Source organism: Lysinibacillus sp. EB106-09-02-XG168 (assembly GCF_058791475.1).
Genome location: NZ_JBYTDN010000003.1, coordinates 1,557,131 through 1,614,801, shown reverse-complemented (window position 1 = coordinate 1,614,801; position 57,671 = coordinate 1,557,131). Strand labels below are relative to the sequence as shown.

General features: G+C 36.9%; 52 protein-coding genes, 1 pseudogene and 2 riboswitches (1 of these 55 cut by a window edge). Of the genes and pseudogenes, 18 read left to right on the top strand and 35 right to left on the bottom strand.

Translation table 11 applies throughout. The annotated features are described in order from the left end of the window. From AC3WSO_RS08590 to AC3WSO_RS08575, 4 genes are all read left to right on the top strand, one after another. Window positions 1–159, top strand: the final stretch of a protein-coding gene (locus AC3WSO_RS08590; protein WP_492530223.1) for an MFS transporter. The gene continues 1,017 nt to the left of window position 1, outside the view; the window shows 159 of its 1,176 coding nt (coding positions 1,018–1,176); the start codon falls outside the window, past its left edge; it ends in the stop codon at window positions 157–159. Window positions 160–441: 282 nt separating this feature from the next. Beyond that, on the top strand, window positions 442–2,196 hold the full coding sequence (locus AC3WSO_RS08585; protein WP_492530222.1) for an ABC transporter ATP-binding protein: 1,755 nt from the start codon (window positions 442–444) through the stop codon (window positions 2,194–2,196). A gap of 17 nt (window positions 2,197–2,213) precedes the next feature. Then, window positions 2,214–2,891 carry a response regulator transcription factor gene (locus tag AC3WSO_RS08580; RefSeq protein WP_492530221.1) on the top strand — a complete coding sequence of 226 codons (678 nt, stop codon included), beginning with the start codon at window positions 2,214–2,216 and terminating at the stop codon, window positions 2,889–2,891. After that, window positions 2,888–3,961, top strand: a complete 1,074-nt coding sequence (locus AC3WSO_RS08575) for a HAMP domain-containing sensor histidine kinase (RefSeq protein WP_492530220.1) — start codon at window positions 2,888–2,890, stop codon at window positions 3,959–3,961. The genes AC3WSO_RS08580 and AC3WSO_RS08575 overlap by 4 nt, the downstream gene beginning before the upstream one ends. Window positions 3,962–4,003: 42 nt before the next feature. Here the strand turns inward: AC3WSO_RS08575 and AC3WSO_RS08570 are convergent, their stop codons facing one another. Beyond that, entirely contained in the window at window positions 4,004–4,591 is a 588-nt protein-coding gene (locus AC3WSO_RS08570) for an NAD(P)H-dependent oxidoreductase (protein ID WP_492530219.1), read from the bottom strand. A 120-nt stretch (window positions 4,592–4,711) separates the two neighbouring features. On the opposite strand from AC3WSO_RS08570, the gene AC3WSO_RS08565 reads away from it, so the two are divergent. Next, window positions 4,712–5,149: a MarR family winged helix-turn-helix transcriptional regulator gene (locus AC3WSO_RS08565; protein ID WP_492530218.1), complete on the top strand. Its 438-nt coding sequence runs from the start codon at window positions 4,712–4,714 to the stop codon at window positions 5,147–5,149. A 46-nt stretch (window positions 5,150–5,195) separates the two neighbouring features. Here AC3WSO_RS08565 and AC3WSO_RS08560 read toward each other — a convergent pair whose 3' ends face one another. Together AC3WSO_RS08560 and AC3WSO_RS08555 are read right to left on the bottom strand one after the other, a co-directional pair. After that, window positions 5,196–5,600: a GNAT family N-acetyltransferase gene (locus tag AC3WSO_RS08560; protein WP_492530217.1), complete on the bottom strand. Its 405-nt coding sequence runs from the start codon at window positions 5,598–5,600 to the stop codon at window positions 5,196–5,198. 11 nt (window positions 5,601–5,611) lie between these two features. Further along, window positions 5,612–6,475, bottom strand: coding sequence for a GNAT family N-acetyltransferase (locus AC3WSO_RS08555; RefSeq protein ID WP_492530216.1), 864 nt, complete (start codon window positions 6,473–6,475; stop codon window positions 5,612–5,614). 695 nt (window positions 6,476–7,170) lie between these two features. On the opposite strand from AC3WSO_RS08555, the gene AC3WSO_RS08550 reads away from it, so the two are divergent. Next, on the top strand, window positions 7,171–7,941 hold the full coding sequence (locus AC3WSO_RS08550) for a YqcI/YcgG family protein (RefSeq protein ID WP_492530215.1): 771 nt from the start codon (window positions 7,171–7,173) through the stop codon (window positions 7,939–7,941). On the opposite strand, the gene AC3WSO_RS08545 is transcribed toward AC3WSO_RS08550, so the two are convergent. Beyond that, on the bottom strand, window positions 7,938–9,263 hold the full coding sequence (locus tag AC3WSO_RS08545; protein WP_492530214.1) for an amino acid permease: 1,326 nt from the start codon (window positions 9,261–9,263) through the stop codon (window positions 7,938–7,940). The genes AC3WSO_RS08550 and AC3WSO_RS08545 overlap by 4 nt on opposite strands. A gap of 25 nt (window positions 9,264–9,288) precedes the next feature. Further along, a complete protein-coding gene (locus tag AC3WSO_RS08540; protein ID WP_492530213.1) occupies window positions 9,289–10,224 on the bottom strand; it encodes an arginine deiminase family protein in 936 nt (311 codons plus the stop codon). A 177-nt stretch (window positions 10,225–10,401) separates the two neighbouring features. Between AC3WSO_RS08540 and AC3WSO_RS08535 the strand changes: the two genes are divergently transcribed. Then, window positions 10,402–10,848: an NUDIX hydrolase gene (locus tag AC3WSO_RS08535; RefSeq protein WP_492530212.1), complete on the top strand. Its 447-nt coding sequence runs from the start codon at window positions 10,402–10,404 to the stop codon at window positions 10,846–10,848. A 76-nt stretch (window positions 10,849–10,924) separates the two neighbouring features. On the opposite strand, the gene AC3WSO_RS08530 is transcribed toward AC3WSO_RS08535, so the two are convergent. After that, on the bottom strand, window positions 10,925–11,149 hold the full coding sequence (locus AC3WSO_RS08530; RefSeq protein ID WP_492534287.1) for a transcriptional regulator SplA domain-containing protein: 225 nt from the start codon (window positions 11,147–11,149) through the stop codon (window positions 10,925–10,927). A gap of 240 nt (window positions 11,150–11,389) precedes the next feature. On the opposite strand from AC3WSO_RS08530, the gene AC3WSO_RS08525 reads away from it, so the two are divergent. Together AC3WSO_RS08525 and AC3WSO_RS08520 are read left to right on the top strand one after the other, a co-directional pair. Next, the gene (locus AC3WSO_RS08525) at window positions 11,390–12,778 is read left to right on the top strand and encodes a TldD/PmbA family protein (RefSeq protein ID WP_492530211.1); all 1,389 of its coding nucleotides are present in this window, start codon (window positions 11,390–11,392) and stop codon (window positions 12,776–12,778) included. Between the two features lie 3 nt (window positions 12,779–12,781). After that, window positions 12,782–14,125 carry a TldD/PmbA family protein gene (locus AC3WSO_RS08520; protein WP_492530210.1) on the top strand — a complete coding sequence of 448 codons (1,344 nt, stop codon included), beginning with the start codon at window positions 12,782–12,784 and terminating at the stop codon, window positions 14,123–14,125. A gap of 488 nt (window positions 14,126–14,613) precedes the next feature. Here AC3WSO_RS08520 and AC3WSO_RS08515 read toward each other — a convergent pair whose 3' ends face one another. The 11 genes and pseudogenes from AC3WSO_RS08515 to ribE form a co-directional block, all read right to left on the bottom strand. Then, window positions 14,614–15,123: a QueT transporter family protein gene (locus AC3WSO_RS08515; RefSeq protein ID WP_492530209.1), complete on the bottom strand. Its 510-nt coding sequence runs from the start codon at window positions 15,121–15,123 to the stop codon at window positions 14,614–14,616. Window positions 15,124–15,275: 152 nt separating this feature from the next. Beyond that, complete coding sequence (locus AC3WSO_RS08510; RefSeq protein WP_492530208.1) at window positions 15,276–16,031, bottom strand: 3-oxoacyl-ACP reductase; 756 nt, start codon at window positions 16,029–16,031, stop codon at window positions 15,276–15,278. A 55-nt stretch (window positions 16,032–16,086) separates the two neighbouring features. Then, window positions 16,087–16,308, bottom strand: coding sequence for a DUF2829 domain-containing protein (locus AC3WSO_RS08505; RefSeq protein WP_492530207.1), 222 nt, complete (start codon window positions 16,306–16,308; stop codon window positions 16,087–16,089). A gap of 66 nt (window positions 16,309–16,374) precedes the next feature. After that, on the bottom strand, window positions 16,375–16,743 hold the full coding sequence (locus AC3WSO_RS08500; RefSeq protein ID WP_492530206.1) for a hypothetical protein: 369 nt from the start codon (window positions 16,741–16,743) through the stop codon (window positions 16,375–16,377). Window positions 16,744–16,835: 92 nt separating this feature from the next. Then, on the bottom strand, window positions 16,836–17,687 hold the full coding sequence (locus tag AC3WSO_RS08495) for a GNAT family N-acetyltransferase (RefSeq protein ID WP_492530205.1): 852 nt from the start codon (window positions 17,685–17,687) through the stop codon (window positions 16,836–16,838). Window positions 17,688–17,707: 20 nt separating this feature from the next. Continuing rightward, window positions 17,708–18,250 carry a histidine phosphatase family protein gene (locus AC3WSO_RS08490; RefSeq protein WP_492530204.1) on the bottom strand — a complete coding sequence of 181 codons (543 nt, stop codon included), beginning with the start codon at window positions 18,248–18,250 and terminating at the stop codon, window positions 17,708–17,710. 226 nt (window positions 18,251–18,476) lie between these two features. Continuing rightward, window positions 18,477–19,781, bottom strand: coding sequence for a sensor histidine kinase (locus tag AC3WSO_RS08485; RefSeq protein ID WP_492530203.1), 1,305 nt, complete (start codon window positions 19,779–19,781; stop codon window positions 18,477–18,479). Window positions 19,782–20,277: 496 nt separating this feature from the next. Then, window positions 20,278–21,723 carry a spore germination protein gene (locus AC3WSO_RS08480; RefSeq protein WP_492530202.1) on the bottom strand — a complete coding sequence of 482 codons (1,446 nt, stop codon included), beginning with the start codon at window positions 21,721–21,723 and terminating at the stop codon, window positions 20,278–20,280. A gap of 184 nt (window positions 21,724–21,907) precedes the next feature. Then, entirely contained in the window at window positions 21,908–22,375 is a 468-nt protein-coding gene (ribH, locus tag AC3WSO_RS08475; RefSeq protein WP_349660789.1) for a 6,7-dimethyl-8-ribityllumazine synthase, read from the bottom strand. Window positions 22,376–22,733: 358 nt separating this feature from the next. Continuing rightward, window positions 22,734–23,327 (bottom strand): annotated as a pseudogene (ribB, locus tag AC3WSO_RS08470) (3,4-dihydroxy-2-butanone-4-phosphate synthase); the annotation flags it as partial. 20 nt (window positions 23,328–23,347) lie between these two features. Then, the gene (ribE, locus tag AC3WSO_RS08465) at window positions 23,348–23,986 is read right to left on the bottom strand and encodes a riboflavin synthase (protein WP_492530201.1); all 639 of its coding nucleotides are present in this window, start codon (window positions 23,984–23,986) and stop codon (window positions 23,348–23,350) included. A gap of 194 nt (window positions 23,987–24,180) precedes the next feature. Continuing rightward, window positions 24,181–24,306, bottom strand: a riboswitch (FMN riboswitch). A 245-nt stretch (window positions 24,307–24,551) separates the two neighbouring features. Beyond that, window positions 24,552–24,677, bottom strand: a riboswitch (FMN riboswitch). A 516-nt stretch (window positions 24,678–25,193) separates the two neighbouring features. Here ribE and AC3WSO_RS08460 point away from each other — a divergent pair. Next, complete coding sequence (locus AC3WSO_RS08460) at window positions 25,194–25,811, top strand: HAD-IA family hydrolase (protein ID WP_492530200.1); 618 nt, start codon at window positions 25,194–25,196, stop codon at window positions 25,809–25,811. Window positions 25,812–25,934: 123 nt separating this feature from the next. On the opposite strand, the gene AC3WSO_RS08455 is transcribed toward AC3WSO_RS08460, so the two are convergent. The 3 genes from AC3WSO_RS08455 to AC3WSO_RS08445 form a co-directional block, all read right to left on the bottom strand. Then, window positions 25,935–26,702 carry a methyl-accepting chemotaxis protein gene (locus AC3WSO_RS08455; protein WP_492530199.1) on the bottom strand — a complete coding sequence of 256 codons (768 nt, stop codon included), beginning with the start codon at window positions 26,700–26,702 and terminating at the stop codon, window positions 25,935–25,937. Between the two features lie 107 nt (window positions 26,703–26,809). Next, window positions 26,810–27,802 (bottom strand): VanW family protein, encoded by a 993-nt coding sequence (locus AC3WSO_RS08450; RefSeq protein ID WP_492530198.1) that lies wholly within the window; start codon window positions 27,800–27,802, stop codon window positions 26,810–26,812. A 101-nt stretch (window positions 27,803–27,903) separates the two neighbouring features. Continuing rightward, window positions 27,904–28,527, bottom strand: coding sequence for a transmembrane-type terpene cyclase (locus AC3WSO_RS08445; protein ID WP_492530197.1), 624 nt, complete (start codon window positions 28,525–28,527; stop codon window positions 27,904–27,906). A 160-nt stretch (window positions 28,528–28,687) separates the two neighbouring features. Here AC3WSO_RS08445 and pgeF point away from each other — a divergent pair, with 160 nt between their 5' ends. Further along, entirely contained in the window at window positions 28,688–29,452 is a 765-nt protein-coding gene (gene pgeF, locus AC3WSO_RS08440) for a peptidoglycan editing factor PgeF (protein WP_492530196.1), read from the top strand. A gap of 124 nt (window positions 29,453–29,576) precedes the next feature. Here pgeF and AC3WSO_RS08435 read toward each other — a convergent pair whose 3' ends face one another. The 7 genes from AC3WSO_RS08435 to AC3WSO_RS08405 form a co-directional block, all read right to left on the bottom strand. Further along, window positions 29,577–30,941, bottom strand: coding sequence for an amino acid permease (locus tag AC3WSO_RS08435; protein ID WP_492530195.1), 1,365 nt, complete (start codon window positions 30,939–30,941; stop codon window positions 29,577–29,579). Between the two features lie 783 nt (window positions 30,942–31,724). After that, on the bottom strand, window positions 31,725–31,934 hold the full coding sequence (locus AC3WSO_RS08430) for a hypothetical protein (RefSeq protein ID WP_492530194.1): 210 nt from the start codon (window positions 31,932–31,934) through the stop codon (window positions 31,725–31,727). Between the two features lie 46 nt (window positions 31,935–31,980). Next, window positions 31,981–33,501, bottom strand: coding sequence for an NCS1 family transporter (locus tag AC3WSO_RS08425; RefSeq protein WP_492530193.1), 1,521 nt, complete (start codon window positions 33,499–33,501; stop codon window positions 31,981–31,983). A 230-nt stretch (window positions 33,502–33,731) separates the two neighbouring features. Beyond that, window positions 33,732–34,994 carry an NAD-dependent dihydropyrimidine dehydrogenase subunit PreA gene (gene preA, locus AC3WSO_RS08420; RefSeq protein WP_492530192.1) on the bottom strand — a complete coding sequence of 421 codons (1,263 nt, stop codon included), beginning with the start codon at window positions 34,992–34,994 and terminating at the stop codon, window positions 33,732–33,734. A 373-nt stretch (window positions 34,995–35,367) separates the two neighbouring features. Next, window positions 35,368–36,744, bottom strand: a complete 1,377-nt coding sequence (locus tag AC3WSO_RS08415) for an NAD(P)-dependent oxidoreductase (RefSeq protein ID WP_492530191.1) — start codon at window positions 36,742–36,744, stop codon at window positions 35,368–35,370. A 153-nt stretch (window positions 36,745–36,897) separates the two neighbouring features. Then, complete coding sequence (gene hydA, locus AC3WSO_RS08410) at window positions 36,898–38,301, bottom strand: dihydropyrimidinase (RefSeq protein WP_492530190.1); 1,404 nt, start codon at window positions 38,299–38,301, stop codon at window positions 36,898–36,900. A 59-nt stretch (window positions 38,302–38,360) separates the two neighbouring features. Beyond that, on the bottom strand, window positions 38,361–39,605 hold the full coding sequence (locus tag AC3WSO_RS08405) for a Zn-dependent hydrolase (RefSeq protein WP_492530189.1): 1,245 nt from the start codon (window positions 39,603–39,605) through the stop codon (window positions 38,361–38,363). A 138-nt stretch (window positions 39,606–39,743) separates the two neighbouring features. On the opposite strand from AC3WSO_RS08405, the gene AC3WSO_RS08400 reads away from it, so the two are divergent. Then, window positions 39,744–40,913 carry a PucR family transcriptional regulator gene (locus AC3WSO_RS08400; protein ID WP_492530188.1) on the top strand — a complete coding sequence of 390 codons (1,170 nt, stop codon included), beginning with the start codon at window positions 39,744–39,746 and terminating at the stop codon, window positions 40,911–40,913. 165 nt (window positions 40,914–41,078) lie between these two features. On the opposite strand, the gene AC3WSO_RS08395 is transcribed toward AC3WSO_RS08400, so the two are convergent. After that, window positions 41,079–41,435: a DUF378 domain-containing protein gene (locus tag AC3WSO_RS08395; protein WP_492530187.1), complete on the bottom strand. Its 357-nt coding sequence runs from the start codon at window positions 41,433–41,435 to the stop codon at window positions 41,079–41,081. A gap of 572 nt (window positions 41,436–42,007) precedes the next feature. On the opposite strand from AC3WSO_RS08395, the gene AC3WSO_RS08390 reads away from it, so the two are divergent. After that, complete coding sequence (locus AC3WSO_RS08390) at window positions 42,008–43,816, top strand: sensor domain-containing diguanylate cyclase (protein WP_492530186.1); 1,809 nt, start codon at window positions 42,008–42,010, stop codon at window positions 43,814–43,816. A gap of 851 nt (window positions 43,817–44,667) precedes the next feature. On the opposite strand, the gene dinG is transcribed toward AC3WSO_RS08390, so the two are convergent. The 6 genes from dinG to AC3WSO_RS08360 form a co-directional block, all read right to left on the bottom strand. Then, window positions 44,668–47,439 carry an ATP-dependent DNA helicase DinG gene (gene dinG / locus AC3WSO_RS08385; protein WP_492530185.1) on the bottom strand — a complete coding sequence of 924 codons (2,772 nt, stop codon included), beginning with the start codon at window positions 47,437–47,439 and terminating at the stop codon, window positions 44,668–44,670. A 1,066-nt stretch (window positions 47,440–48,505) separates the two neighbouring features. Further along, entirely contained in the window at window positions 48,506–48,889 is a 384-nt protein-coding gene (gene panD, locus AC3WSO_RS08380; RefSeq protein WP_068982814.1) for an aspartate 1-decarboxylase, read from the bottom strand. A 1-nt stretch (window position 48,890) separates the two neighbouring features. Further along, on the bottom strand, window positions 48,891–49,745 hold the full coding sequence (gene panC / locus AC3WSO_RS08375; protein WP_492530184.1) for a pantoate--beta-alanine ligase: 855 nt from the start codon (window positions 49,743–49,745) through the stop codon (window positions 48,891–48,893). Then, window positions 49,745–50,581, bottom strand: coding sequence for a 3-methyl-2-oxobutanoate hydroxymethyltransferase (gene panB / locus AC3WSO_RS08370; RefSeq protein WP_492534286.1), 837 nt, complete (start codon window positions 50,579–50,581; stop codon window positions 49,745–49,747). Before panB ends, panC begins: the two co-directional genes overlap by 1 nt. A 513-nt stretch (window positions 50,582–51,094) precedes the next feature. Further along, window positions 51,095–51,856 (bottom strand): CPBP family intramembrane glutamic endopeptidase, encoded by a 762-nt coding sequence (locus AC3WSO_RS08365; RefSeq protein WP_492530183.1) that lies wholly within the window; start codon window positions 51,854–51,856, stop codon window positions 51,095–51,097. Between the two features lie 2 nt (window positions 51,857–51,858). Next, a complete protein-coding gene (locus AC3WSO_RS08360) occupies window positions 51,859–52,530 on the bottom strand; it encodes a TetR/AcrR family transcriptional regulator (RefSeq protein ID WP_492530182.1) in 672 nt (223 codons plus the stop codon). A gap of 222 nt (window positions 52,531–52,752) precedes the next feature. On the opposite strand from AC3WSO_RS08360, the gene AC3WSO_RS08355 reads away from it, so the two are divergent. From AC3WSO_RS08355 to AC3WSO_RS08335, 5 genes are all read left to right on the top strand, one after another. Further along, window positions 52,753–53,073 carry a PadR family transcriptional regulator gene (locus AC3WSO_RS08355; protein ID WP_492530181.1) on the top strand — a complete coding sequence of 107 codons (321 nt, stop codon included), beginning with the start codon at window positions 52,753–52,755 and terminating at the stop codon, window positions 53,071–53,073. Next, window positions 53,066–53,665 carry a DUF1700 domain-containing protein gene (locus AC3WSO_RS08350; protein WP_492530180.1) on the top strand — a complete coding sequence of 200 codons (600 nt, stop codon included), beginning with the start codon at window positions 53,066–53,068 and terminating at the stop codon, window positions 53,663–53,665. Before AC3WSO_RS08355 ends, AC3WSO_RS08350 begins: the two co-directional genes overlap by 8 nt. Further along, on the top strand, window positions 53,665–54,501 hold the full coding sequence (locus tag AC3WSO_RS08345; protein WP_492530179.1) for a DUF4097 family beta strand repeat-containing protein: 837 nt from the start codon (window positions 53,665–53,667) through the stop codon (window positions 54,499–54,501). The genes AC3WSO_RS08350 and AC3WSO_RS08345 overlap by 1 nt, the downstream gene beginning before the upstream one ends. Window positions 54,502–54,821: 320 nt before the next feature. Next, entirely contained in the window at window positions 54,822–55,391 is a 570-nt protein-coding gene (locus tag AC3WSO_RS08340; protein WP_492530178.1) for a DUF7010 family protein, read from the top strand. Between the two features lie 302 nt (window positions 55,392–55,693). Beyond that, window positions 55,694–56,218: a GNAT family N-acetyltransferase gene (locus AC3WSO_RS08335; protein ID WP_492530177.1), complete on the top strand. Its 525-nt coding sequence runs from the start codon at window positions 55,694–55,696 to the stop codon at window positions 56,216–56,218. Between the two features lie 305 nt (window positions 56,219–56,523). Here AC3WSO_RS08335 and AC3WSO_RS08330 read toward each other — a convergent pair whose 3' ends face one another. Beyond that, window positions 56,524–57,507, bottom strand: coding sequence for a biotin--[acetyl-CoA-carboxylase] ligase (locus tag AC3WSO_RS08330; RefSeq protein WP_492530176.1), 984 nt, complete (start codon window positions 57,505–57,507; stop codon window positions 56,524–56,526). Window positions 57,508–57,671 lie beyond the last annotated feature (164 nt).

The window sequence follows — 57,671 nt, the reverse complement described above, 5'->3', positions numbered from 1 at the left end:
GGCTTCGTTTTTGCCGCACTTGGCCCATTTTTCGTTGGTTTTGTCCGAGATTATACAGGCAGTTTTACAGCCGCAATTATTGGGATGTTGGTCATCGTCATTGCCATGATCCTCATTCAGATTAAAATTGGTAATCAGAAGCACCAACAAATAAAATGACACCTTATCATTTAAGGGGTGTTAATGTGGGATGAATATTGCTTTTATTTCTTAGTAACTATAAGGAGGATTTTACTGGTTAATAGTTTAAAAAAATGAGTGTTTTAATATGCTCTTGAATAAGTACATCATGAACACACAAAAGGTTACTCAGAATTTCGAGTAACCTTTTTTCCTTATTATCCCACCTCATTTCATATTCAGTTCATAAAGACATGCTATAGTTAGATACATAAAAGATTAATATTTTATTGTTGATGAAAATTAAGGAGGATTTTAACGTTGCAAGAGACATTAAAAGATACTACTAAAACGAAGGATTGGCGACGCTTTGTTCGCTTAGTCAAACAGGCTGAGCCACCAATGTGGCTTTTAATTATTTCATTAATTATGAGCTTAGCGACTACAGGCGTTGGCTTTATCGTACCGTTATTTACAAAAAAATTAGTCGATGGCTTTTCATTAGAATCACTTGATTATTGGCAAATTATTGTATTAGGCATTGCTTTTATCGCGCAAGCTATTGCGAGTGGACTTTCCATCTATTATTTAAATCGTGTTGGACATCATGTTGTCGCGAAATTACGCGATCAACTTTGGAGAAAGCTTCTTCATTTACCAATTCCTTATTATGATGAGAACGATACAGGTGAAACATTAAGTCGTGTTACGAATGACACAGCTGTCGTTAAGGAGCTCATTACCGAACACCTTGCAAACTGTTTATCTGGTGTTATTTCCATTATTGGCTCCATCATCATTCTATTAATCTTAGATTGGAAAATGACATTAGTGATGCTGATTGCTGTTCCACTTGCTATGGTAATTTTAATGCTTCTAGGAAGACGTATGTTTGTCATTTCAAAAGGAATGCAAGATGAGACGGCAAAATTTACGTCCGTGCTCAATCAAGTTTTACCTGAAACACGATTAGTAAAAGCTTCAAACGCCGAGAATATTGAATATGAGCGTGGCAAAAAAGGAATTACAAACCTCTTTACGTTTGGCTTAAAAGAAGCTAGAATCCATGCACTTATTTCACCACTAATTTCGTTTGTATTAATGTCAGTCCTTGTAGCTATTATTGGTTATGGTGGTGTACGAGTTTCTTCAGGAGAACTTACAGCTGGCGACATGGTAGCATTTATTTTATATTTAATCCAAATTATTATGCCGATGACCCAATTAACGATGTTCTTTACACAGCTTCAAAAAGCAATGGGTGCTACAGAGCGAATCAGTGCTTTACTTGAGCATGAAGAAGAGCATATTTTCGAAGGAAAAACATTAGAAAAAGTAAATCAGCCGATTTATGTAAAAAATGTTGACTTTGCTTATGGAGAAGAACTGATTTTATCGAATATTAATTTTACTATTGAACCTGGTAAAGTTACGGCCATCGTGGGACCTAGTGGTGGAGGAAAAACTACAACATTTTCTCTGTTAGAAAGATATTATCAACCTACTAACGGAAATATTACACTCGGAGAAACCCCTATCAACACGTACTCCCTACATTCTTGGAGAAGCCAAATCGGCTATGTTGCTCAAGAGAGTGCACTGCTGTCAGGTACGATTCGCGAAAATATTTGCTACGGTATTGACAGAGTAGTACAGGATGAAGAGCTTGAAAGAGTTGCTAAAATGGCTTATGCCGATCAATTTATTAATGAACTACCAGAACAATTCGATACAGAAGTTGGAGAACGAGGCATTAAGCTTTCTGGCGGTCAACGACAACGAATTTCAATCGCCAGAGCACTTTTACGCGACCCTCAAATATTAATGCTAGATGAAGCAACATCTAGTTTAGATAGCAACTCGGAAATCTATGTTCAAAAAGCATTAGATAATTTAATGCGAGGTAGAACAACGCTTGTCATTGCACACCGCCTTTCAACAGTAGTAGATGCAGACCAAATCCTTTTTGTAGAGAAAGGACATATTACAGGCAGTGGCACACATGAGACTTTATTTGAGACGCATGATATGTACCGAGAGTTTGCCAAACAACAATTACGTATTAAAGAAGAATAATGAAGGGATTTGTAAGCATGACAAAATTATTAGTTGTAGATGATGACGCCCATATTCGAGAATTGGTAAAAATATTTTTACAAAATGAAGGTTTAGAAGTAATTGAAGCTACGGATGGTGTAGATGCACTGTCCAAATTAGATTCTGATAAGGTGGATATGATTATCATGGATATTATGATGCCAAATATGGATGGCTGGGAATTATGCGAAGAAATACGTTCATTTAATGATAATCTACCGATTTTAATGTTAACCGCAAAGGGAGAAACTTCACAAAAGGTAAAAGGTTTTAATCTTGGAACAGATGATTATCTTGTTAAACCATTTGAACCAGCAGAGCTGATCGTTCGTGTGAAATCAATACTTAAAAGGTACCAAATTTCCCTTTCTCAACTTGTGGAGGCTGGCAATATTAAGTTAAATCGTAATACACATGAGGTTTTGTATAACGGCAAATCTTTAACACTTCGTTTAAAGGAATTTGAACTATTATTTACATTAGCAAGCTATGCTGGAAAAACTTTTTCCCGTGAACAGTTAATCGAAGATATTTGGGGATACGACTATGAAGGTGATGAACGTACAGTCGATGTTCACATTAAAAGACTTCGTCAACGCTTCCCACAAGATACAAGTGGATTTGTTATACGTACAATTCGCGGCCTAGGCTATCGATTGGAACTTGTTTCATGAGAAGATTAAAAAATAGTATAAAGCTATTTTTAATTTTAATGCTTCTTCTTACCATTAGCATCGTATTTGCTTTTATTTCCTACCACATAACGTCCTGGCTTTATGATTGGTTAGGCAAGCATCCACAAGGTTTCTTGCTTCAATTATGGACCGTAGTCGGTGTTTTTGTTCTCTTTGCTTGCACTGTTATTATCACCTTTTTAATTGGGCTAAAAAAACAACGGAACTATTGGAATACGATTGTAGATGCATTGAGTCGGATTGCTAAAGGTGATTTTACTGTCAAATTAGATCTTAAAGCAGATGACGAAGATCAATTTGGTCAATTAATACATGGCATCAACCATATGGCGATTGAATTAGGTGAGATGGAAAGAATGCGCCAAGAATTTATCTCGAATGTATCGCATGAAATTCAGTCACCTCTAACTTCTATTAATGGCTTTGCTAAAGCTTTGAAAAACATTGACCTCCCAGAGGATAAGCGACAGCATTATTTAGCAATCATTGAGATGGAAAGTAATCGACTATCAAAAATAAGTGACAATTTACTAAAGCTTACTTCATTAGAATCACAACATCACCCCTTCGAGCCAAGTCTTTACCGAATCGATAAGCAATTGCGCAACGTTGTATTAACGCTTGAGCCAAATTGGCTAGCTAAAAACATCGACATGGATCTTCAACTAGAGAACATTTCGGTAATGGCGGATAAGGACTTAATGAATCAAGTATGGATGAATTTACTAAGCAACAGCATTAAATTCACGCCAGCTGCTGGCATTATTACAATATCTATGACGAAGCAAATAGATACGATTACTATTGCTATTCATGACAATGGAATTGGTTTAACTGAAGAACAACAAAATCATATATTTGAACGATTTTATAAGGCTGACCAATCGAGGTCAGCTGAGAATGGTGGAAGTGGCTTAGGACTATCTATTGTCAAGAAAATCGTCGATATGCATAACGGGACAATTATTGTTGAGAGCAAGTTTGCTGAATTTACAACATTTTTTGTAACATTGCCACTAGAAATCAATATGACTCGTGAAAACGAATAGGAGATTCTTACTTCGTCTGCACGAGTCTATTAGGCAGATGAACTAGGAAGCTACTTTTCTAAAATATTGATAAACTTTTTTGAGTTTTTTGCTTTGTCTCCCCTTCTTACTTTCCATATTGCCAAACTCAAAAAACTTCACTTGTTTAATGCCAACAAAATTAAATACCGCTCTTTTCATTAATATTTTATGCGCATTATTCAGCCATAAGAGTGGATATTTTGTTGGCCCCTTCATTGTCGAAATACACACTACTGATTTTCCCTTTAAAAGCCCCTCAGGAAATAGACCATTTTTATCTTTATAAGCAAAATTGGCCGCAAACAATTGATCAATATACCCTAAAAGCATTGCAGGTGGTCTTCCCCACCATATCGGATAAACAAAAACGATTTTATCAGCCCACTTAATTTGTTCACGATATTTCTCAAGCTTTGGATCACGAAACATATCACGACGACGTTTATGTTCATGAAATTCTAAAATCGGGTTAAATTGTTCCTCGTATAAATCTAATACTTGGATCTCATTAACGGAAGGATTGTCATGACAGCCATTAATAATCTCCTGCAAAAAAGCATAATTCAAACTTTTATGATTGGGATATGTATAAATAATTAACGTATTCATTAAGCGCCTCCATTACTTATCATTTGATAACAAAATAGTAAACTACTTAATTTTAGTTGTCAAATGATAATTGTTTTAAGATAAGTTTTTTGTTATCTTGTCAGTAAGAGGTGAACCCATTTGGACAAAAAACAATTATTCCAGCAGTTCGTAGCATTTACAGCAGCGGTACACCAAGTAACGCACGAACTAACTCAAAATGTTAAAATCGACAATATTACACCCGTACAATATAAAATTTTAGAATATATAAAAGTAAGCCAGCCAGTTACACCTACAGAAATTAGTGATTGCCAGCATATGTCCTTACCTAATACAAGCCGTGAATTACGGAAACTACAGGAAAGAAAGTTTATTGAAAAAATTAGCGATACTGAGGATCGAAGAAAGCATTATGTTTGCCTTACAGAGGATGGAGAAAAAATAATGGAGGAAGCATTCGCCTGTATAGAAGAGCGCTTTCAACAGCTTATCGAACATGCATCTACAAATGATTTAGTGGACATCCATCATGCATTAAACATTCTTGAGGAAAAGGTCTTTAATCCAAATTTATAAAAAGAACCTGCAATGCTTTTCATTAGGAAAAGCATTGCAGGTCCTTTCACTGTTTAGTATATTGACATAGAAAGCGTTCCACACCTGGGTATTTCTCTCCTAGGCTAGTTATAAAAAAACCATAGCGTCGATAAAAGTCTACAGCCTCAATATCCGTTTCAGCAACAATTGATGAGTACTTACTTGTCATAAAATTAATCATTTTACTGCCAATACCTTTCCCTCTTTGATCAGCTAATACAGCAATATGCTTAATCTCGCACTCTGCTAAGCTGATTTGTTCTATACCAATACAACCAACTATTTCACCTTCGAATTCAATGCTATATAATGTCCTATTCGATAAAAGTAAATATTTTTCATACTCTTGTTGAACTTTTTTATCCGAAGTTGCAAAAGAAAGTAGTTTTCTAATAGCTGGAGAAATAGCGTTTACTTGAACTATATTCATCTCTTATCTCCTTAATAATTGGGAGCAGGAATGACCACAGCATTACAAGCTCTTTCATAATACTCGATTGGACCCGCTCCTCCAATAATTGCATATTCATACCCTATCTCATTCATATCTTTTAAACAGTGATGGAGGAGGGAATACCCTATCCCTTTCGCCCGATTAGATTTCACTACACCCATTGGGCCAAAATAACATTTTTTATTTTGATAAATGTCAAATCCAGCAAATCCGACAAAACCTCCCTTATGATCAAAAGCTATATATATGGAAGGTGTAGTTTTTAAAAATGCACGCTGAATCGTTTCTGACCACTCTTGCGAAAAATGACTTTCTATAAAATCAATAAGCTTGTTCTTATCATCTCGATTGACTCTACGAATATTAGTAGAAATCGAATCTGGGAAATTATAATGGCGAAGATGAGTAACCATATCCCGCGAAGTCGTAGCAAGCTTTAAAATCAGTTTCGTATCTTCTTCTGAAACGAATTCCTCAAACATTTTCGTCTTTATAAGTGCTTTAAGAAAGTGACCTTCATTTAAATAAACTTGGTTATAGTTTTGCATATAGCAAATTGCTTGTTCCAGTACTGTTAAAACATCATTTGATATTGGAACAGAAAATAAGCTATGGCTTGTAACTTTCCTTTCTGTTTTTTGATCAAATTCATTAACCAAGTTTCTTAAAGACGCTTCATCGATAGTACATTTTAATATTAATTCACCAAGTGCCCCCTCTTTTTCTTTGAAACAAGCAAGCAGGAAATGAATTGGGCATAACAATTTTTGTTGTGAGGAGGAAGCCTCTTCTTCTGCATTCATTATAATCCTTAACATGCGTTTTGTTAATTTTATATTAGTTGAAATCAAATGCCTGACCACCTTTCTTGGATTTTTTTCAACCTCCAATTTATAACACTTAATAAATAATCTTCATGTTAAATAATTGAAATATTAAGACTTTATCATATCATTAATCATGTTTTCTATGATAAATAAAATTGAAACTATTAATTTGATTTTCACCAAAAATTAGGAATGACATATGTAAAAAACGAAGGTTGATTGGAGTGGCAGGGCGGCTCATCGGACGCCCTCAGGAAGCTTTTCTCTGTGCGAAAGCATAGCGACAGCAACAACAAAGCGCCCAGTCAGAACGGAAATCAACCACACGTTATAGTAATGGAATTTAAATGATTTCTAATAAAATGATCCACATCGGAATTTAGGAATTACATTTTGTTAAACGTATGTCATGCATATAAGCTGATTGGAGTGGAGACTGGACGACTCCTCGGGGATCAGCGTCACAGATGAGACCCTGCAGCGAGCATCGCGAGTTAAGCGGCTCATCGGACGCCCCCAGGAAGCTCTGCTCTGTGCGAAAGCGAAGCGACAGCTACAAAGCGCCCAGTCGGAACAGAAATCAACCACACGTTATGGTAATGAGCCTATTTAGTGTAGAATCCCCTTTTTTCGCTATTAAAAAAACGTTAATGCTATACATCGTCACTCATCCACACTTTATTTAATAATATAAAGATGTATAGAAGGAGGAGACTCAAGTGGAAGTAGCAGTGTTAGACAAGAAGTGGATAGAAGAACATTTTGAAACACTTCCATTATGGCAACAGTCAGCATATATCGACTTCGCTGCCATGGTTGCAGATGAAGCAAATACTTTCCCCTGTATTCCAGCTAGAAAAGGTTTTTTATCGAACCATCTTCGCTACAGTTTTATCGGAGATCCACGAGAGGAACAATCGATAAAGACGTTAGCACTTTGCTTAAAGGAATACAATAAGCACTGTCAAACATTCGGCAACTATACAACACATACCATTTTCTTTAAAACGCCCAATGATATGTCTACATTCGACGTTGCTGATTATAATAATTTATTTTGGTCAGTTTTAAACAATTTAACTAAATTCGATGAAATCGATTGGCCAAAGGAAATTCCAACCAATCCATCACATAATGAATGGGAATTTTGTTTTAACGGCGAGCCTTATTTTGTGTCATGTGCAACGCCCGCACACAAAATAAGAAAGAGTCGTCATTTCTCTACTTTATTAATGGCATTCCAGCCACGCTGGATATTTGAAGAAATAAACGACTCTACTGCATTTGGTCGAAAATTAAAGAAACTTATTCGGCAACGCATTAACGAATACGATGATATTCCTGCTCACCCTGATTTAAAATGGTATGGGCAAAAAGGAAGTAATGAATGGAAGCAGTATTTTTTAAGCGATGATAATGATAGTCCATCGAAATGTCCTTTTTTACGTATGCAAAATCCCCTGATTTTCCCACAGAACAAAGAACATTAAGCTTTCTTACCTTGTTTTTGTCTTTTTATTACAATCCAAGTCGCAATCCCTATTAAGATGAGAAAAAGCAGGCTCACGAAAAAACCGAGTCTGCTTGTTTTTTCCCCTAAAGTTCCAGACACTGTCACCACAATGAGTAACATCCCTATTCCATTCTTCACATGCTCCCACTTTGACAGCTCCATTAGCTTCATATAGGTCACTAATATAAAGAGCCAGTTATAAATTAGCATTAAGCCTGCAGCTGTAACCAAATATTCAAATATCTTTTCTGGCATGAGGAAACCTATAACAATCGTTATGATTAAACCACTAGCTAAAAAGAGAAATGCAGGAAATGGAATCTTCATTTTCCCCTTCTTCGCCAGAGAAGCTGGGGCATCGTGATCCTCTGCGAGTGTAATGAGAATCGTTATAACCGCGTATAAAGAGGCTACCATTGTTGAAAAACCTGCAATAATTAACACACCATTAAAAATATCTGCAAAAAAAGGTATATGATAACCGTTAAGAGCTGTAATAAATGGGCTTTCCTCGATAGTAAAGTCCTTCCACGATACAAGTGCCAAGGCAAGCATAATAGCTATTATAAAAATGACAGTAATAGCAATAATCATCACTTTTCCAGCTTTCGGCGCTTCTTTAGGGTTTTTTAAGTCAATGACCATTAAACCCATAACCTCAATTCCTCCAAATGCATAAAAGGCGTATAGCAGTCCAAGCCAAATTCCTTTCACACCTTGAGAGAAAAATCCTTCGTAATTTGCATACAACGCTTCGAGTGTAGTAGTTTCCGTATTAAATCCTTTTATTATTAATACAACCGCAACTATTATAAACATGACAACCGCTGAAGCCTTTAACGCCCCAAAAATATTTTGAAACTTTTCAAAGCCCTTCATGCCCATAAGAATAACGACTAATCCAAGTGCTGCATAAATAGATGCAGCAATCCATAATGGAAGCATTGGAAACCACAGCTTTGTAAAAATACCAAGCGCCATCAATTGGCTCCCCATAATAAGCATCTCAGAAATCAAGTAAATCCAGCCATTACTAAATCCTGCCCAATTTCCAAAAGCTTGCTTTGCATAAGTACGAAATGATCCCTTATCTGGATTGTCAACTGACATCTTAACAAGAGCATCATAGACAATGTACGTAGCAATCGCCGCTAACAAAAAAGGAATTAAAACAGCAGGACCACTTTTATGAATGGCCATACTTGTCCCAAGGAAAAATCCTGTTCCTAGTGTACAACCTATACCAAGAAGCGAAAGCTGCCACCAAGACAACCTACCTTTACTTGTTTTAGATGTCATTTTGATCAACCCTCCTGCCTGTTATTTACTTTCTTAACAATGGCAATGTCATGCACCGAATGCCACCTCCGCCTTTTTCAAGCTCTGTGACTTCAATTTCTATTAAGTTCTTTTTTTGCAATAGTGGATGTTTCGTCCATTGCTGCTTCGTTGCTTGCTTACTAATCAACAGTGTTTCGGGATTAAGATTGATAAAATTGATATCAGGGATTGTATTATATTTTTCAAGCCAGTAGACATCAAAGCCATGATGATTTAAAAATTGCTCGGTCATTTCGAAACGCCTTGTTTGAGGCGTAAACACCTGTACAGGAAAATAACGCATAAAGTTTTTAGCTAATACTAGATTAGCGTTTGTCACATTACAATTCATATCTAAATGAAGTGTATCGGAGCGTCTCGGCAAATCAATGATTGCAATTTCCGAAAATCCTTCTTGGAAGATGTGGTCCTTGATACTTTCAACAGCCTCTAACGTTGTTCTCATTCCAATATTAATAAGGACAGCATCCTTATTTAAAATGAGCACATCTCCACATTCGAATGCAGTAGAAGCTTGTTTAACTTTTAATTTTTTTTCTGGAAACCACTTTTCTAATAATGAGTGTGCATGTGGATACTCCGGACGCCTTAGCGAGCTCCCCGCCTCTCCAAGGAACATCCTATTTCCCAAAACACAGGCTAGATCGCGTACAAAGTACCTATTAATAAGCTGCTCACTTACTGTTTTCTCACCATTTGTTAGTTCTTTCGAATAATCAATAACCTTGACACCTTCATTTTCTAGCGTCGTCTTTAATTCCATGAAATTCTCCATTGCTTTTACGTGATTGACAGTAGCGCTCCACCCTACATTTTCAGCTATTGTTAAATCTGTTACATCTAATTTTGTTGGCGCACAAAGCATAACAACCTCAAGCTCTTCATGCTCCGACCAACAATTCGGTTGAAATGAGTACAATAGATTCTCCCCTTTTTGAATGACTATCTCGGCTTAGCGTTACCATCAAAACTGGGATTATACAGACAATGTGTAAATGGAGATCAGCATGATTAAAATTTAAAGAAGGAAATCCCTGGTATTTGTATAATTAAAACAAGGAAAGATAAATTTATTCAATTAGAAATGAGTGAAACGATGGAATACTATAAATTTTTACGACAATATGTTGGTCACCAACCTATTATTTTGCCAGGTGCTGTTGTATTAATCTTAAATAATGAGAACGAGCTATTGTTACAAAAGAGATATGATGGAGGTTGGGGGCTTCCAGGTGGTTTGATGGAATTAGGAGAAAGCTTAGAAGATACCGCAAAAAGAGAAGTGTTAGAGGAAACAGGTTTGATAATAGATGACCTAAAGTTATTAGATATTTTTTCTGGTCAAGATTATTACCTTAAAGTTTCTAATGGAGATGAATTCTACTCCGTTACAGCCGTCTATTATACGAGAAATGTTAAAGGTGATTTAGTAATCGATTATAAAGAATCAGAAACAATGCAATATTTCTCACTATTAAATTTACCAAATGGAATCGATAGTAGATATATTGAACCTTACGTATCACACTTAGTTATAAAATAAGCTTTAGAGAGAAAACTTATTAAACAAGTATAATTTGTTTTCTCCCATTGTTGAAAACGGTTTAATATAAGCTTCATCAATGAAAATACTGATGATAAGCTTGCACAGCCTCCATTTCGCTTGTAAATATTAGAATATCGTTTGTTATCGGATAAAAAGTCTCAAATAGAAAAAGCGCCTGTTCATTTGGATGATCCGGATTATTCACAACTGCGGCTTCCTGTATGTTCGCAACTTCTTGAAAATATGGATGACGATAAAAAATAAAAACAATATCCCCTACATTATATCGCTGCTTCATTCCATCACCTTTCTCTGATTTTCCATTAGTTTGGTGTTTGATGCAGTAAATTATAATTAATTTTTGATTTTCGTGTAGTTGTTCATTAAAAATATGTCCCACCTACCAACGCTCCTATCATAAAACGTCTCAATTAGAATATATATTAATTTATGTGATAAATTTCACTAGATTTGATTCCAAATTATCAAAACTGAACATTCTGATTATTATGTATACTTAAGAAAAGGAGGAAAAAATATGATAAAACAATCAGTTATTGAAAATGTACTTGAAGCTGCCCTTTCAACAGGTGGCGATTTTTCCGAAGTTTTCATCGAGGATAAGTTTGTCAATGAATGTACATTACTAAGTGGAAAGATTGAACAAAGTATTTCAGGTCGTGACTTTGGTATTGGAATACGCATTTTTTCTGGACTTCAGAGCATTTACACATACACAAACGATTTTTCAGAGGAAGGCTTATTAGCAGCAGCAAAACGAGCAGCACTTGCTATTAAAGGCGGTGCTACCGGAACGATTCAACCACTAAAAAAAGAAATTATTACACCTATTCATAACATTATCATTCTACCAAACAGTGTGGCTCATGCTAGAAAAGCACCAATCATGCGGAAGGCTAATGATATTGCTAGAAAATATGATGAACGCATCAGTCAAGTTAAAGTTCGGTATCTTGACGATGAGCAGCATGTTTTAATCGCCAACTCAGAAGGAAAATTTGTAGAAGATACACGTATTCATAGTCGACTTACCATCCAGGCAACTGCCTCCGAGGGCAAAGAAACGCAAACTGGCTCCTACGGTCCTGGTGCACATGCAGGCTTTGAATTTATCGAAAACCTAGACCTAGAGCACTATGCTGGTGAAGCTGCACGTATTGCGGTCACGATGCTTCGTGCCGATGAATGTCCTAGCGGAAAATTTCCAGTCATCATTGATAACGAATTTGGCGGTGTTATATTTCATGAAGCTTGTGGTCATGGACTTGAGGCTACAGCCGTCGCGAAAAACAATTCCGTTTTTGCAAATCGTCTTGGTGAAAAAGTTGCCCCTGATATTGTTACATACATTGATGATGGCACACTTCCAAGCGAATGGGGTTCCCTTAACATTGATGATGAAGGGGAAAAAACGCGAAAAAACATCTTAATTGAAAATGGAATTTTAAAAGGCTACATGATTGATAAATTTAATGCGCGCCGTATGAATGCTGAACCAACTGGATCTTCACGTCGCCAATCTTATCGTTTCAATCCAACTTCCCGAATGACGAACACATATATCGCGCCGGGCAATTCTACACCTGATGAAATAATTGCATCTACCGAATATGGTATTTATGCAAAATATATGGGTGGCGGGCAAGTAAATCCATCAACAGGTGACTATAACTTCGCGGCTATGGAAGCTTATATTGTTAAGGATGGAAAAATCGATCATCCTGTACGTGGTGCAACACTTATAGGCAACGGAGCAAAAACATTGCAGCTAGTTGATCGTGTTGGTAATAATCTTGCGCACGGTGCTGGCATGTGCGGATCCATTAGTGGTAGTCTTCCTGTCAATGTTGGTCAGCCGATGATTCGTGTTAGCGAAATGACAGTTGGAGGAACAAAGGGGGAATAATTGATGAATATTGCTGAATATCAAGAAAAACTACTAGATCAGGCGATAGATGCCGGTTTTACAGAAGCTGAAGTTTATTTCGAACGAAAAAACTCTTTTCAATGTATGCTTTATGAAGGACAGATTGATAGCTACGAAACGTCTGAGGATGGGGGTCTAAGTCTACGTGGGCTGCATAACGGAAAAATGGGATACGCCTATACAGAAAAACTAGATGATGATTCGATGTCCATTTTAATCAACAGTGTAAAAGCAAATGCAGACGTTCTAGATGAAGATGAGGGCATAGATATTTTTGAAGGCAGTAATGAATACACGCCACATGAATTTTACAATGAAGAATTAGAGTCAATCGGTATTCCTGAAAAAATCGAACTGCTACGTTTAATTGAACAAAAAATCCGTGCCTACGATTCGCGCATTGTAACGCTTGATTACTGTTTTCTTCAAGAATATACTACTGAACGTTCATTAGCGAATAGTAAAAATCTTTCTCTATCACATAAGGAGAATGGCCTAGTCATCTTCCTTTCCACAGTGGTCAAAGAAGGAGAGGAACTGAAAACGGGTAGTTATTTGAAAATGACTCGTGATTTCCATTCTCTCAATGCTGATGAAATTGCCAAAGCAGCAGCCGAAGAAGCACTTGCAAACCTAGGTGAAAAATCGATTCCATCTGGAAAATATCCAATCATCCTACGCTCTGATGCGACAGCATCTTTACTAAGTACTTTTATGCCAATATTGTCTGCTGAAAATGCACAAAAAGATCAATCTTTATTAAAAGGGAAAGTCGGACAAAAAGTGGCGTCAGATACTTTGACATTACTGAATGCCCCATTCCATCCTGAAGCTTTGTCAGGAGCAAGCTTTGACGGTGAAGGTGTTTCAACAAAGGAGCAGGCAATCATTTTAGATGGAACACTGCAAACACTATTGCATAATAGAAAAACCGCAAAGAAGGAAGGCTGCAAAACGAGCGGACATGCACATAAAGACTCTTACAAAGGCACTTTATCAATCGCACCTCAAAATTTATATATTTCACCAGGTAATCGATCACAAGAGGAGTTAATTGCCTTAGTCTCTGAAGGAGTACTTATTACTGAATTATCCGGCCTTCACTCAGGTACGAATACGGTTTCGGGTGATTTCTCAGTCGCAGCAAAAGGTTTCCATATTCAAGATGGCAAAATTGCATCACCCGTGAAGCAAATGACAATAGCCGGAAACTTTTTTAAGTTCTTAAATACTATCGAAGAAATTAGCTCAGAGCTTTTCTTCCTACCAGATGGGTATGGCTCCCCTTCCCTCTTTGTGAAGGAGTTATCAGTGACAGTGGAATAAAACAAAAATTTTATAAAGGTACTCTCGGCAATACTTGTCGCTAATCATTGTGACAGTTGTAAGAGCTAGAACTATTCGAACTTTACATTGACGAAGGCGAACAGTCTGTCAGCTCTAATTACACGTAAGTGAACAAGACCGGCTAAAATATTTCTCAGGTTCTCTCCTCAGGGACTCGAGATACAGTTTGTTATGCCATTCAGAATGGGGTCAGCTATCGTGTATTCGTTATGGCCCTAGCTAAGAACTCTGTGAATAACGTATTATCGTCTGCTTCCACGGGAGTCGTGATCCTCTTCGAAAAAAATCATCGCCCGGATCTTTTGCTGGAATATACCAGTAAGAATCCGGGCGATGAGGTTTATATTGTCTGATTCAGGCTGAAGAATTTGAGCTGATGAACTCGGCCCAAGGTGTACTAGGTAAGACTATGGTCAAACCTGAGCACCCTTACTTCATAAAAGAGACTCGCTTTTTTATGCATTAAACTATTTCGATAAATCAATTTTTTTATTTAATAAATAAATAGTCATACCACCAACAGTCATTGACAATAGCTCTCCGATTCCAACTGTAAACCATGTTGCCCAAAATGGAAGATCATAGAGAATTGTTAATTGTCCTGCAACGGTGAACATTGATATAGCAAAAATCAATGCAGTTATAACCATTTTCACAAGATCATTTGTTATATTTTTCGTTACTCTTCGGCAAAGAATTAAAACGAGGAATGTCGCAATTCCACCAATGGGTACATCTAATATCCACGTTGGTGACATGAAATTAGCGAGTACTACTCCTAGAGTCACGGCTACTACATAGCGTTTGTTGTAGAGGGCCAGGTAGTTAAACATCTCCGATAGACGTAATTGAACTGCCCCAAAACTGATGACTGACAATAAAACAGTTACAGCCACATATAAAGCTGCAACAAGTGCCGTCTTTGTAAGCTCGGTTACAGAAGTACGACTTGAATCTTTTACAATAGATGTATTCAATTTTATTCTCCTTTGTAAAATAGCACATCCACTATTTTAGTAATAACTACGGCCAAAGGAAGAGAGCTTTTCGCCCTATCTGAAGTGCCGTAGTGCAAGCAGATTTTTGCTTACTTGCGTATTATATCAGAAGAATTTACGATTGAACAATCTTATTTCGTAAGCCAGCCACCATCGATGGGCATAATAGCTCCATGAATATAATCAGCAGCCGAACTTGCTAAGTAAAGTGTTAAATTCGCTACTTCATGTGGTTGTGCCCAGCGTCCAGCAGGCGTTTCATTAGCGACCCATTTGGCCATTTCCCCATCACCTTCAAAATCTGCCTTATTCATCGGTGTTTGAATGGCCCCAGGTGCAATGGCATTGGCGCGAATTCCTTCACGACAATAATCTAAGTCTAACTGTTTCGTATAGCCGACAATCGCATGTTTAGATGCTGTATAGGCTGCACCACCACCGCCAGCAACAAGCCCTGCAATAGATGCCATATTAACAATGACGCCTGATTTTCGTTTTACCATATGGGGTAATACCGTATTCGTCACAAAATAAGTACCCTTAACATTGGTATTCATAATTTTATCCCAAAGCACTTCATCTGTATCCAGTGTTTTTGCAAAACCATCTAAAACCCCTGCGGTATTTAATAAAATATCTACCTGCTTAAATTTTGAAATTGCTGCTTCAAATGCTTGCTCTACATCGTCCTTATTACATACACTGCCTACTTTATAGGCAAATTGGTCAGGGTATTGGTGAAATAATTTTCCTAACCCTTGCTCATCTAAATCAAACCCGTATACGTTTGCCCCATTTTCTATAAATGCAATAGCTTGAGCTTGACCAATACCTGAACTAGCCCCCGTCACAAATACCGTCTTTCCCTTATATTCTTCAAACGTCATCGATCTCTCTCCTCTAAAAACAAAGAAACCACCTCATTTGAGATGGCTCTTCCGATTAATTAACAATTATCCAATCTTCCGCTAATAAATCACAGACTGTCGGCGTGAACATTGTATAGCCCTCACCGCGTACATTAATTAAAAAATAAGGATTCAAAGTCTCGCCACCATGTTCACTTTGTCCAACAAGCTTCACATATAATTCGGCACCGCCCCAACCTTTACGAATTACTTTTTCGCCCGCCTTTAAGCGAGGTAAAATTTCTTCAAACGTCATTTAAATTCATCCTTTATTTACATTCTTTATCGGATTAGTATACTGGAATTCTCAATTGTTTACAACCTAGCTCTCCAGCAAAACCGTATAAAGTATATAATGCCCATTTAAATCCGCAATGATAGTATCAGTATTATTATCATTTGTAGAGAAAATCTTTGTTCCACTTTCCAATTTAGTAGCATAAAAATCATTGAAATTTTTAGAGGAATTTGTAGTTTTAATAATTTCCCCTATAGTCTCACACTTCGTATATTCTAATTGTTTCATCGACTCCATGCTTGTAGTATTAATGTAAATCAAATTATTATATTGAAGAATATCCGCTTGAGAATGTTCTGTAAGTATAGATTTTGCAGTGGGAGTGGTATTTATAGCCGGTGTACAACCTACCAACACCAATATTAGTAAATTACATATGAGTATTTTCCTCATAACTAATAACCCCTTCTTTTTATAACTACTTTGAACAATTACGGTTCAATTTAAATTCTTCACATCGAAATTGACTCTTCTCATCTCGCAAACTACGAATCCATTTTCTTCTTCATCTGCAATTGCTCCGTCTTCACTTCTAGCCCGTTTTCCATCAAATAGCTTGTAGCTGGATTGCTTGCCAAAAAGTTAACTGTTGCTAGTTTTACTTTGTGTTTTGTAATGCTTGCGATAAAGTGTGGAATATGCTCAACATTACCATTCCCTAATAGCTCTAATTGATAAAGCACTATGCTATCGATGGCTCCCTCCTGATTCCATACAGTTTTATATAACATATAGCCAATTGCTTCATTATTCTCATTATAAAAAACTTTAGCTTCTCCTTGTTTATTGCTTTGCCAGCTACATTGCCAAGGAACATCTTCCTGATAGAAAGATAAATACGGTAGCTGCTCTGGCCGAATAGTTTTCACATGAATTTCGACTGGCTTCTCTAGTTTTGCTTCATATTCGCCCCTTAAAAAGATCAATTGATTTGTAATGGTATAGCCATACTTCTCATATAGCGCAATTGCTACCTTATTCTCTTTTATAGCTTCAAGCGTTGCAACTTCCACATTCTCTCTTTCATAGATGGCGATGGTTTCTTCCATTAAAACACGAGAAACACCTTTACCGCGAAAGTCTGGAGAGATACCTGTTCCTCCATTCCAAGAGGCTTTCTTACCATCTATTTGTCTAAAGCCATTTAATACAATACCAACAGGATTATTTTGATCAAATGCGACGATTGAAAGCTCTGGCGATAGTCCTTCCCCAACGAGTCGGTTTAAAAACACCTCTTCGTTCATTTCTATTTGTACAAAATACCCCTCAAAGCCTTTATTCCAAGCTTTTAAAGTTTCATTTAACGTGCACTGTGAGACTGTTTTTATTTTCATGTTTTTCTCCCATCCCTACGTTAATTTATAAGTGATAAATCTTCTAAAGTTAATTTTTTTATTATTTCATAACCATTTCCAGGACCATTTGGCTTAACAATAACCATTCCCATGTTCGAAATCTCCCCTAGTCCAACATCTTCAGGAAAACTATGGGCAACGATCACTTGATTCATTCCTTGCGATGGCTTTCTTTCTAACACTGATTGCACATTTGATAAAATATTACTTTTTTCAACAAAAGGAATAGCCCCACCCAATTTATAAATTTCATAACCAATTGGGTCAATTTGAATATAAGAATAAGGAAATGCGAGCTGTGCCGTTTCAACTGTACGACAAAAAGGACTTACGACTATTGATGAACTAATCGGAATTTGTAAATGACGTAACAGTTGTCCAAAGTAAACGGCCTGCCTCCGCCCAAATTCAGACAAATTTCTTTGCGTAACACAATCTTGGAAATTTAAATATGGCTGATCTACTCCGACAGTTGCTTGACCATGCCTTGCATACAAAACAAATCCACCCTTTCTCAATAGATCAAGGAATGATTTATCCAAATATTTCAACTCCCCCCTAATAGAATACCATCGATTATTAGTACTATATGAAATGAATTACTCAAAAAATGTAAAAGTGAAAGTTGAAACTACTTTTCACATAGAGAAGGAGCTATTCCACCGGCAAATACTTCAATTCAACCCTCCCCTTTACTTTGCCAGTAGTGGACTTAAATTAATAAGAATGAAAAAACTCCCTACAATTTTCTGTAGGAAGTTTCGAAATTTACTTTATTGGAATAGTTACTATTGCGGTTGTCTCTAGGTGTTTTGATGAATCGATAGAAATTTGACCGTCGTACTTATTGACTATTTCATTCACAATAAACAAGCCTTGTCCTCTCGTTTTACCATTTCCTGGTTTCTTTGTGGAAAATCCTTGCTTGAATATTTGCCCTGCTTCTACAATATTTGGTCCAGTATTTGTAACCTGTAATTTATATTGCGTGTCATCAGCTTCACAACAAATTGTTATTTTACGTTGTTCTTCCGATAATTCATTTGCAGCATCAATCGCATTATCTATTAAATTCGATAAGATTTTAATTAGATCCGTTGTTTTAATTTTATTAAACGCATCCTGAGAGACTGTGAAATCCATATCAATATTATGATTTTGTGCCGTTAGTTTTTTTGTTTGCAATAAAATCGCCAAGCCAGGATGATCAATATTTAATTTAAAAGACTTTATATCATGAACTTCTTTAGACAATGAAGATAAATATTGTTTTGCCTGATCAGGTTTATCTAATTGTAGAAATCCATGCAATACTTGTATATGATTTGTGAAATCATGTCTTAATGAGGACACGGAAGTGATTAAAGTTTTAATTTCCGCTTGATATGTATCTTCTGTCGCTTCGACTTCTTCTGCTACTTCTTTTTGATACCATCTCTGTAAGAAGAAAACTGAGCCGGTAACCATTAAAATAAGAACACCATTAAAAATAAAGATATAAAGATTGTCTTCGATCACTTTTCCCTTAATGTCATTTAATGTGTCTGCACTAATATCAATGCCTATGTATGCAATAACCTCCCCTGTTTCATCCTTAATCGGTGCACCAACAGTTAAGTAGGAGCCATATATAGAATCTTGTATTACATCTGTTGTAAATGTTTCTCCATTATAAGCTTTTTGCACTTGTGTCTCAGGTACTGTACAGTCCATTCCGATATCAAAGCCTTTAACTTCACTTGGTAAACCCATGATCATTGCTTTGGATACCTTTGGATTTATAATATCTAATGTATAAACAAATAAAGCACCTATTTTTACTCTTGCATCGTTTAAGTAGCTTCTTATTTGCCAATAATACTCATCTTTCACGGGGTTATCTATAAATTGTTTGTACGCCTCTACATCAATAGTAGATGCGATAGAAATAGCCGCTTCCAGACTTTGGTTCGCTATTGACTCTTCTACTGTCTTTTTCATTTTTACATAGGATGTAAAGATGTTTAAACTTGTAAACAATACTAATAAGAGAGTTGATAGTATTAAAATTAGTTTTATTTTTCGTGTTTTCATACAAACTGGTACTTCCTCATCTATTGACATGAATAATATCTTAATTTAATTGAGCTTGGCTTTCGCATTCCATAAAAATTGTTAGTCGTAGTTGACATTATCTCATACTTTCAACCTAGGAAACAATTTCATATCTAACAACCCTATTATACTACAATATAATTCTTTTTTTATGGTTGATTAAAAATCATTTATTTGCGTAGTGAATCGCTCTTCCTGTCGAAAATCAGATGAAGAGAAGTAAGATATTTAGAAGTTTGAACGACAATGGCTATCTCCCCCCTGTACATCCATCTAAACACTCTGTTCAGAAATACGATTCAGGATTCTTAAATAAGAATATTGGTTCTTAGTTTATCATTTCAAGCCCGTTTTGACTATCTCAACCTTCGCCCCCTACTTTTGGGCTATGTCCTTCTCATTGTTGAAATGGGGGTCTGTTGGGAAATGAAAAAAGATCAGGCCTATAAAAACCTGATCTTTTCATTTTAAGTATTTATTTTTTCCTACTCGATGTCTTTGTCTCATCCTGTACATTTAAAAATTTCGGTCGCTTACTGTAACCTGAAGGAGAAAGGCGCACTAAAGATTTTTTAATGTCCGGCCAATCTAAATTCGCTCCCATATTTAAGTATGGAACACCTAATACTCGTAAATTTGCGATATATAGAAGTATGAAAAACACCGAAATAAAGAATCCAAATAATCCCAAAAAGGCAGATGCTAATATAATGATTATCCTGAGAATACTCATTGCTGATGCAAAGGATTGATTGATGAGTGTAAAAGCTGCAATACTTGAAGTTGCTATAACGATAATCATGGAAGGACTCGTAACCCCCGATTTAATCGCTGCATCTCCGATAATTAATCCCCCGACAACGCTTATGGAACCACTGATAACATTAGGTAGATGTATATTAGCTTCCCGAAATAATTCAAACATAAATAGCATCATTAATATTTCAAGAATAGATGGAAATGGGAGCCCTGTTCTTGATTCAACAACTGTTGCCAATAGGATGAATGGCAATTGCTCTTGATGAAAGGTTGTAAGTGCAAACCAAAAGCCTGGTAAAAGTACACTTATTAAAATTGCAACTATTCTTAGTAAACGCTCCATAGAACTTACAATAATCGGATACTCATTATCCTCACCAGATTTAAAAAGTAACATTACATTAACAGGTGTAATAATCGCATAAGGGACTCCATCAACTACGATGATAATACGCCCTCTACTTAAAGCTTGTACAGCAAAATCCGGACGTCCAGTATAATCATGCTTAGGCAGAATTTTATCGCTCTGCTCAATCCTTTCCATCAATATATCCCCGCTAAATATAACGTCCGCATCAACTCGCTGGAGCTGTATTTTTATTTTCTCAAGCATCTTTTTATTTACGACATCTTCTAGATAAAGTACAGCTACGGTTGTTTTGGATCGTGTGCCAAGTTCATATGTTTCAGCACTTAATGAATTAGTCGGTAATCGTTTTCGAATTAAAGCAATATTAATTAAAACATCCTCAATAAAATCATCTCTCGGACCTTTGATAACCAATTCAAGAGTTGTTTCTTTAGGCTCTCGATTTGGTTTTTTTGCGATATAACTTGAATACAGCAAATCCATATCTTCGAAATATAGTAAAACATGTCCTTTATAGACTCTCGTGATGGCCTCATCTTTACTTGTTATTCTCTGAAGATGGGGAATGTGTAAATGATTTTGTATATGTTCCGCTAATAATTCATCCGATGTTGCTGAAAATAAAGATTGAACTCGTTGCACAATAACGGTCTGCAGTAACCGTTCATTAATCATCTCTTCGCATTTTATCAAATGTACTTTATGTTGCTGAAAGAAATACTCCTGAAATACCACATCAGCAGAGCGTTGAAATAGTGACTTCAAAGATTTCAAATTTAATTCTTGTTTCATTGAAGAAATATCCCTCATCTCCTACTGAGCCAGTTCCAAATTAGTACATTTATAAAAAATAACATAAATACACTTACGGATATTTTCTCCATGCTTTTAAAAAATATTCAAGGATATACGCAGTTTAAAATGCATTGTCAGAATAATTTAGTGTTGAAATTTCCAACCTATTATTAAGAAAGATTTATCCAATCATCTTCTTTAAATTTGCCATTTCAATAGCTGACATTGCTGCGTCATAGCCTTTATTTCCTGATTTAGTTCCTGCGCGCTCAATTGCTTGTTCAATATTTTCAGTAGTAACAATGCCAAAAATAACAGGTACATTTGTAGTTAGCGACACATTAGCAATTCCTTTTGCTGATTCATTACATACATAATCATAATGGGTTGTTGAGCCACGAATAACCGTACCTAATCCAATAATTGCATCATATTTCTTTGTTTCAGCTAACTGTTTAGCGATGAATGGAACTTCAAATGCTCCAGGAACCCATGCTATGTCGATAGAATTCTCATCAACTCCATGACGCTTTAAACCATCTAATGCACCGTCTAATAATTTACTTGTAATAAATTCGTTGAAACGACCTACTACTACTGCTATTTTTAAATCCGTACCAATTAATTGTGCTTCAAATGTTTTAACCATTTTTCTTTTCTCCTTTTTTATGGCTCATCACCATTTAGTGTGGTTGATTTCCGTTCCGGTTGGGCGCTTTGTAGCTGTCGCTACAGAAAACATTTGTTGTTGCTGTCGCTTCGCTTTCGCACAGAGCAGAGCTTCCTGGGGGTGTCCGATGAGCCGCTTGGGCCAACACGATGTTAGTCAGAAAGCGTTATCACAGGATGTGATGCTCTTAGCCTTCGTTCCCCTATCACTGATCCCCAAGAATCGCCCAACCTCCACTCCAATCAACTATATACATGGTATACGTTTTAAAATGAATTTCCCCCAACTTTTGTTGCTAAACTTTTTATATAGTCATTGTGTTTTCTTCCATTTTTTGTTGACGATATGTTACCAATGCTTCAATTGAAATCATTTTTAAATGATGTTGTGCTGCATATTTAACGAGATCATTAAAGCGTAGCATTTTGCCATTGTCGCCCATAATCTCACATATAACTCCTGCAGGAACGCTATTACAAAGCTTTGCCAAATCTATTGTAGCTTCCGTATGTCCCCTACGCTCTAATACACCATTTTCCTTTGCTATTAGTGGGAATACATGGCCTGGTTTACGAAAATCCGCAACTTTTGCTTGTGGTTCGAGCATTTTCTGTATAGTCATTGCCCGTTCAAAGGCGCTAATTCCAGTTGTTGTGTCAACATGATCAATACTAACGGTAAAGGCTGTTTGATGATTATCTGTATTCACACTAACCATAGGGTTTAATGCTAATTTTTGTGCAAGCTGCTGGGAAATTGGCGTACATATAAGTCCCCTTCCATAGGTAGCCATAAAGTTAATCGTTTCAGGGGTTATAAATTCCGCAAGTGCTAGTAAGTCCCCTTCATTTTCCCGATCCTCGTCATCTACTACTATAATTATCTTTCCTTGCTTTAAATCCTCAATTGCTTCTTCAATCGAATGTAGCAATTTCGCCACCTCCCTGTTGGTTAAAATCCGTTTTGTGCTAAGAAGTCTTTTGTGATGGCCGGCGGTTCCTGACCATACTTAAGTTGATGTAAAATGTATTTTCCTACTAAATCGGTTTCTATATTGACGAGATCACCAATTTTCTTCATACCTAAAATTGTTTCCTTGTACGTATGGGGTATCAAAGATACTGTGACACCGTTTTTCTCAACTTGAAAGAGTGTTAAGCTCGTTCCGTCAATTGTGATGGAGCCCTTTGGAATACAGAAGCTCGTTAACTCCTTTGATAGCTCTATATCAATATAGACTGCATTTGCTAACGGCCGCTTTCGTACTACTTTCCCTACTCCATCTACATGCCCAGATACAAAATGACCACCGAATCGCCCATTCGCTGACATAGCGCGTTCTAAATTTACTGGATCTCCTATTGCGAGCTGCTGTAAATTTGTTGCCTTTACCGTTTCTGGCATTACATCCATCGTAAGCTCCTGATCATTAAAAGATATGACTGTTAAACAAACACCATTGACCGCAATACTGTCCCCGAGCTTTACATCCTCTACCATTTTCTTTGAAATAACAGTAATTTTCATACTTTTTCTATCGCTTTGCAAGGTTTTTACGGTACCAACATCCTCAATAATTCCTGTAAACATTTTTTCACCCACTTCTATTCTTTGTTCTAAGCTTATCTATTCCACTTTTGGAGCCCTATGTACCTCCTCCCTCAATCAAAAATTTCTGTTCAAATAAAAAACCCCTTTGATTAAAGGGGTTTGGGAGTTCATATAAATAAGACGTCAACAAATAAACCTTTAGGAAACAAAATTTTTCCATAGGCCACCATCTCATCGTTCTTCTCCCATCCAGACTTTAACTGTCGGTTTTGGATTTGCACCAAATCAGCTTGCGCTCACGGACTTTGAATTACTTCATCACCGCCGATTGGGAATTTCACCCTACCCCGAAGAACTACTACTATTTAATTCGTTAGCTAAATAAATAAATTCCACCTTGGCGTAATTGCGTCCGGAGGCTTTAGGTCAGGCGTTTTCACAGGATGTGAAGTGCTTAGCCTGAGTTCCTCTGTTTCAGTGGGTGTCCAAACACCTACTGAATGAAGATAAAAAAACTTCCCAACTTAAACGATGGGAAGTAGTTTACATAAAAGCATAATCAAATAAACCTTATAAACTCAAGCGAATTTAAAAAGTTCTTACTTTTACCCTTCTCCCATCCAGACTATAACTGTCGGTTTTGGATTTGCACCAAATCAGCTTGCGCTCACGGACTTTGAATTGCTTCATCACCGCCGATTGGGAATTTCACCCTACCCTGAAGGATATTTTTATTTAGCTATTTCTTACAATAACACTACTTAATTAATTTATCCAGACAAATCTCAAAATCAATTCTAAGTTTCTGTCATGATGCCCTATTCACATGTAGGTCTAGACTACATCACGTCCTGATTACGCCTTTGTGGCTAACATCCTGTTGTTGCTGTCGTTACGTTAGCACTTCACTTTCGCACAATAAACATCTGTTGCTGTCGTTACGTTAGCACTTCACTTTCGCACAATAAACATCTGTTGCTGTCGTTACGTTAGCACTTCACTTTCGCACAATAAACATCCATTGCCTTAAGCAGCTCATCGGACGCCTCCAGGAAAGCGCACGAATCAACCACACATTATGGTGATGATCCAAAAATATTTATTAGTGAAAAAAATTGCTCATCTAGAGTTATTTGTACTCCTCTGTTTCATATCCTGTATAATCATGTCATTTTTTTAAGTATAGGCAGTAACATTTTCAAAAAAAAAACGTCTTTACAACTAGATTATAAAGGAGATAGTTTACATGAAATATATTATCTTTGATTTTGATGGAACATTGGCAGATTCTACAGCAGTGTTAGCATCAGCTTGGAATACAATTGCGCAAAAATATAAATTTAAAGGAATAGAGTTAAAGGAAATTGAATCGTTGAAAAAATTATCTATAGCGGAACGAAGTAAATTATTCGACTTTCCTATGTATAAATTACCGATGATTTTACCGCAATTTTATCGCTTATATCGCCAGTCATTAAATGATGTTCATCTTTATAACGGTATGAAGGAAGTCCTAATGGAAATTGATAAAAGGGGCTATAAAATACTTATCATTTCTTCCAATTCACAGGAGAACATTTTAGAATTTTTAAAAATGAACGACATTCATTGTGTGTCAGATGTTCTTTGTTCAAACCGAATTTTTGGAAAAGATAAAGTGATTAAAAAATTCTTAAAGGACAAAAGTATTACACCATCAGAAGTTTTATATATTGGTGATGAGCAAAGAGATATCGCAGCCTGCAAAAAAGCGGGAGTGCCTATTATTTGGGTCGGTTGGGGATATGACTCTATTGAAGTTGTACAACAAGAAGAACCCGATTACAAAGTTGCTACACCACAAGAAATTTTGAATATTATCTAGACGAAGAGGATAATAGCTATTTGCTATTATCCTTATCAATTATGCCTCGGCATAATTGCTTGAAGTTATTAAGCCTTTACTTCGCTTATATGCATTAATTTTTCTGCTGCGCTATTAATTCCTCTAAGCGTCGGTTAATTCATGCATACTCACAGAAAATTGCTGGGTAAACGTTGCGATTTGATTTGCAAATTCATTGACTTGATCAATAGATTTTTTAATACTTTCTAATTGGTTTGTAATGCTTTCAGCACTATCCGTACTACTTTGCGACATTTTCTGTATTTCAGATGCTACTACAGCAAAGCCCCGTCCATGCTCACCTGAGCGAGCAGCCTCGATGGATGCATTTAATCCAAGAATTTTAGATTTCATAGCTAAATCTTTTACTAAATTAACAATCGTATTGATTTGTTGAATATCGCCAGTCATTGATTCTGAAAACTTGGATAGCTCCCCCAAACGATTTGATACATCTACACTTGCTACCGCTAACTCTTCGTTCGTTGCGGTCATTTCTTCAACAGAACTCGAAAGCTCAGCTGCTAATAATCGCATCCCATCCATTTTTTCATTCGAAATAATGGCACTTAACACACCGATTACTTTCCCACCATCAAAAATAGGCTGTGCAGATGCAATATACGCCATTCCAAAATCTTCAGAACCTCGCTCTTCTCTCATGAACTTTCCTAGGCTTAGAGACTTTTCAGTTGTTGTTCCACGATACTTGGCTACAGGATCACCAACTTTAATCTTTAAGTCCACTTGATTACCTGGCTTGTAAGCAATGACCTTCTCAGTATCAGCAACTATAATACAAGCATCTTCTGGGTATGTTACCTGGTAAAAATCGATAGAATCTATTGTCGCCTGTAGCTTTGGATGCATTAATTTTCCCCTTTTCCAATAACACGATTATACTGAAATTTCTTAATTTAACTATAGCATGTCACCAAAAAAAAGACACCATTAGCTTAAGTGTCTTTGACAAACTACTATGACTTTTTCAAGATTTCTACAAATTTTTCTGCTGTTCTTACCTCAACTGTAAGAGAGTTTTTACTATAGTTAGCTTTTATTAAAAATGGTACATCACTGGTATTGTGGAATCTAAAATCTAAACCACCATAAGAAACAGTAGCGTCTCTTCCTTTTGGAACATACCCTACATCTAAAGAATGGTGATGCCGTTCTACAAATTTAACTGGTATTTGATCAACTGCGTTAAACAAGGTAGAGGACGTTTGACAAATACCTCCCCCAATGCCCATCACAACCTTTTTGTTGATGATTTCAGGTGCGGGCTGATAACCATTCGCTTCGTCTCTAGGGCCAACTACTGTATTAAACGAAAAATAATCTCCACTTCCAACGATAACATTATTGATTGCCTTCGCAGAAAGCTCAATATTTTTATTTCTGCCTACATCATAGGTATTAAAGTAAGTTGTATAGGATGCAACAACTACGTTTTCTAGATAAGGGATATCTTCAAAATAATATCCGCTTTCAGTTATATAAAGAGGCATCTCTACTTTACCACCAGTAGCTGATGCTTCTAATATTCTCTCTACTAATTCACTTTCTTTTAAAACAATTAAAGGACTTCCTTTCATTAGTTTCCCTTGATCGTCCAGCTTATCGAGTATCATACGCTTATCATAGCCTGCCGCTTTTTCATTCCCTCTCGCCAACTCTTTAGCTAATTGCTCAATTTGCTTTGTATACGATTGTTTATCAAATTCATAGCCCATTTCTTTCGGCGAAATTGTTTGGATGATAGCTTTTGTAGAAGGGTCTACAATTTCAACAACGCCAGATTCTGTTTGTTGTTGTTCAATGGTAACAGGCTTTTGTAAATCCTCAGCTTTTTGCTCTGACTCTTGAATTGATTGTTCTTGCTTTTTCTCATCTGTAGATTTCACCTGACAGCCAACTAGCCCAATCGTACAAATAATACATAATGTGGTCATCCACTTCTTTTTCAAATAAAACACCTACCCTATCGTCATACTACAGAGACATCTTATTCGTGTATTGTAGATAGTGTGTTTCATTTCATCATTTTTATTTATTTTTAAAATGAAGGTTATTTCGCATATTTCACATAAAATCTATAGATTAATACGATATACAGCCAATCATAAAAAAGGGTCGCAAGCGAAATAATAGTAATCAACGGTGTTCTAAAATACATATAGAAACCAACTGCAGCAAACATCGTTCCAATCATTTTACAAACAGCGATGCCCATTGATTGGCCACTTAAGTTCCCTCTTTGTAAAAATAAAGCAATAAACAATCCTGACATCATCAAATTCTGTATAAAAGCGGCATACTTGCCTTCAAGATCATTAAATTCATGCATCACTGCTAAAATCGTAAAAAAGCTTACTACTAGTGTAATTAAAAAAGATGAATAAAATATTTTCCTTGGAACTATTTTTTTATATTCCTTATGACCATAATGTAAAAATTGCATCATAATAAAAATGTCTAAAATAAACCACAGTAACGTAATAATCCTTTGCAAGTCATTTTGTGGATACATAAATGAAAAAATAAATTCCCATGAAATATTTGCACAAATTGCAACCATGGGCATCCCGTATCGCTTATCTTGTAATCCTTGTTTGATGATTAGTATGTATGTAATAATCCAAAACAACCCCATTCCTAATTGACAAATCAGTAGGAATTTTTCTTGCATCATATATACAAACTTCCTCCTCCTAATAATGATTCTTCGATACTATATGTGAAGAAATCTATTATTTATGTCAAAGGTTTGTACAACTAGGCTCTTAAAAATCTTAAGAGTAAGCGCCTATACATTCAGTAACCAATCATATATAGTAAAACGAGGTGATGATATGAAAACTAAAATTTATTTTGATAATGACCAATTTATCGCAGGCACTACTTTAAAAGATGATATCGAACTAGAACAAAACAATATGGCATTGCATACATGTGTACATGAATCTGATGTGGTAGAAAATCGAAAAAAACTGGCAACTACTTTGCATTGTGACTTACATGATTTTATTTGCACGCAACAAACACATAGTGCTAATTTCCATAAAGTCACGATTTCTGATAAAGGACGTGGCGCTGAAAAGATGGACAATGCCGTTAGTAATACTGATGCACTTTATACAGTAGAACCGAATTTACTTTTATGCAGTTTTACAGCAGATTGTGTACCTGTCATTTTTTATAATGAAGTCAATGGTCTTATTGGTGTGGTACATTCAGGATGGCAAGGGACTGTCAAGGAAGTTACATTAAAACTTTTCCAACATTTGATGGAATATGAGCATTGTAATCCACAAGATTTTCATGTACAAATCGGTATGGCACTCAGTCAGCAGAAATTCGAGGTGGATGCAGATGTTTATGATAAATTCCACAATCTAGGATATGCTGAAGACTTTATGTATTACAATGCAAAAACAAATAAATATCATATCGATAATCAACAAACCGTCAAAAAACAATGTGAGCTTGTAGGTATTCCTCCAAAGCAAATATTGATTGATTCAACGTGCACATTTCTCAGCCCAGATGGGTTTTCCTACCGCCAAGATAAACAGACTGGCAGACATTTAAGCTTTATTATGCGAAAAGAAAATTAATTGAAAGGGACAATCCAATTATTAAATGGAGTGTCCCTTTTGTTGTATTGAAAAACAATATCTCTATCAAAAAAGTAAAAAGGATGTATATCATAGTAGAGAAATACACCCTTTTAACATTTCATTATTTATTAACCAGGCGATCTTTTCCAATTCTAAAAACATAATAGCTCATGATCACAAGAACTAAGAAAATAATTCCTACAATTAGAGAAATTCTCGTATCATCATTAATCCACATACCGATAAGCACCATTATTAAAAAGGCAATCGTTAAATAGTTTGTAAATGGTGTTAAAGGCATTTTGAATGGGTGCTTGGAAAGTTGTTCACCTTTTATTTTTCTAAATCGTATTTGACTGATTAAAATAATAAACCACGGAACCATCCCTGGTAATACACTAGCACTGTATACATATACAAATAAATTTCCTGGTGCAACATAACTTAAAATAACACCGATAACCAAACCAAATAGCACGCCTGCTGTACCGAAAATGGGAACACCATTTTTAGAAAGCTTCGCAAAAAATTTAGGTGCTTGTCCATTCATGGCAAGTGTATATAGCATACGTCCAGCACTATAAATTCCACTATTACAGCCTGACATCGCTGCTGTAATGACCACAAAATTAATAATACCTGCCGCAGCGGTAATTCCAACCTTTGCAAAAGTTGCAACAAACGGGCTACCGATCGTACCTAATTCATCCCACGGATAAACTGTTACAATGACAAAGATTGCACCGATATAAAATATTAAAATACGCCAAATAATACTTTGAATCGCACTCGTTATAGTTTTTTGAGGATTCTTCGCTTCTCCTGCTGTAATCCCAATGAGCTCAACACCTTGATAGGCTGCAACTACTAATGATAACGCAAAGAAGAAACCTGTCCATCCGCCTGTAAAGAAACCTCCATGATTCCAAAGGTTCGATAATCCGATTGCCACGCCTTCATTACCAATCCCAAAGAAAATAAGACCAAAGCCTGCAACAATCATTAAAACAATCGTTACAATTTTAATCATGGCAAACCAAAACTCAAATTCTCCAAAAGTTTTAACAGAAATAAAGTTGGCAACACCTAAAATAATCATTGCAATTAATCCTGGAATCCATGCCGGTAAATCAGGATACCAGTATTGCATGTAAGTTCCTACTGCTATAATCTCTGACATCCCAACAATAACCCATTGAAACCAGTTACTCCACGCCGTTAAATAACCAGCTAATGGGTGTATATATTTATAGCCAAATGTTGCAAAGGAACCTGTACTTGGCTCCATATAAAGCATTTCTCCCATTGCTCGCATAATGAAGAAAATAAATATTCCTGCTATACCATATGCAAGGAGCACGGAAGGCCCTGTCCACTGAATGGCACTAGCAGACCCCATAAACAAACCTACGCCGATAGTACCTCCAAGAGCAATCATTTGGATATGACGTGCATCTAATCCCCTATTTAACTCTTTATTTGCCACAAATTACGCCTCTTTTCGAAGTTCTTTCTACGATGAATTATTTTATAATGATAATAAATTCTGCCGAAAAACACAATTGTATTTTTAGGAAAAACATAAATTACGGCAATACGACGGGGGTTCTGGGGAGCATTTTGAAGGTACTATCCGTTGCTTCGGCCGTTCTTTCCATCAATTTGACGACTCTATCCGCGACTTTGGCTGTTCTATCCATGACTTCGGCTGTTCTATCCACGATTTTGACGGTTCTATCCACAACTTCGGCTGTTCTATCCACCTTTTGACGGTTCTTTCCGTCGCTTTGGCGGCTATATCCGCTTTGACGGTTCCATCCGTTGCTTCGGCTATTCTTTCCATCAATTTGACGACTCTATCCGCGACTTTGGCTGTTCTATCCATGACTTCGGCTGTTCTATCCACGATTTTGACGGTTCTATCCACAACTTCGGCTGTTCTATCCACCTTTTGACGGTTCTTTCCGTCACTTTGACGACTCTATCCGCGATTTGACTGTTCTATCTACGACTTCGCCGGTTCTATCCACGACTTTGGCTGTTCTATCCGCGATTTTGACGGTTCTATCCATGACTTCAGCGACTCTATCCGCGACTTCGGCGGTTCTATCCACGATTTTGACTGTTCCAGCCGTCGCTTTTGCTGCTCTATCCATCACTTTAAGCAACACTTTCATCTTGGAATCAAGCTTTTAGTAAAAACCTATTTTATTACGTAAAAAAACTCTATTCCTTCATGAAAGACGATGAATGGAATAGAGTTTTTTTGTTATTGCAATAACGTCTGTTCTTGGAGCTTTGCAGAGAAGTATTTACGTGCATCTGCAGTTAGAATTTGCATCAGAATAACTTCTTCATGACGGGCAAATTCTACAAACATTCCACTTAGATTTTCATACACATATTTGATTTTATAGCCACTATCTAAATATTGATCTACTTTTTTTATTTCCTCTGTGCTTTGTTGATGTTCTGACATGCAATCACCTCACCTTTTTTTTGTGAATATCTTGGGTGTTTAATTTTTATTCAGCACCTTTTATTTCTAACAGCGGATCAGGTTGTTCAACGATGTCATCCTCATCTGGAACTACAGTTTGAGTTGGCATTTGTTGCTGCCCAAATAGTTCATCCAAATTGTGGCCAGCTGTAATTCCTAAATATTTTGCATCACTTGGATCTTCAAGCTCAGCTTGAGGGTATTTTTTGAACCACCAATATTTCGCTAGTACATAATATACAAGTGCCCCTACAAAAAACCCTACTAATGATGAATAAGTGGAGAATATATTTGCTATTGCACCACCAATAATCCAAGCAATTAAACCAGCTAAGTTAAAACCTTGCCAATATTTAAATTGACCATCTAATTCGTACAGTGCTTTTACATGCACACGGCGCTTACGGATTAAATAATAATCAGCATATAAAATACCAACGATGGCTGTTAGAATTCCTCCAATAATTAAAAGTGCATTGACTAATACATCAAATAAACTCCAAGGCTGTGCTAGAATACCAATGATTCCAGCAATAACAACCCCAACCCAAAACGGCACTTTTGGACCACCAATATTTGAGAAGATAGTTGCCGCTGGAATAACATTTGCAGAGGTGTTAGTTGACCATTGCGCTAACACAATCATTAACAGTAAAATGCCTAAAATAAAGCCGCTTGCACTTTGCTGTAATGCATTGATAGGATCAGCTGAGGCAACGGCCATATAGCAAACAGCACCAATTGTCACAATGAAAGTATTTGTAATCGGCATAACGATTAATGAGCCAACCAGCTGTGTTTTATTGCGTTTGAACCAATTGCGTTCATTTTTGGGTGCTTTAAAGAAGCGTGAAAGTGAAGGCATGTCGGCTGCTAGCGTCGACCAGAAGCCCATATTTGCCATAATCACTACCATAAATGCAGTGAAGGCCGTGAAACCTGTTGTTGGTGCTTCCACCCACGTCCAAATATTTTTTCCTTGAGCTACCGCAGTATCTGCCAGTGTATAATACATCCAGCAAGAAATTAAAATAATTACTGGTGCTGCCAAATCTGCAAAGCGTTCAATAGATTTAATACCTAGTGATGTATTAAATAACTGAAGTGCTGCAAAGACAATGAAGCAAATAAACCAATTATCAAAATTAAAAAGTAAATTTAAAATACCGTTTATAGCTAATGCACCGAAATAAGTGTTCAGACCGAACCAACATGCAGCCGTTACACCACGGACAAGTGACGGGATATGTGTGCCAAATGTACCGAATGGAGCACGCATATATACCGGGAATGATAAGCCATGTTCAATACCTATATCACCAATTAACGTCATAAATACACCGATTAAACAAGAGCCAATCAACGTTGCTAAAATCACCATCGGCAACGGCAAATTTATGATTGCCGAGCCACCAATTGCAAAAGCAGCTAATACAATTGCCATACCTATCCAAATTACTGCAAAACCAAATGTTCCAATATTTCTTTGTTGATGTGTCACTGGAAGTAAATCTGGGGATTTTAAATAATTCCCTTCACGTTCCATCTAATCTCTCCTTTTTATCAAATTTCCGTGACAACTTACATGAGGTTATTCCTTCAACGATGCTAAAGGAAGATGGAATTTCAGTTATCTTCATTCGGCAAAGTACACCCACCTTAGAAGGTAGTGAGATGAATACAGATATGGCTCCATTTAGTTAGTGTCCCAGCAAATACGAATGAAGATTTAGCCTCCGAACACAATTACGCAAAGGCGAAATTGATTTTAGAGGTTTACTTAGATAGACTACTAATCAGAGTTTGACGTTCATTCCAAGTCATAGGTGGAACTGTAGATGGACGTTCAACCATTGTAATAGCACCCTCTGCAGGACAAACGATTGAGCATAAATTACAGCCTACACAGTCCTCTTCTCGAACTTTCAGCATTGGGCGACCATCTTCTGTATATAAGTCAATACATTGATGTGATGTGTCCTCACATGCAATATGGCACTTGTTACAGTTAATGCAAACATCATTATTAATTTCAGCTACGATTTTATAATTTAAATCTAAGTCACCCCAATTAGAATATCTGGAAACTGAGCGACCTACTAAATCCATAACAGAGGCAATCCCTTTATCATCTAAATAGTTATTGAGTCCATCAATCATATCCTCAACGATACTAAAACCGTGATGCATCGCTGCTGTACAAACTTGTACGCCCGTTGCTCCCATTAATATAAACTCGGCAGCATCTTGCCAGTCGGAAATACCACCAATGCCCGAAATCGGAACATTGATTAATGGATTACGAGCACATTCTGCAACCATATTGAGTGCAATTGGTTTAACGGCAGGACCGCAATAGCCACCATGCGCACCCTTTCCTGCTACATGAGGCACTGTATTCCATGTATCTAAGTCAACACCCGCTAAGCTGTTAATCGTATTAATCATACTAATCGCATCTGCTCCACCTCTTGTGGCCGCTTCTGCTGTTACCGTTATGTCGGTAATATTTGGCGTTAGCTTCACTATTACTGGTGTTTTTGCTGCCTCTTTCACCCAATACGTTTGCTTTTCCACCAATTCAGGTACTTGACCAGAGGCAGAGCCCATTCCTCGTTCTGCCATCCCATGTGGACACCCAAAGTTAAGCTCTAGACCATCAACACCCACATCTTCGACTCGTTTAACAATCTCATGCCATTTTTCTTGCTTTGGCTCCACCATTAAGGAAGCGATTATCGCGTGATCTGGAAACCTTTTTTTCGTTTCATAAATTTCTTTTAAATTGACCTCTAGTGGACGATCCGTAATCAGTTCAATATTATTGAAGCCAGCTACTCTTTGTCCGTTAAAGCTAACAGCTGCAAAGCGTGAAGAAACATTTAGAATCGGATCTCCTAACGTTTTCCAAACAGCACCGCCCCACCCCGCTTCAAATGCACGTTGTACTTGATAGCCTGAATTCGTTGGTGGTGCTGATGCTAGCCAAAATGGGTTCGGCGATTTGATGCCCGCTAAGTCAATGCGTAAGTCTGCCATATTAGTTCCTCCCTTATGCAATCTTACTTGGATTTCATCAATAATGCCTCGGCATTATTGTGTCTGGAATCGGCTTTGTGCTTAGGCCTGCACGAGGGCCGACACGATGTCGGTCATTTCGGTAATGCCACAGGACGTGGCGTTATTACCGATGCAGGTCAGTTAGCCATTATCGCATGGATGCGATGATTTTAGGCTAACATCCTCAGTGAACTCCTTTCCGATTCCATGACATCCGCCAGAGGCTTTAGGCCGACACGATATCGGTCACTCAGGCGTTTTCATAGGATTTGAAAACGCCTGAGTTCCTCTATTTCAGCGGAAGTTTGGACACCTACTGAAAAGTAACTTAAATCTATGTTCATCTCAGCACCTATAAGGGCGGAAGACTTGTGCTGAAAGAAGCTAAACGTTCATGGATCTTATATGCTGCGTCTTTTCCTTGCTGTACAGCTGTTACGACCATCGCCTCGCCCTGGCCATTTCCGAAAACGACATCTCCACATGCAAATACTTTGTCATTCGAAGTTTTCATTGTCGTTTCATCAATATCGACAACGCCATTTGTATGCTGGAGCCCAAAAGCTTCAATCAGTGACACAAAACGTGTTTGCCCAATTGCCTTAATAACAGTATCCACTTCAATAATAAAATTGGAGCCCTCTACCTCTTCAGGCCTTTGTCGACCATCAGCACCCGCTTCACCGAGCTTCATTTTCACACATTCAATACCTACAACCTCACCTGATTCATTACCGACAATTTTTTTCGGTGCTGTCAGCCACTTAAACTCGACACCATCCTGCTTGGCAAATTCATATTCAAATTTGTATGCAGTCATTTCTTTTTGTGTTCTTCTGTAAAGAATTTGAACATTGTCAGCACCTAAACGCATTGCACATGTAGCACCATCAATCGCGGTATTTCCAGCACCAATGACAGCTACTCGCTTCCCAACAATATCTTTTGTAAGCGGTCCCATTTTTGTCTTTCTGACAAACTCTATCGCATCATGTACACCTTCTAAGCCTTCTCCTTCAATGCCTAGATTCGGAACAGCTCCCATACCGACTGCTAAAATAACACTGTGATATTGCTCTAAGATCTCCTCAGCAGAAATATCAACACCGACAGTTGTGTTTGTTTTGATTTCTACACCAAGCTTTTCAATCTGTTCAATTTCCCAATCAACGACTTCATTCGGTAAACGGAACGACACAATACCATAGTTACCTAAACCACCAGCTTTTGCTTCAGCTTCATAGATTGTGACATGATAGCCAAAACGACTAAGTTCTCGAGCAGCCGATAAACCAGCGGGACCTGCACCAATTATCGCTACCTTCTGCCCATTACTTTGTCCTTGCTTAAATAGCTGAGCAGTCGTCTCCATTGCCCAATCTGTTGCATAGCGCTGTAGCTCTCCAATTTTAATTGGCTTTGTTGAGGAATTTAACACACACGCCCCTTCACATAATTCCTCCGTTGGACAAACCCTTGCACAGCTTGCACCAATTGGATTTGCTTCTAATATAGTCGTAGCAGAGCCCTTCATATTACCTGAAGCAATTTTTTTTATAAAATTCGGGATTTGAATACTCGTTGGACAAGCTTTAATACATGGTGCATCGTAGCAATAAAGGCAGCGATTTGATTCCTCAATTGCCTCATTCTTTGTCATCCTGCTAGTCAATTCCATAAAATTACGTTTTAACTGTTGGGACATTGTATTTTCTTGATTCAGAACCATTTCCACATCCCCCTCATGTGTTCATTTTTTTCCTTCAAAGAGCTAAAATCAACATTCAACCCACCATCAATAAAGGAAGATAGTCTTCAGTAGCTAAGTGAAGATATTATGAGACCGATTGCTCTGTTCTCCACCAAAGCAATCGGTCATAAGCTAAATATTAAGTGCTTCTGCAGCAGTTGTTTTTAATGGGCGTTTTATATATTGCCCACTACCTAGTACACCAACAAATTCTTTATTTTTAATGACATATTCCCCACGAACTAGTACACTTACTGGTTCACCTGTTACTTCCCATCCTTCATATGGGTTGTAATCAACGTTCATATGATGGGTTTTAACCGAAATTTCTCGTTTTACCTCTGGATCAAAAATAACGATATCGGCATCAGAACCGATTGCAATCGTTCCTTTTTGTGGGAATAAGCCAAATATTTTTGCTGCACTTGTGGAAATCATATCGACAAACTCATTGATAGAAATTTTTCCTTTTGCTACACCTTCTGAATATAAAATGCTGAAACGGTCTTCGATAAAAGGCCCACCGTTAGGAATTTTAGAAAAATCATTTAATCCTAACTGTTTTTTACCTTTGAAACTAAACGAGCATTGATCAGAGCCAATTGTTTGTAGTTGTTTTGCTTTTAGAGCATTCCATAAATGATCCTGATGGTATTTCGGGCGAAGTGGTGGGGACCAAACATATTTTGCACCCTCAAAACCAGGTTGTGCTAAAGCAGATTGATCCAAAGTTAAATATGGTGGACATGTTTCACCGTACACGTTATACCCCTTTTCACGCGCAGCAATAATCTCATCTACCGCCTCTTTACAAGTTACATGTACTACATAAAGGGTAGCGCCAGCAATATGAGCTAACTCGATCGCACGTTTTGTCGCTTCGCCTTCTAATTCTGCTGGGCGAGTGAGCGCATGATAAATCGGCTCCTTATGACCTGCACGTCGCGCCTCTTCCACAAGCTCATCGATAACAGAACCATTTTCACAGTGCACCATAACAACAGCACCGAGGTCCTTTGCTATTTTAAAAGCTTTAAAAAGGGTGCGATCGGTTGCTTGAAATTCTTTCGCATAAGCCATAAACACCTTTACAGAAGTAATGCCCTCCTGCTCTAAAATTTGCGGCAATTCAGCTTCTGTTTCAGGCGTTAAATCACCAATCATTAAGTGGAATCCATAGTCGATAGCTGATTTCCCCTTCGCCTTGTCATGCCACTTTTCAATTGCAGCTGAAAGTTTTTCTTCGCCAGCCGTTAAGCAGAAGTCCAAAATAGTAGTCGTCCCACCAAATGCCGCTGCAATGGTACCAGATTTCCAATCATCATCAGTCACAGTATTGTTAAATGGCATATCTAAATGGGTATGCGGATCAATCCCACCTGGCATCACGATCTTACCAGTAGCATCAATAATTTCTACGCCTACTTCGGCTAAATCTTTACCTATTTGAACAATTTTTCCGTTTTCAATTAAAATATCTGCCTCAAAAACATCTGCAGCTGTTGCTACTCGTCCACCTTTAATAATTTTTTTCATTCTGCCCCTCACCCTTCGTAAAATAATGGAGAATGCTCAATTAATTCATAAAACCTACCTTAATGTAACGTGTAGGTCTCCCCCATACTGAACTTTGTTTGCAGCGTCAACACTGTTTCAAGTAATACATCTGCTCCTTTCGCACAATCCTCAAATGTTGTTTCCTCTTCCTCACAATGGCTCTTACCATTAATACTAGGAACAAAAATCATCGCTGATGGAAAAATACTTGCCATATATTGCGCATCATGTCCCGCTCCGCTAAACATTCGATGAGCAGTATAGCCGAAGCTCTGACAAGCCCTTGCCACCTCATTACAAATATGAGTATCAAAATAAACTGTATCTCTCCCCCAAAGCATAACCGGCTTAATGTTACAGCCCATATCCTCTGTAGGAAGATGATTCAGTATATCCTCAACTTTTTGCATGATTTCTGGTTTTTGATGACGTGAATCAATCGTAAACGTCACTTTGTTCGGTATAACGGTATGGATATTTGGAGATACATTCATTCGACCAAAAGTAAATACTAACTGTTCATCAATTTTTCCGAGCTCTTCATGTAAATACGTAATGATTTTTGAAGTTACGATCATCGGATCTTGTCGCATTGTCATCGGCGTCGTTCCAGCATGATTGGACTGCCCTGTAACCGTAATTTCATAGCAAACCATTCCTAATACACCTTCAACAACTCCTATTTCTAGTTGCTTCGCCTCTAGAACAGGTCCTTGCTCAATATGCAATTCGATATAAGCAAGAGCTTCCTTTAAACGATTTTCTTGATCCCCTTCATAACCACTCGCTTGCAGCGCTTCTTTGAAACTAGTGCCACTCTTGTCGACAGATTGCAGCATTTTTCCTTTTTCAAATTTAGATGAAATGACACCAGAGCTCATCATTGCTGGATCAAAACGAGCACCCTCTTCATTCGTAAAATTAACAATCATTATAGGGATATCTAGCTCAATCTCGTTTTCCTTTAACGTCCTAATGGCTTCTATAGCCGTTAAAACGCCTAATACACCATCAAATTTCCCACCCTTTTCAACGGAATCTAAATGTGACCCCATAACAATTGGAGGGAGATCCTTTTTCCCAGGGAGAATAGCATAAATATTGCCCATATCATCGACTTTAATGTCCATTCCTAATTCATCACAACACTCACAAAAATAGTTTCTTGCTAATACATCCTCATTCGAAAGAGACAAACGAGTTACACCACCATTTTCAGTGGCTCCAAATTGACTAAATTGTTCAATTAACTCTTGCAATCGTCTACTATTACACTTATACATATGCAATTCCTCTCTTTCACAGTAGTTATTCACATTCTATAAAAGATAAAAATTATGAGATATAGCTAGCAAACTAAAAAAATATGTGCATCTGCACATAATATATGGTAAGTTATGTTCATAATAAGGGGGGAAGAAATGGGGACAATTCGCAAAATTGTAGAGGGAGTTCAATTCCCAATGCTAACATTAGTAGCTGGACATAACGGAACGTATCGAAGAGTTACAGGGATTAACGTAGTAGAAAGCATCGATTTAATTATGTTTTGTAGACCTAATGAATTAGTCGTTACTACAGGTATTAATTTCTCTTCTGGAGGAGATTCCTTAGAGCAGCTTGTAAAACTAGCGTTCTCTAAAAAGGTAGCAGGTTTTATTATTAATACTGGTCTATATATTCCAAATATACCAGATTCAGTCATCTCTTTTGCCAACGAACATGATTTCCCTATTTTTCTCATGCCATGGAATTATCGAATAGCCGATCTATTAAAAACAACATTTCAATTTATTGCTAATCACCATCGAGAACTGTCTATCGAAGAAAAGGTTCTTTATAACTTACTTTTTCACTACAAACAAAACGCCAACTATATTAAGGATCAATTAGCACTACTAGGATTTCCACAAAGTAGAGAACTAGCCATCATTTCATGTACAACAAATAATGTACAAGCTAACATTGACCGTTACGAGGTCATGATCCAATTTGCATTTCAAAATAGATATAAACGCTTCTTAAAACTAAAGCATAAAAATCACCTCATCTTTTTAATCGACAAAGCACAAATCAATACACCTAATACTCCCTTCTCAAAAATTGTTGAAGAAATTTACGACAAAATTACACAAAAAAATGGTTACTTAGATATGATCATTGGTAAAGGAAATTTTCATAAAGAGCTTGAAAATGTTCGCAAAAGCTATGATGAGTCATTAACAGTAATCCAATTAGCAAAGCTTCATAACAACCGCTTCCTATATAAATATAAAGAAATTGGTGCCTATAAAATTATTATGGCTGTGCAAAATCAAACATTGATCAAATCATATAGCCAAGATATTCTAGGTCAGCTTTATCGCTATGATGAATTGCATAACACAGATTACGTACAATTTTTACGGATTTTTCTCGAGGAGAATGGTAGTACTCGTAGGATAAGTGAACGACAATTTATTCATCGCAACACAGTACTTTATAAACTAAAAAAAATAGAGACTCTTTTAGATATGGACCTAAGTAATCCATTTACAAAAACAAATCTCTATATCGCATTTTTGATTGAAGATGTATTGGCACACCAATAAATAGTCAGCATAAGACTTCCTTTTTGAGCAATCCATTGTACCTTTACAGATTTTCTCTAATTTTTCATAACCACGAACAAAAAACCCCCGTAAAAATTAGATTGATGTCTAACTTTTACGGGCAGTTCACATCTGTTTTTTGGAGTAATATCATTAAACTAGGAGTTATTTTCGGTTATGGTGTTTATTTTTGCTATGTGAATCCTTTTTTTCTTCTTCTCGCACATCCGTTGTGTTGAATGCAGTAAAATCTTCTTCATCACCAATCTCCATGCCATAGCTTGGATTCCTGTCTATGCGGGTATGAGGATCTAGGTCTTCATCCTCATCAAATCGCATAATTAGAATCGGAATAGATATTAACCCCGCTAACCCGACAATAGCATAAATCCATCGAGACAATACTGCTGTTTGTCCACCGAATAAATAGGCAACTAAATCAATTCTAAAGAATCCTATAAGTCCCCAGTTGATTGCTCCAATAATGACTAACACTAGAGCGACTCTATATACTATGCTCACGTTTACACCTCCCTTATTTGTAAATACGAAGCCAGTTATACACACTTGAAGTTCATTCTTCACATGTATGAAAAGCGTCGTTATTGCAAAAAAACTGTCATAACAAGTGAGAAAACAACAAATACTTATTGTAATTAAAACGCTCATTTTGACGGTCTTATTTTTAGCAATAACCGTTGTTTTATACAAAGTGCATAGTAGGCTACAAACAAAAGGAATGCTAGTGAATCAAATATAATAAATCGCTTTTTTATGGCTTAGCAGCATAACTAAATCCCACGCATTACCTATAAATAATAGCTCTTCAGCTAAATGTAGTTCATTGAACTCCTGAATTTTTCGTGTTCATTATTGCTCTTATGGTCTTTGATAATCAAGGAATCCTAACCGATCTATATCCCTTCTGTACCAATTCTTGTTTTAAACCTTTATTTAGCACTCAAAAACCCTAAATATAGAATAAAGTGTGATATATTTACATAATACTCTATTTTTAGAACACCTTATTTAACCTATCGTCAGAATACTCACTAATGACTGACTAAAAGGGATTGAGATAGGAGAAAGATTGAATGATGAAAAATAAAATTATGAAAACCAAGCTGTTATTTTATTTTTTTATCGTACTTATATTTACTTTTACACAATTCAGCTTACCAGGTCATGCTGAAGAACTATCTGAACCTATTATATTAGGAAAACATTATGATATTTTTCGTGACCCTTCAAACAAAATTACAATAGAAGATTTATTAAGTGGTACCTATAACAAATCATTTGTCGCTAGTAAGGACGATTATGTATTCTTTTCACATACGAATGATACAATTTGGCTTCGATTGGATACTGAAAAAATATTAAAAGATAAACAGGATTCTTACTGGTTAGAAGTAACAGACAAACTAGATAGCATTGAAATGTATTTAGTGAAAGAAGATGGCTCCTATCGTGTTCAAAAAAGAGGAATATCAAATGTGGACGATCAAAACATTCATTATCGTTCGAATTTATTTCAAATCAAAGAACCTTCCGTCAAAGAAATTTATTTAAAACTAGATGGAGAATTACCATTAAGTTCAATTTCTTTTCTTTTTGCAACAGATAGCTTCATCAATAAGATTATTGACTATAAATATTTAACAGGAATGTTTTACGGGTTCTTATTAGCTTTATTAATTTACAATTTATTTTTATTCTTTTCGTTAAAAGAAAAGGCTTACTTTTACTATGTATTGTATATTTTTAGTTTTATCCTCTATCAGGCTACATTGAATTCTTTAGATGTTGAGCTATTAGGACAATTTTTGCCTAAATGGTTTTTTATAAAATCCTCCGCTATAAGTGGGAATCTTTTACTTTTGTTTATGATTCTATTTTGTAAAGAGTTTCTTGAACTAAAAAAATATTTACCTCGATTCCACAATTTCGGAAATTTACTATTATGGGGCACTGTACTTTCTTTAATTGCTTCATTCATTATCCCTGATGTGGCAATTACTAATAATATCACAATTATTTTGGCTGTAGTTGTCTTCATTTTCCTTTGGTTATCAGGAATTTTTGTATTGTTAAAAGGTCAGAAAATGGCTAGATATTATATGGTAGGTTGGACTATTTTACTTGGTTCTATCATTGTGCAAGCGTTGGCTTTATTAAGTATAATTCCATTCCATCCAGTTATATTTGAGGAAGTTCCTGCAGTTGGTGCTATTTTTGAATCTATATTTTTGTCATTAGCATTAGGTGATAAAATCAATATTATTAAAAAAGAGACTCAGGAAATACAACAAATACTAAATGAAACACTCGAATATAAAGTTAAAGAACGAACACAAGAGCTAGAAAGAGCTAAACTTGAGCTTGAAAAATTAGCAAATACCGATCGACTTACTCAAGTTCCAAATCGTGTAAGGTTAGATTACGTGTTAGAAGAAGCATTTGAACAAGCTCAACATCATGAGACCAAGTTTTCTATTATTCTACTAGATATTGATTATTTTAAAGAAGTCAATGATGAGTTTGGCCATCAAGTAGGAGACTTAGTCTTAATGAACGTAGCCCAGATATTACAAAATACGATTCGAGAGCAAGATACAGTTGGAAGATGGGGTGGTGAGGAATTTTTAGTTATTTGCCCCCAAACTACACTAGATGAGGCTGTTAAGGTTTCTGAAAAAATTCGTCAGCAATTAGAAAATTATCAATTCCCTATTGTGCAACGAAAAACTAGTAGCTTCGGCGTAACTAGCTATGTAAATGGAGATACACGAAATACATTATTATCAAGATGTGATAAAGCGTTATATCGAGCAAAAGAACGAGGCAGAAACTGTGTTGAATTTTTAATAGATGATGTCAATGACAAGATTTCTAGTACGTAATAGTTCACTTATTATGAGTGGTCTATTTTTAACTAAAGAACTTCACTACATTGAATAACAATTTTCACCTCACTCTGACATTGGTCCAGATGCCAATTGAAAAGTATCTGTAATGGCAATTTGTGGCACAATCCAAAGTCGTCCTTTGGAAAAATCCCAAACCTGTGTCTTAGTCTAAGCCACTTCATTGTTTGAACATAGCCTATACTATATCAATTGAAGGGAGTTATAAAAATGGTAAATCCAATGCGTTTTAATGACGGACGCCAATTTTCTCCAGGCATGGGCGAATTCGGAAGACCGTTTTTCCCAGGGAGACCATTCTTCCCAGGAAGACCGTTTTTCCCTGTGAGCCCATTTTTTCCAGTAAGTCCATTTTTTCCGATATTCCCATTTTTCCCGTTTGGGAGACCGTTCTTCCCCGGCTTTAGACCTGGTTTCCGTAGATGGTAGGAATTCTTTTTTGAACTACCGATTTATTAGACAAAAATTTAAAACAAAGCTATAGAACTAGACTTTGTAAAAGCTCAAGAGAAAATACAAAAGATTCTATAGCAATGATTAATAACATTGCTGATGAAGGTATGATGATTACGGGATGTCAAGTCCTTTCGGCAGACCAAAGAAGTTTTATAACAGCAACTAGCCCCCGCAATCGTCGAGGGCTTTTTTAATGAGTAAATCTTATTCTCGACTTGCAGACTAAATAGCTCGTGATCGCTGTTTTCTACTTTATATTCGCTCGAGTCACCTGGGTTTTACTTTCTTCAAAATTCGCTCAGGTAGCCTTACTTTGGGGATAAATCCCACAAAAAAATCCCTTTTAGCAAAACTACTAAAAGGGATTTCAACTATTTCTGCCAATTATTAAGTTCCTTTAACAACTCCGGTAGCTGCAATTTTTTCACATCAATCGGTGGTAACGCCTTAACAAATTCCCTGCCGTACGACTTTGTTGAAATACGGCGGTCTAAAACTATAAAGGCTCCTTTATCCTGTGATGAACGGATTAAACGACCAAAGCCCTGTTTAAAACGCATGATGGCTTCTGGTAATGAAAGCTCGTTGAAAGAATTGCGACCTTGTGCGGTAATATGTTTTGCTCGCGCTTTAAATACAGGTTCTTCTGGTGAGGAGAACGGTAAACGTACAACGATTACCGATGCAAGAGCGTCACCTGGAACGTCTACACCCTCCCAGAAGCTGTTTGTACCAAAAAGAACGGCATGGCTAAACTTTTGGAATGATTTTAGTATTCGCATCCGGCTACCACCTGTGACTCCTTGTGCAAAGAGCATATAGTCATCAAGGAGTTCACTATCTTGAATAAGCTCCACTGTTTTTCGAAGCATGTCCTGAGCGGTAAATAAAACAAAGCAACGCCCTTCAGTCATTCGCACGGTACGTGTAATTGCATGGGCGACCGCTTCAATATATTCGTCTTGAGTCACATGTTGAATTTCAGGCATATCGGTGACAATAAATGCCTTCGCACCTGCATAATAGGATGGTGGTGCTTGGAGCTTTATTACTTGCACACTATTAGAAATACCAAGTTGACTCGTTACAAAACGCTCATTACCTGGCACCGTTAAAGTACCTGAAGTCCACACAATACTTGCCTGCTTACGAAGAGGCGTCAGTACTTTTTCAATGATAGGTGTGACATTAACAGGCTTTTTATAGACGTGTAAGCTGCCAGGAACGCTCCTTACATCAAATTCTACCCAAACTGAATTATCATCCTGTGCCGATAGGAAAATTTCTTCCCATTCCGCGATTTTCACTTTTAATTCACGGATCCAATAATGCCACTCAGATAAAATAAAGAGCTCATTTTTATCTAATTGCTCAATATTATTTTCAAAGGCCTGCCCTACTTCTGTAGCAAGATCAAGCCATTGCTGAGTGAGCTTACTCACTTGTAGAAGCGGCTCTTTTGCTAGCGTTACATCCTCTAAAAACAATGTACATTTACTACTAGCTTGCTTCCCTTTTATTTGTTGCTGCATTTTTTGTACAGCCCGTTGCATAGTTTCATCAAATGTCCGTTGTAGACGTATGAATTGTGCATCTAGTCGCTGCAAACTTTGCATAGAAACACGATGTTTTTTCTTAGCGGCCTGACTAAATTGCTGGAACAAAGCAGTTTCCTCCATCGTTCCGATTTGGCCGAAAATATACTTCCACTGCGTATAGGAGAAGACAACTTCATCTTGCTGCATAGCAGATTGTATAAATTGATGTGCTTCGTCAATGATCCATCCGTCAATTTGTGTAAATATTGGTGTTTGACGAACTAAATCACTGAGTACCATAGAATGATTCGTAACAATACAATCAGCAAATTCACTATTTTTTAACGCTTGCTCATAAAAATCAAAACCCTTTGAAGGTTTTTCATCAGGCATTTTGCGGATTTTCTCTAAAAATAATTGTCCGCCTCCAGATACATTGAGCTCACTTAACACACCTGTTTCTGTTTTAGTCAACCAGACAAGAATTTGCAAAATCGTAAATGTATCATCATAAGTTTCATCAGCATATGCCATACATTGCTCAAAGCGTGCAACGTCAATATAATGCTGCATGCCCTTAAGCACAGCAATATTTACTTTTGTGCCAAGGATTTTTTCAATCTTTGGTAGCTCCTCCTCAACAAGTTGCTCCTGCAAGTGTGACGTATATGTGCTAATCGCAATTTTTTTATCGACTGCTCGAGCATACAAAATCGCTGGAAGTAGATAGCCTGCTGTTTTACCAATACCTGTTGAGGCCTCTATAACGCATTCCCTTTTGTCATTTAGCGCTTGCCAAATCGTGTCCATCATCTCGAATTGCGCTGGTCGTTGCTCAAAATTCGACATAGCTTTTGTCATTAATGCTGTTTTATCAGCTGCTGTTTGTGGATACGATACAACCTCCGCATGATTTGTAAACTTTTTTCGTCCATCACAAATAGCCAAATTGCGGTAGTAGGAGACATTCTCATTAGCAGTTACATGCTGTCGTTTAATTTGAAGTGCCTCGAAGAAAAGCTGGGATAAATTTGACTTCAATCTGAATGAACGTTTATGCATTTGTTCTAGGGTTAGCTGAGGGAGACTGAGTAACTCCTTCCAGCATCGTTTAAAGAGTTCCGCTGTTGCACGGGCATCGTCATCTGCACGATGTGCATTTGTTAGCTCTATATTTAAATCTGCCGCTAAATCACCTAGCTTAAAGCTGAGTGACATTGGGAACAAAATTTTTGCAAGCTCCACCGTGTCCATCTTTTTACCCTGCCATTTTGATAAACCCGCACGCTTGAACTCTGCTTGTAAAAAGGATAAGTCAAAATCCGCATTATGCGCGACGAATACACAATCGGCAAGCAGTTCATATATGTAGTCGGCATGTGCCTCAAACGGCAAGGCATCCTTTACATCCTCATCCGTAATATGCGTTAAATCCTGAATGAAAGTTGGAATAGCCTTACCTGGATAAATAAACTTCGTATACGTTTGTTCAATTTCCCAATCTTTCATAATAACAATTGCTATTTGAATCATTCGGTCCCCATTTGCCGGTGAATGACCAGTCGTCTCTAAATCAACAATTGCATACTTTTGACTTTCCATCATACATCTCAACTCACAGTTCACATTAGATAGATGAATTTTATCACATATTTGGCTCAGCGGCATCCCTTCACCATTGTTGATTGTTCATAAAAAAAGACTTCTGAACGATTATCAGAATTCACAGTAAGAATTTTCAAATTAATATATAATGATTGTTAAAGATGTGCCCAACACCATAGCATTTAGTTAATTTCCGTTCCGACTGGCATCTTCCTGTGGACGTCCGGTGAGCCGCTTCACTCCAATCAACTTTTATACAAAGCGACGTCTTTATAAATGCCCTCCACAACTTTTGATGAGGAGCAAAATTAAAAGATACAATTTAAGAGGTATACTTCAGAAATGAAACCAAATTTTTGCATATGAAAATATAGTACAATATCAAAATAATATACAACCAACTCAATATTTTATTGAAAAATTTGAGATTTATCGTCAACTATTAGAAAAAGAATTTGAACTCTATGTTATCCCTAAGGCGATTGTATGGACTTCAGAAGAAATTGCAACCAAGATAGCATTTGGTTTGAAGAAGGGATGTGCGAATATTTATCAAAAAAATAAATCTCAATGAAAATCAGTTCGCTGAAATTGCAAAGAAAGAATTAGAATTGATTCATTTGATTAAAGATAAAATAAGGTAAACATTTATTAGATGATTTTGGTACTGCTAGTTATGAATCAAAAAATTTAACGAGTATTATGTATGACTACTGGCGTAGCTTCCAAACCATCAAATACTTAGTTGGGGAACGTTCAAATAACAATATACATCTTATATTTGAAGTCTATCATCACTGGCACAAAGATGTAGGAAGGTATCGTTAACGCAATATTTTAATTTGGACAACTTTTTAAATTTTATTATGTTCGTAGGCAAATCTATGATACGCCTTTTCTTTAATATTTTTTTTGCATAATAAAAAGTGTACATCACCTTTTTATGCCTCGGCATAATTGCGTCCGAAGGCTTTATTAGTAATGTACACTTTCAAATTTGATGAATTCAATCATCTTATAAAAAAATAGTCTTTAAAGTTTCAAAGAAGTAGCCACTTTTATCACACTACATCACTGTTGCTTCTGGCTCATACGATATCATTTCTTTAATTGTATTACCCTCGCCCATAATAGCTACTGTTGGCTTATGATCTTTTGCCTCTTCGTTATCTACATACACGTAAGAAATAATAATTACAATATCTCCACATTGTACTAGGCGTGCTGCAGCTCCGTTCACACAAATAACGCCTGATCCACGTTCCCCTGCAATAATATACGTTTCAAAGCGTGCGCCATTATTGTTATTAACGATATGCACCTTTTCGTTTGGTAGCATTCCTACTGCATCTAAAATATCCTCATCAATCGTAATAGAACCGACATAGTTTAAATCTGCTTGTGTCACTGTAGCTCGGTGGATTTTACTGTTCATCATCATTCGTAACATTTTACAATCCTTCTTTCACATTAAAGATACAATTATCAATTAAACGAGTTTTACCAATATAAACGGCTGCCGCTAAAAGCACTTGCTCCGTTTCAGCAAATGCGGGTGTTAAATCTGGATACGCTAACAGTTCAATATAGTCAATTTCGCCATGTGTACGTGCTGTAATGTGTACCTTCGCTTTAGCAAGCGCACTCGCTGCATCACCATTCGCTAAAAAGCTATTACGAGCAAGCTGTAGCGCTTCATTAATGGCGGGTGCCTCTAGACGCTCCGCTTCACTTAAATACACATTACGAGAGGATTTCGCTAAACCGTCCTCCTCACGTACAATGGGTACAACTCGCATTTCCAAAGGGAAATTAAAATCACGTACCATCGTCGCAATAATTGCCACCTGCTGTGCATCTTTTTGTCCGAAATAAGCTCGTGTCGGCTGTGCTAAGTGAAATAATTTCGCTACGACCTGTAAAACGCCATCAAAATGTCCTGGACGGCTCGCCCCACAAAGAATGGTTGCCTGTTCACCCGCATGTATACGAATACCTCCATCATGAGGATACATTTCTTCCACACTCGGTGCGAAAACAATATCTACACCGACAGACTCTGCTAAAGCAGTATCGCTTGGCAAATCACGCGGATAACTTTCAAAGTCTTCGTCTGGTCCAAATTGAGTTGGGTTGACAAATATACTCATCACGACTAAATCATTTTCGTCGCGAGCGGTTTTTGCAAGCGTTAAATGGCCCTCATGTAAATAGCCCATCGTTGGAACGAGTCCAATTGTTTTTTGAGCTTGTTTAGCTGCTTGAATTTCTATAGTTAGCGCTTGGATTGTAGTGACGACTTTCATTACTTTACGCCCCCGTATAACTGGTCCAATGTGTCTTCTTTCATCGTAAAGAAATGCTTCGGTGCAGGGAATGTACCCGCCTTTACAGCTTCTACGTAACTAGCAATTCCACGGCTTGCTTCTTGGCCCATATTCGAAAACTGTTCCACAAATTTTGGTACATGATGTGAACCATAGCTTAACATGTCATGATAAACTAAAACTTGTCCATCAGCTTGTACACCAGCTCCAATGCCAATCGTTGGAATAATAAGATTAGCAGATACTATCTCTGTTAGCTGATGGGGAATACATTCTAAGACGACAGCACACGCTCCTGCCTCTTGACATTTTTTTGCATCTTCAATGAGTTTCGTTGCTTGTTCAGCTGTTTTACCTTGAACCTTGTATCCACCAAGCACGCCTGCTGATTGAGGTAGTAAACCTAAATGAGCAACCACTGGAATGCCAGCTGACGTTAATTTACGAATTGCTGGTAGAACATCGTCTGCTCCCTCTAACTTTAGTGCATCTGCTCTTGTTTCTTGCATCATAGATACTGCCGTTTTCAACGTCTCGTGTACATCACCGTGATACGAACCAAATGGCATATCAACAACAACAAACGTATCCTTTGCCCCGCGGCGCACTGCTTTTGCATGATGGACCATGTCTGCTACTGTTACTGGCATTGTAGAATCATAGCCTAGTACTACCATACCTAGTGAATCTCCCACTAGAATCATATCGACGTCTGCTTCTTCGGCAAATTTTGCAGCAGGATAATCATATGCAGTTAGCATAACGATTTTCTCACCTGCTGCCTTCATCTTTAAAAAATCTGAAGTTGTTTTCATCATGTAGTCCTCCTTTTTTTAAGGAAAGAAAACAGAAAAACCCTTCTGTTCTTTAAATAGACAGAAGGGTAGTGTTTCGTTCGTTATCAAAAATCACCTCTAATTTTTGAATAGAGGCTATAACTTAATAAAAGAATCGTAATCAAATCTCATTATGAGAGTTGCCCATTCCATTGAATTAAGTTACATTTTTGAACGCTTGTTTTCTTCCGTCCCTGTCATTAAAAGATCAAGGCAGATATTTATTATCAATTATGCCCCGGCATAATTGCGTCCGGAATCGGCTTTGTGCTTGCACAAAGAACTCCTTTCCGATTCCGTGACATCCGCCGGAGGCTTTACCTTCTTTCAGCGGGTGTTTTTGAACACCTGCTGAAAGAAGGTAAATTGTTCTAACATTTTGAAGGTGCCGTTCACAAAAAGATACTGCCCTTCGCACATACTATAACAGATTCCCCTAGTAATCTTCAAATATTATTTTCTAATAATTACGATCAATCAATAGTACCAAAATCAAACCATTCGTTTCTGAAAGTTTGATTTTCGATAAACTTCAAATACCGTAAATAGGAACAGGGCAAATAAAAATGTGAATAAACCAGATGATACATTTGTAACCGGTACAAAGACATCCCAAAATGAATTAATTAAAGCGTGGAAAATAATACAGAGAAAAATACTTTTAGTGGATAGGTAAATGATTGTTAATAAAAAGGATAGCGCTAAAGCTGTTAAAGAAAACCATAGGAAGTTCATGTTCATTTGGTTTGATCCAAGAACAAACCATAATGGCAAATGCCAGACTGCCCAAATAATACCCACAATAATTGTACTCGTGAAGGGAGACCATCTTTTTTGTAATGTCGGCTGTAAAAAACCACGCCAGCCAATCTCTTCCAATCCTCCCCCGATAATCATGATCGGGAATTCAAGTAAGACCAGATACATTGGATTCTCCATAGTTGCTCCGCCCCATAGAGTTGGTAAAAAACAAGCTACAAATGCTAAGCCAATTGCAAATATGTACCAAGATACAGGATGCTTAGGATTTTTCACATTATGGATAAATGATTTGAACTCTTCTTTAGTTGAATATTTCTTTTTCAACCAAATCTCACAAATTGCCGGAGTAATTCCGCCGAGAATAAATAAAAGCATTGATGTTGCATTTCCAAACTTCAGACAATTTAGTTGCGTTAATAAGGCTAAGCTACCCCATATTATCCAAGACGTTGCAAAGGTATAAAATAGAAATCTTCTTACCTCTATTGCCAACTTTAATCCTCCCCTTCTTTTGTACCCAATAGTGATAATACGGATTTGCAAAGTGTATTCATCAAACGAATCTCATCCAACTGCACTTGATCACTCGAGAACACCCCATAACATTTTTGCAAGACAACGTCCCTCACAATGCCATCAATAGACGTCATTACAAAAGTTGATAGATCCTCTATCGAAATCTCAAGCTGAAAACATCCTGAAGAAATACCCTTATGGATTGAGTTAAAAATTTGTTGCATCAAATATTGTCCACTTTCATTCTCAACAATGTTCGATAATATTTTGTTTTTTCTATCTAAATTATTTGCACATAAAATGGTAAGCTCAAATTGAATTTTTCCAACTGTTGAAAAGTTTTCTTTCATGTACTCTCCAAGAAATGCGAATAATTCGATAATTGTTTGTGTAGGAGAATCACTCAAACTTATTATTTCATCGATAATATGTTTATAGTCTGCATTTGCATTTACTTGATTAATAACATCGACAAGTATTTCATCCAAGTCTGAATAGTAACGATAAATGCCACCTTGACTTACACCTGATGCTTTAATAATATCTCTCATCGTAATATCATAAAGCGGCTTAACTTTACATACTGCAATGGCTGCTTTTAAAATACTGTTTTTCTTTTCTAGTACATATTTATGGCTTACCTTTGGCATTATTTCTACCTCCAAGTATTTAAAATGACACTGTTGTCATTTTTATCGTAGTTAATATTCCTTTTATTGTCAATCTAAAAATGACACTACTATCATTTTTATTTTCGTTAAACTTTTAAATAAAATTTGACAATTAAAAATATATGTAATATACTTCCACCATACTATACGACGTATAATATAAAACATTGTATAGGTAAAACAATTGTGAGGTGAGAAAAGATGACTTTTCAGCTTGGCTCAGCTTTACTTGACGCTTGTGTACTTGCCATCGTCGATAAAGAGGATGCATACGGCTACTCGTTAACACATCAAATACAATCTGTAATGGATATATCCGAATCTACGCTGTACCCAGTATTACGTCGTTTACAAAAAGCAGATTGCTTAACTACCTACGATCAGTCCTACCAAGGGAGGAATAGACGCTATTACCAAATTACTGAACAAGGTCGGATACGATTACTGGAGCTATTAAAAGAATGGCAAAAGTATAAAGAGATGGTTGATTGTGTACTTATAGGAGGGAAATATGATGAATAGAGCTAGCTTTCTGAAAAAGCTACGGGGGAAATTACAACGTCTTCCAGCGCATGAGATTGATATTGCGCTTGCCTATTATGAGGAATATTTCGATGAAGCAGGAGAAGAAAACGAACAGAAGGTCATTCAACAGTTAGGTTCTCCTTCTCATGTTGCATCACAAATAATGGCGGATTATGCATTAAAAGATTTAGAAACAACTTCAACTTCAACTAAGAAAAATATGTCTGCGATTTGGATTATCATTCTAGCAATATTATCTGCCCCACTTTCATTACCATTACTAGCAGTTGCTATAGCACTTATTTTTTCATTTGGAGCAGTTATATTCAGCATTATCATTGCGATTATTGCAACTGTATTAAGTATCTTTTTTGGTGGAATCATTGCACTTATTTCAGGCTTTTTCATTTTAACTCAGCACTGGCCGACAGCGATTCTCTTTATGGGGGTTGGCTTTATTGTAACTGGTCTCGGTATCCTACTATTCCCAATCGTTGCTCGTTTGATTAAAACAATCGTTGTTGTTTGTGTCGAAGCATTAGGTAAACTATTCCATAAAATAACGAAGAAGCGGAAGGAGGGATACTAATGACGTCTCGACATACCCATATCGCCATTACTATGATTGCTTTCGGTATACTACTAGCTCTCGTCGGTTATTTCTCTGGTGGAAAATGGAGTCTTGTGTTAACTGATGAAGGAATCCAATTACCAGAGAACAATACATTAGTAAGCAATTCCTATAAACTAGATGATTTCACTAACATCAATGTTATCAATCACTATGGAGATGTTGAAATTGTTGCTAGTGATCGTTTTGCATTAGAAACAAATGTTATTAAAGATGATGATGTGACGTACAGTGTTAAAGATCATACATTAACTGTTGAAACAAAGAGTAAGAAAAAAAGTGGTTTTCAATTCGGATTTTTTGGTAGCTTCAGAACTCCTTCCATCAAAATCTATGTTCCTTCAGATGTAAAATTGAAAACCGTCGCCCTTAATAGTAATTTCGGGGATACAACCATTCGCGGTCTAAACTATCAGGAGTTAACACTAATTGAAGATTTCGGGGACATACTATTTAAAGACACTATTGGTGATACAACCGAGATTACACAATCTTTTGGTGATATAAAGCTACAACAATTTTCAAGTAATGGCTTCGTTGTAGAAAGTGAACATGGCGATATTAACATTGATGGTACATTAAATGGTCAATCCACTATTACGTCTAACTTTGGAGATACTACGCTTCACTTACAAAATAAAAAAGGTGAGCTTGGCTATGAATTACAAACTGACTTCGGGGATCTTACAGTTGATAAGAAGGAACAAAACAGCAAAGTATCACAATCTTATCAAGGTGATAACCAGTTAAAAGCAACTGTTTCTCATGGTGACTTACAGTTAAAGTTGAAATAAAGTTGGCTACAAGATTCATCTTTTTAGGTCTTAGAGTGAGTTCCTCTTTTCAGCGGGTGTCCAAATACCCGCTGAAAAGTAGTTTAAATCCGCATTCATCTCACCACCTATAGAGGTAAGAGACTTCTGTAACTGCCGAAAACACTTGTAGCTGGCGTTTCACTTTCGCTACGAAAACACTTGTAGCTGACGTTTCACTTTCGCTACGAAAACATTTGCTGAAAGAAGTTAAAATGAAATTGAAAGAGGAGGGTTCATGATATGACGCAAACCATCATTCCTAGAGCTGCTGTGGCGGGACAGCTTCTGGCGTTATCTTCATGGCATTTTTTGGTACTCTGTGGGCAGGAATTGGAATTAGAGGATTGCAGGGCTGGGGATTTCTCTGGCTGTTGATCTTATGCTTGTTTGTTGGTGTTGTACTGCTTGTTGGAGGAATCGTATTGATAATGAAATCAAAAAGATTATCAAACGAGACGATGGGAGAGGATTCCCATCGTTGGAAACGAAAAAATATGTGGTTCTGTATTATTTTCGGTTTAGAAGGCGTTTTGATAGCCACTGCCGCCGTAATTTGTCAATTTACCAATCACTTAGATTTGTTTGTTCCTGTTATGGCTCTCATTGTTGGTGCTCATTTCTTTCCCCTAGCGCACCTTTTCCAGGTCAATCTCTATTATATTTCAGGTTCACTTCTTTGCCTGCAATCGGCCATCACACTGTTTACTTTACCTGTAAGAGTTACCTGGGGAAATCACCAAATTATGGTGTGGTGGACATCTGTGGGTTTTAGCTCAGCTCTGATATTATGGGGGACCGGGGTAGTAGTTTGGATAACCAGCCATAGGCTACTGAACAGGGCTGGGAATAATGGATCCAAAGAAGCTTAGAGCAAAGGCTAGGACATAATTCCTCTCTCCTAAATGCAGCACGACATCCATCAATATTTCCTTCCTTGACCATTTTGTTTTTCTATCCTAGAAGGTAGAATTATACCCTTGTGATAATGCCTTTTTAGTAAGAATTTTATATGATTACCCCTAGTATTAGTAATAGATTCCCATTAATTGTATAATAGTCATACTACTATGTAGTGCTACATTTTTTGTAAGTTAAGAAGGAATCAAAAGTGAACCGGGTCAGAAACGTCCGTAATCATTTGAAATAAAGTGCGACTTTCGAGGTGATCAATATGAAAATTAGAAAAGCAAACATTCAAGACGCTCAAAGTATTGGAAAAGTACATGTTGACAGTTGGCGAACAACTTATAAAGGCATCTTGCCAGATGATTTTTTGAATAGATTATCTTACGAGCAGCGAACAGAGCTATGGAAGAATAATATTTCAGATGCTACGAATTATGTATTGGTGGCTGAAAATGAACAAGGAGAAATAATCGGCTTTGCAACTAGTAGTACACGAAAGAGAAATTCAGTAGTAAATTCAACTGATTTGACTTCTATATATCTTTTAGAACAATATCATGGAAAGGGCATCGGAAAACAACTACTCAAAGAAATATTCACCTATTGTAATCAAAAAGGATACGAAAAAGTATTTGTCGAAGTATTAGCAGAAAATAAAACACGTTATTTCTATGAATATTGTGGTGCACAATATGTAAATAACGTCGAAGTAAAAATTGGCGGAAAAATAGTAGAAGAACTTATTTATGTATGGAATGATATTGATAAGTTAATAGAAAAAATAAAATAAGCGTTTTTTATTGGGGGCATGTAATGAAAACTATAGCGGGAACGATCTCTTTATCGGTCTCTTTTACATTATTCATTTACTTGTTCGGGCTAAAAATGGAGCATTCAGTTAAATATGACTCTGAGTTGTTTTTTCTTCCAATAATTTTACTAATACATTCTCTGATCTTCTTTAGACAAGACTACAAACGAGAAAAAAATATATAGAGCTAAATGTATTTCGAAAAATATGAAAGAACGTATACTTTCAGATTCGAAAATATACGTTCTTGCTAGATAAGTGAATGCACATTGTAGTTTATGTTCCTATAAAATTTTTATATCTCCAGCATAAATTGTCCGAATTGTGCCATTATCCTCTGTTAGCTGTAGTACACCTTCATCCGTTATCCCACTGGCAATACCTTCAAAGCGCCCACGTAAAGTCGTTACTTCAATACGTTGTCCAATCGTACATGACATTTGTTCCCATAGCTTTTTAATGCTTGCAAAACCTTCCTTCACGTATAATTCCGTGAATTGTTCTAAGTATTGTAAAATTGATGCGACAAGGGCAGCACGATTAATTTCTTCACCCACTTCTAAACGTAAAGATGTAGCAATATCCGCGATTTCTGGTGAGAAATCTGAGGCTACTTGATTCGCATTAATACCTATGCCTACTAGCAATGCTTGTACACGGTCTGCCTCTGCTTGCATTTCTGTTAATATACCTGTACATTTTTTACCTTTAATAAGCAAATCATTTGGCCATTTAATGGCTGGCTCAATATGTTTATATAATGTTTTAATAGCCATCGTAACCGCAACTGCTACGACAAGTGTATACGATGAAGCTTGTTGAGGAGTGACATCTGGTCTCACAATAACAGTCATCCAAATACCTGTGCCATTTGCAGATTCCCATGGACGCGCCATACGACCACGACCTGCAGTTTGCTCCTCACCGATTATAATCGTGCCATGTGGAGCGCCTTCTTGTGCAAGCTTGTGGGCGATTGTTTGTGTTGAATCTACAATATCAAAATAATGAATTTCACGTCCAAAGCGTTCCGTATTTAAAAATAGTTCAATTTGTGTTGGACTTAAGCTATTTGGTACACCCGTCAGTACGTAGCCCTTTTTCTTTACCGTTTCAAACGTATAGCCTTCCTCCTGTAGCGACTGCATATGTTTCCATACAGCAGTACGTGATACTCCAAAGGAATCTGCTAGCTCCTGACCCGAAACTGCTTCCCCATTAGCAGCTAATATTCTTTTTAAAATTTCATCCTTCATAGAAATACTCATGCTAATCAATCCTTTAGTAAACTCTTATTTGCTTGCAAAATATTGATTCAATTTGTATTTATCATACTGTAAATTATGACAATTGACCATAATCTACATAAGATATCTTTCTATTCGCTGTTTTCATCTATATTGTTTCGAATCTTTTCTCTCTTAATAGGTCC

Coding starts and splice junctions, on each gene's coding strand:
- AC3WSO_RS08350 (WP_492530180.1), top strand. CDS start 53,066: ATGAATAGAGCTAGCTTTCTGAAAAAGCTACGGGGGAAATTACAACGT.
- AC3WSO_RS08340 (WP_492530178.1), top strand. CDS start 54,822: ATGGCATTTTTTGGTACTCTGTGGGCAGGAATTGGAATTAGAGGATTG.
- AC3WSO_RS08355 (WP_492530181.1), top strand. CDS start 52,753: ATGACTTTTCAGCTTGGCTCAGCTTTACTTGACGCTTGTGTACTTGCC.
- AC3WSO_RS08505 (WP_492530207.1), bottom strand. CDS start 16,308: ATGACGTTTGAAGAAATTTTACCTCGCTTAAAGGCGGGCGAAAAAGTA.
- AC3WSO_RS08535 (WP_492530212.1), top strand. CDS start 10,402: ATGGAATACTATAAATTTTTACGACAATATGTTGGTCACCAACCTATT.
- AC3WSO_RS08520 (WP_492530210.1), top strand. CDS start 12,782: ATGAATATTGCTGAATATCAAGAAAAACTACTAGATCAGGCGATAGAT.
- AC3WSO_RS08425 (WP_492530193.1), bottom strand. CDS start 33,501: ATGGAACGTGAAGGGAATTATTTAAAATCCCCAGATTTACTTCCAGTG.
- dinG (WP_492530185.1), bottom strand. CDS start 47,439: ATGATGGAAAGTCAAAAGTATGCAATTGTTGATTTAGAGACGACTGGT.
- AC3WSO_RS08430 (WP_492530194.1), bottom strand. CDS start 31,934: ATGTCAGAACATCAACAAAGCACAGAGGAAATAAAAAAAGTAGATCAA.
- ribH (WP_349660789.1), bottom strand. CDS start 22,375: ATGGTTAAAACATTTGAAGCACAATTAATTGGTACGGATTTAAAAATA.
- AC3WSO_RS08390 (WP_492530186.1), top strand. CDS start 42,008: ATGATGAAAAATAAAATTATGAAAACCAAGCTGTTATTTTATTTTTTT.
- hydA (WP_492530190.1), bottom strand. CDS start 38,301: ATGAAAAAAATTATTAAAGGTGGACGAGTAGCAACAGCTGCAGATGTT.
- AC3WSO_RS08575 (WP_492530220.1), top strand. CDS start 2,888: ATGAGAAGATTAAAAAATAGTATAAAGCTATTTTTAATTTTAATGCTT.
- panB (WP_492534286.1), bottom strand. CDS start 50,581: ATGAAAACAACTTCAGATTTTTTAAAGATGAAGGCAGCAGGTGAGAAA.
- AC3WSO_RS08335 (WP_492530177.1), top strand. CDS start 55,694: ATGAAAATTAGAAAAGCAAACATTCAAGACGCTCAAAGTATTGGAAAA.
- ribE (WP_492530201.1), bottom strand. CDS start 23,986: ATGTTTACAGGAATTATTGAGGATGTTGGTACCGTAAAAACCTTGCAA.
- AC3WSO_RS08480 (WP_492530202.1), bottom strand. CDS start 21,723: ATGAAACAAGAATTAAATTTGAAATCTTTGAAGTCACTATTTCAACGC.
- AC3WSO_RS08525 (WP_492530211.1), top strand. CDS start 11,390: ATGATAAAACAATCAGTTATTGAAAATGTACTTGAAGCTGCCCTTTCA.
- AC3WSO_RS08570 (WP_492530219.1), bottom strand. CDS start 4,591: ATGAATACGTTAATTATTTATACATATCCCAATCATAAAAGTTTGAAT.
- AC3WSO_RS08455 (WP_492530199.1), bottom strand. CDS start 26,702: ATGCATCCAAAGCTACAGGCGACAATAGATTCTATCGATTTTTACCAG.
- AC3WSO_RS08400 (WP_492530188.1), top strand. CDS start 39,744: ATGGGGACAATTCGCAAAATTGTAGAGGGAGTTCAATTCCCAATGCTA.
- AC3WSO_RS08330 (WP_492530176.1), bottom strand. CDS start 57,507: ATGAGTATTTCTATGAAGGATGAAATTTTAAAAAGAATATTAGCTGCT.
- AC3WSO_RS08445 (WP_492530197.1), bottom strand. CDS start 28,527: ATGATGCAAGAAAAATTCCTACTGATTTGTCAATTAGGAATGGGGTTG.
- AC3WSO_RS08360 (WP_492530182.1), bottom strand. CDS start 52,530: ATGCCAAAGGTAAGCCATAAATATGTACTAGAAAAGAAAAACAGTATT.
- AC3WSO_RS08530 (WP_492534287.1), bottom strand. CDS start 11,149: ATGAAGCAGCGATATAATGTAGGGGATATTGTTTTTATTTTTTATCGT.
- preA (WP_492530192.1), bottom strand. CDS start 34,994: ATGGCAGACTTACGCATTGACTTAGCGGGCATCAAATCGCCGAACCCA.
- AC3WSO_RS08500 (WP_492530206.1), bottom strand. CDS start 16,743: ATGAGGAAAATACTCATATGTAATTTACTAATATTGGTGTTGGTAGGT.
- panC (WP_492530184.1), bottom strand. CDS start 49,745: ATGAAAGTCGTCACTACAATCCAAGCGCTAACTATAGAAATTCAAGCA.
- AC3WSO_RS08460 (WP_492530200.1), top strand. CDS start 25,194: ATGAAATATATTATCTTTGATTTTGATGGAACATTGGCAGATTCTACA.
- AC3WSO_RS08485 (WP_492530203.1), bottom strand. CDS start 19,781: ATGAAAACACGAAAAATAAAACTAATTTTAATACTATCAACTCTCTTA.
- AC3WSO_RS08405 (WP_492530189.1), bottom strand. CDS start 39,605: ATGTATAAGTGTAATAGTAGACGATTGCAAGAGTTAATTGAACAATTT.
- panD (WP_068982814.1), bottom strand. CDS start 48,889: ATGTTACGAATGATGATGAACAGTAAAATCCACCGAGCTACAGTGACA.
- AC3WSO_RS08415 (WP_492530191.1), bottom strand. CDS start 36,744: ATGGTTCTGAATCAAGAAAATACAATGTCCCAACAGTTAAAACGTAAT.
- pgeF (WP_492530196.1), top strand. CDS start 28,688: ATGAAAACTAAAATTTATTTTGATAATGACCAATTTATCGCAGGCACT.
- AC3WSO_RS08560 (WP_492530217.1), bottom strand. CDS start 5,600: ATGAATATAGTTCAAGTAAACGCTATTTCTCCAGCTATTAGAAAACTA.
- AC3WSO_RS08345 (WP_492530179.1), top strand. CDS start 53,665: ATGACGTCTCGACATACCCATATCGCCATTACTATGATTGCTTTCGGT.
- AC3WSO_RS08580 (WP_492530221.1), top strand. CDS start 2,214: ATGACAAAATTATTAGTTGTAGATGATGACGCCCATATTCGAGAATTG.
- AC3WSO_RS08495 (WP_492530205.1), bottom strand. CDS start 17,687: ATGAAAATAAAAACAGTCTCACAGTGCACGTTAAATGAAACTTTAAAA.
- AC3WSO_RS08510 (WP_492530208.1), bottom strand. CDS start 16,031: ATGACGTTTGAAGAATATAAGGGAAAGACGGTATTTGTGACGGGGGCT.
- AC3WSO_RS08545 (WP_492530214.1), bottom strand. CDS start 9,263: ATGACATCTAAAACAAGTAAAGGTAGGTTGTCTTGGTGGCAGCTTTCG.